Origin of the sequence: Actinomadura chibensis NBRC 106107 (assembly GCF_001552135.1) — a bacterium.
Lineage (GTDB): Bacteria > Actinomycetota > Actinomycetes > Streptosporangiales > Streptosporangiaceae > Spirillospora > Spirillospora chibensis.
In genome coordinates this window covers 391,147-447,480 of sequence record NZ_BCQP01000017.1, presented here as the reverse complement: position 1 = coordinate 447,480, position 56,334 = coordinate 391,147, and the positions used below count along the sequence as shown (strand labels likewise).

At 72.6% G+C, this 56,334-nt stretch carries 55 protein-coding genes (1 of these 55 only partly in view); 39 read left to right on the top strand and 16 right to left on the bottom strand.

The genetic code is table 11. From position 1 onward, the window contains the following. Positions 1–246 carry the 5' portion of a hypothetical protein gene (locus tag ACH01S_RS12585; protein WP_148344114.1) on the bottom strand. The gene continues 210 nt to the left of window position 1, outside the view, so the window shows 246 of its 456 coding nt (coding positions 1–246); its start codon is at positions 244–246; the stop codon falls past the left edge of the window. A gap of 99 nt (positions 247–345) precedes the next feature. On the opposite strand from ACH01S_RS12585, the gene ACH01S_RS12580 reads away from it, so the two are divergent. Then, positions 346–1,308, top strand: a complete 963-nt coding sequence (locus ACH01S_RS12580) for an ATP-binding cassette domain-containing protein (RefSeq protein ID WP_067889659.1) — start codon at positions 346–348, stop codon at positions 1,306–1,308. After that, positions 1,305–2,090 (top strand): ABC transporter permease, encoded by a 786-nt coding sequence (locus ACH01S_RS12575; RefSeq protein ID WP_067889656.1) that lies wholly within the window; start codon positions 1,305–1,307, stop codon positions 2,088–2,090. Before ACH01S_RS12580 ends, ACH01S_RS12575 begins: the two co-directional genes overlap by 4 nt. 10 nt (positions 2,091–2,100) lie before the next feature. On the opposite strand, the gene ACH01S_RS12570 is transcribed toward ACH01S_RS12575, so the two are convergent. The 4 genes from ACH01S_RS12570 to ACH01S_RS12560 all read right to left on the bottom strand — a co-directional run bounded on the left by ACH01S_RS12570 (position 2,101) and on the right by ACH01S_RS12560 (position 7,308). Further along, the gene (locus tag ACH01S_RS12570; RefSeq protein WP_067889653.1) at positions 2,101–5,259 is read right to left on the bottom strand and encodes an ATP-binding protein; all 3,159 of its coding nucleotides are present in this window, start codon (positions 5,257–5,259) and stop codon (positions 2,101–2,103) included. A 39-nt stretch (positions 5,260–5,298) separates the two neighbouring features. After that, the gene (locus tag ACH01S_RS12565) at positions 5,299–6,219 is read right to left on the bottom strand and encodes an HAD family hydrolase (protein ID WP_083980602.1); all 921 of its coding nucleotides are present in this window, start codon (positions 6,217–6,219) and stop codon (positions 5,299–5,301) included. Positions 6,220–6,278: 59 nt separating this feature from the next. Continuing rightward, entirely contained in the window at positions 6,279–6,467 is a 189-nt protein-coding gene (locus ACH01S_RS43430) for a hypothetical protein (RefSeq protein WP_148344113.1), read from the bottom strand. Positions 6,468–6,642: 175 nt separating this feature from the next. Continuing rightward, a complete protein-coding gene (locus ACH01S_RS12560; RefSeq protein WP_083980601.1) occupies positions 6,643–7,308 on the bottom strand; it encodes a sigma-70 family RNA polymerase sigma factor in 666 nt (221 codons plus the stop codon). A gap of 132 nt (positions 7,309–7,440) precedes the next feature. On the opposite strand from ACH01S_RS12560, the gene ACH01S_RS12555 reads away from it, so the two are divergent. From ACH01S_RS12555 to ACH01S_RS12520, 8 genes are all read left to right on the top strand, one after another. Beyond that, positions 7,441–8,757, top strand: coding sequence for a putative quinol monooxygenase (locus ACH01S_RS12555; RefSeq protein ID WP_067889647.1), 1,317 nt, complete (start codon positions 7,441–7,443; stop codon positions 8,755–8,757). After that, the gene (locus tag ACH01S_RS12550) at positions 8,754–9,026 is read left to right on the top strand and encodes a glutaredoxin family protein (RefSeq protein WP_218010227.1); all 273 of its coding nucleotides are present in this window, start codon (positions 8,754–8,756) and stop codon (positions 9,024–9,026) included. Before ACH01S_RS12555 ends, ACH01S_RS12550 begins: the two co-directional genes overlap by 4 nt. A gap of 294 nt (positions 9,027–9,320) precedes the next feature. Continuing rightward, complete coding sequence (locus ACH01S_RS12545; RefSeq protein ID WP_067889644.1) at positions 9,321–10,064, top strand: redox-sensing transcriptional repressor Rex; 744 nt, start codon at positions 9,321–9,323, stop codon at positions 10,062–10,064. 116 nt (positions 10,065–10,180) lie between these two features. Beyond that, complete coding sequence (locus ACH01S_RS12540; protein WP_083980600.1) at positions 10,181–11,725, top strand: glutamyl-tRNA reductase; 1,545 nt, start codon at positions 10,181–10,183, stop codon at positions 11,723–11,725. Further along, positions 11,722–12,642, top strand: a complete 921-nt coding sequence (hemC, locus tag ACH01S_RS12535) for a hydroxymethylbilane synthase (RefSeq protein WP_067889641.1) — start codon at positions 11,722–11,724, stop codon at positions 12,640–12,642. The genes ACH01S_RS12540 and hemC overlap by 4 nt, the downstream gene beginning before the upstream one ends. A 119-nt stretch (positions 12,643–12,761) precedes the next feature. After that, positions 12,762–14,294 (top strand): bifunctional uroporphyrinogen-III C-methyltransferase/uroporphyrinogen-III synthase, encoded by a 1,533-nt coding sequence (locus ACH01S_RS12530; RefSeq protein ID WP_067889850.1) that lies wholly within the window; start codon positions 12,762–12,764, stop codon positions 14,292–14,294. Between the two features lie 39 nt (positions 14,295–14,333). Further along, positions 14,334–15,329 carry a porphobilinogen synthase gene (gene hemB / locus ACH01S_RS12525; RefSeq protein ID WP_067889638.1) on the top strand — a complete coding sequence of 332 codons (996 nt, stop codon included), beginning with the start codon at positions 14,334–14,336 and terminating at the stop codon, positions 15,327–15,329. A 91-nt stretch (positions 15,330–15,420) separates the two neighbouring features. After that, complete coding sequence (locus ACH01S_RS12520) at positions 15,421–16,104, top strand: bifunctional DNA primase/polymerase (RefSeq protein ID WP_246236450.1); 684 nt, start codon at positions 15,421–15,423, stop codon at positions 16,102–16,104. Positions 16,105–16,130: 26 nt separating this feature from the next. Here ACH01S_RS12520 and ACH01S_RS12515 read toward each other — a convergent pair whose 3' ends face one another. Continuing rightward, on the bottom strand, positions 16,131–17,828 hold the full coding sequence (locus ACH01S_RS12515) for a serine/threonine-protein kinase (protein ID WP_067889635.1): 1,698 nt from the start codon (positions 17,826–17,828) through the stop codon (positions 16,131–16,133). A gap of 181 nt (positions 17,829–18,009) precedes the next feature. On the opposite strand from ACH01S_RS12515, the gene hemL reads away from it, so the two are divergent. Continuing rightward, the gene (hemL, locus tag ACH01S_RS12510; protein ID WP_067889632.1) at positions 18,010–19,305 is read left to right on the top strand and encodes a glutamate-1-semialdehyde 2,1-aminomutase; all 1,296 of its coding nucleotides are present in this window, start codon (positions 18,010–18,012) and stop codon (positions 19,303–19,305) included. On the opposite strand, the gene ACH01S_RS12505 is transcribed toward hemL, so the two are convergent. Beyond that, entirely contained in the window at positions 19,302–20,171 is an 870-nt protein-coding gene (locus ACH01S_RS12505) for a dihydrodipicolinate synthase family protein (protein WP_067889844.1), read from the bottom strand. The two genes, hemL and ACH01S_RS12505, sit on opposite strands and share 4 nt — an antisense overlap. A gap of 5 nt (positions 20,172–20,176) precedes the next feature. Next, positions 20,177–21,100, bottom strand: a complete 924-nt coding sequence (locus ACH01S_RS12500; RefSeq protein WP_067889630.1) for an EamA family transporter — start codon at positions 21,098–21,100, stop codon at positions 20,177–20,179. Between the two features lie 73 nt (positions 21,101–21,173). Here ACH01S_RS12500 and ACH01S_RS12495 point away from each other — a divergent pair, with 73 nt between their 5' ends. The 8 genes from ACH01S_RS12495 (at position 21,174) to ACH01S_RS12460 (ending at position 28,567) form a co-directional block, all read left to right on the top strand. After that, complete coding sequence (locus tag ACH01S_RS12495) at positions 21,174–22,136, top strand: LysR family transcriptional regulator (protein ID WP_083980597.1); 963 nt, start codon at positions 21,174–21,176, stop codon at positions 22,134–22,136. A gap of 6 nt (positions 22,137–22,142) precedes the next feature. Further along, positions 22,143–22,781, top strand: a complete 639-nt coding sequence (locus ACH01S_RS12490; RefSeq protein WP_067889627.1) for a histidine phosphatase family protein — start codon at positions 22,143–22,145, stop codon at positions 22,779–22,781. An 87-nt stretch (positions 22,782–22,868) separates the two neighbouring features. Continuing rightward, entirely contained in the window at positions 22,869–23,456 is a 588-nt protein-coding gene (locus ACH01S_RS12485) for a TlpA family protein disulfide reductase (protein WP_083980596.1), read from the top strand. Positions 23,457–23,499: 43 nt separating this feature from the next. Next, the gene (locus ACH01S_RS12480) at positions 23,500–24,243 is read left to right on the top strand and encodes a cytochrome c biogenesis CcdA family protein (protein ID WP_067889620.1); all 744 of its coding nucleotides are present in this window, start codon (positions 23,500–23,502) and stop codon (positions 24,241–24,243) included. Between the two features lies 1 nt (position 24,244). Continuing rightward, a complete protein-coding gene (gene resB, locus ACH01S_RS12475; RefSeq protein ID WP_067889617.1) occupies positions 24,245–26,011 on the top strand; it encodes a cytochrome c biogenesis protein ResB in 1,767 nt (588 codons plus the stop codon). A 4-nt stretch (positions 26,012–26,015) separates the two neighbouring features. After that, positions 26,016–27,014: a c-type cytochrome biogenesis protein CcsB gene (gene ccsB / locus ACH01S_RS12470; RefSeq protein WP_067889614.1), complete on the top strand. Its 999-nt coding sequence runs from the start codon at positions 26,016–26,018 to the stop codon at positions 27,012–27,014. A gap of 193 nt (positions 27,015–27,207) precedes the next feature. Next, the gene (locus ACH01S_RS12465) at positions 27,208–28,188 is read left to right on the top strand and encodes a hypothetical protein (RefSeq protein ID WP_067889611.1); all 981 of its coding nucleotides are present in this window, start codon (positions 27,208–27,210) and stop codon (positions 28,186–28,188) included. A gap of 58 nt (positions 28,189–28,246) precedes the next feature. Then, on the top strand, positions 28,247–28,567 hold the full coding sequence (locus tag ACH01S_RS12460) for a hypothetical protein (RefSeq protein WP_067889608.1): 321 nt from the start codon (positions 28,247–28,249) through the stop codon (positions 28,565–28,567). Positions 28,568–28,762: 195 nt separating this feature from the next. On the opposite strand, the gene ACH01S_RS12455 is transcribed toward ACH01S_RS12460, so the two are convergent. Continuing rightward, positions 28,763–28,966 carry a BldC family transcriptional regulator gene (locus ACH01S_RS12455; protein WP_021593176.1) on the bottom strand — a complete coding sequence of 68 codons (204 nt, stop codon included), beginning with the start codon at positions 28,964–28,966 and terminating at the stop codon, positions 28,763–28,765. A 318-nt stretch (positions 28,967–29,284) separates the two neighbouring features. Between ACH01S_RS12455 and ACH01S_RS12450 the strand changes: the two genes are divergently transcribed. The 19 genes from ACH01S_RS12450 to ACH01S_RS12360 all read left to right on the top strand — a co-directional run bounded on the left by ACH01S_RS12450 (position 29,285) and on the right by ACH01S_RS12360 (position 49,805). After that, entirely contained in the window at positions 29,285–30,298 is a 1,014-nt protein-coding gene (locus ACH01S_RS12450) for a threonine ammonia-lyase (RefSeq protein WP_067889605.1), read from the top strand. A gap of 12 nt (positions 30,299–30,310) precedes the next feature. After that, the gene (locus tag ACH01S_RS12445; protein WP_067889602.1) at positions 30,311–30,574 is read left to right on the top strand and encodes a DUF4229 domain-containing protein; all 264 of its coding nucleotides are present in this window, start codon (positions 30,311–30,313) and stop codon (positions 30,572–30,574) included. A 59-nt stretch (positions 30,575–30,633) separates the two neighbouring features. Further along, entirely contained in the window at positions 30,634–31,335 is a 702-nt protein-coding gene (locus ACH01S_RS12440) for a demethylmenaquinone methyltransferase (RefSeq protein ID WP_067889599.1), read from the top strand. A 136-nt stretch (positions 31,336–31,471) separates the two neighbouring features. Beyond that, entirely contained in the window at positions 31,472–32,728 is a 1,257-nt protein-coding gene (locus tag ACH01S_RS12435) for a geranylgeranyl reductase family protein (RefSeq protein WP_067889597.1), read from the top strand. 218 nt (positions 32,729–32,946) lie between these two features. After that, positions 32,947–33,306, top strand: coding sequence for an NADH-quinone oxidoreductase subunit A (locus ACH01S_RS12430; RefSeq protein ID WP_067889594.1), 360 nt, complete (start codon positions 32,947–32,949; stop codon positions 33,304–33,306). Between the two features lies 1 nt (position 33,307). Then, positions 33,308–33,853 (top strand): NuoB/complex I 20 kDa subunit family protein, encoded by a 546-nt coding sequence (locus ACH01S_RS12425; RefSeq protein WP_067889590.1) that lies wholly within the window; start codon positions 33,308–33,310, stop codon positions 33,851–33,853. Between the two features lies 1 nt (position 33,854). Continuing rightward, positions 33,855–34,601: an NADH-quinone oxidoreductase subunit C gene (locus tag ACH01S_RS12420; protein ID WP_067889587.1), complete on the top strand. Its 747-nt coding sequence runs from the start codon at positions 33,855–33,857 to the stop codon at positions 34,599–34,601. After that, positions 34,598–35,947: an NADH-quinone oxidoreductase subunit D gene (locus ACH01S_RS12415; RefSeq protein WP_067889584.1), complete on the top strand. Its 1,350-nt coding sequence runs from the start codon at positions 34,598–34,600 to the stop codon at positions 35,945–35,947. The genes ACH01S_RS12420 and ACH01S_RS12415 overlap by 4 nt, the downstream gene beginning before the upstream one ends. Continuing rightward, a complete protein-coding gene (gene nuoE / locus ACH01S_RS12410; protein WP_067889581.1) occupies positions 35,944–36,723 on the top strand; it encodes an NADH-quinone oxidoreductase subunit NuoE in 780 nt (259 codons plus the stop codon). Before ACH01S_RS12415 ends, nuoE begins: the two co-directional genes overlap by 4 nt. After that, entirely contained in the window at positions 36,720–38,024 is a 1,305-nt protein-coding gene (nuoF, locus tag ACH01S_RS12405; RefSeq protein ID WP_067889578.1) for an NADH-quinone oxidoreductase subunit NuoF, read from the top strand. The genes nuoE and nuoF overlap by 4 nt, the downstream gene beginning before the upstream one ends. Beyond that, positions 38,021–40,516: an NADH-quinone oxidoreductase subunit G gene (locus ACH01S_RS12400; protein ID WP_067889575.1), complete on the top strand. Its 2,496-nt coding sequence runs from the start codon at positions 38,021–38,023 to the stop codon at positions 40,514–40,516. Before nuoF ends, ACH01S_RS12400 begins: the two co-directional genes overlap by 4 nt. Next, on the top strand, positions 40,513–41,880 hold the full coding sequence (gene nuoH, locus ACH01S_RS12395) for an NADH-quinone oxidoreductase subunit NuoH (protein ID WP_067889572.1): 1,368 nt from the start codon (positions 40,513–40,515) through the stop codon (positions 41,878–41,880). Before ACH01S_RS12400 ends, nuoH begins: the two co-directional genes overlap by 4 nt. Beyond that, positions 41,867–42,478, top strand: coding sequence for an NADH-quinone oxidoreductase subunit NuoI (nuoI, locus tag ACH01S_RS12390; RefSeq protein ID WP_067889569.1), 612 nt, complete (start codon positions 41,867–41,869; stop codon positions 42,476–42,478). The genes nuoH and nuoI overlap by 14 nt, the downstream gene beginning before the upstream one ends. Continuing rightward, positions 42,475–43,368, top strand: coding sequence for an NADH-quinone oxidoreductase subunit J (locus ACH01S_RS12385; RefSeq protein WP_067889567.1), 894 nt, complete (start codon positions 42,475–42,477; stop codon positions 43,366–43,368). Before nuoI ends, ACH01S_RS12385 begins: the two co-directional genes overlap by 4 nt. Further along, positions 43,365–43,664: an NADH-quinone oxidoreductase subunit NuoK gene (nuoK, locus tag ACH01S_RS12380; RefSeq protein ID WP_067889564.1), complete on the top strand. Its 300-nt coding sequence runs from the start codon at positions 43,365–43,367 to the stop codon at positions 43,662–43,664. The genes ACH01S_RS12385 and nuoK overlap by 4 nt, the downstream gene beginning before the upstream one ends. A gap of 10 nt (positions 43,665–43,674) precedes the next feature. Then, positions 43,675–45,591 carry an NADH-quinone oxidoreductase subunit L gene (gene nuoL, locus ACH01S_RS12375; protein ID WP_067889560.1) on the top strand — a complete coding sequence of 639 codons (1,917 nt, stop codon included), beginning with the start codon at positions 43,675–43,677 and terminating at the stop codon, positions 45,589–45,591. Continuing rightward, positions 45,588–47,168, top strand: a complete 1,581-nt coding sequence (locus ACH01S_RS12370; protein ID WP_067889557.1) for an NADH-quinone oxidoreductase subunit M — start codon at positions 45,588–45,590, stop codon at positions 47,166–47,168. Before nuoL ends, ACH01S_RS12370 begins: the two co-directional genes overlap by 4 nt. Continuing rightward, positions 47,165–48,748 carry an NADH-quinone oxidoreductase subunit NuoN gene (nuoN, locus tag ACH01S_RS12365; RefSeq protein WP_067889554.1) on the top strand — a complete coding sequence of 528 codons (1,584 nt, stop codon included), beginning with the start codon at positions 47,165–47,167 and terminating at the stop codon, positions 48,746–48,748. The genes ACH01S_RS12370 and nuoN overlap by 4 nt, the downstream gene beginning before the upstream one ends. Positions 48,749–48,758: 10 nt before the next feature. Beyond that, the gene (locus ACH01S_RS12360; protein ID WP_067889551.1) at positions 48,759–49,805 is read left to right on the top strand and encodes a polyprenyl synthetase family protein; all 1,047 of its coding nucleotides are present in this window, start codon (positions 48,759–48,761) and stop codon (positions 49,803–49,805) included. Between the two features lie 85 nt (positions 49,806–49,890). On the opposite strand, the gene ACH01S_RS12355 is transcribed toward ACH01S_RS12360, so the two are convergent. The 7 genes from ACH01S_RS12355 to rarD form a co-directional block, all read right to left on the bottom strand. Continuing rightward, complete coding sequence (locus tag ACH01S_RS12355) at positions 49,891–50,505, bottom strand: GTP-binding protein (protein ID WP_067889548.1); 615 nt, start codon at positions 50,503–50,505, stop codon at positions 49,891–49,893. Beyond that, positions 50,486–50,923, bottom strand: coding sequence for a DUF742 domain-containing protein (locus ACH01S_RS12350; protein WP_083980595.1), 438 nt, complete (start codon positions 50,921–50,923; stop codon positions 50,486–50,488). Before ACH01S_RS12350 ends, ACH01S_RS12355 begins: the two co-directional genes overlap by 20 nt. Continuing rightward, on the bottom strand, positions 50,920–51,342 hold the full coding sequence (locus tag ACH01S_RS12345) for a roadblock/LC7 domain-containing protein (protein ID WP_067889545.1): 423 nt from the start codon (positions 51,340–51,342) through the stop codon (positions 50,920–50,922). The genes ACH01S_RS12350 and ACH01S_RS12345 overlap by 4 nt, the downstream gene beginning before the upstream one ends. Next, complete coding sequence (locus ACH01S_RS12340; RefSeq protein ID WP_067889542.1) at positions 51,339–51,617, bottom strand: hypothetical protein; 279 nt, start codon at positions 51,615–51,617, stop codon at positions 51,339–51,341. The genes ACH01S_RS12345 and ACH01S_RS12340 overlap by 4 nt, the downstream gene beginning before the upstream one ends. A gap of 395 nt (positions 51,618–52,012) precedes the next feature. Next, positions 52,013–53,716 carry a prenyltransferase/squalene oxidase repeat-containing protein gene (locus tag ACH01S_RS12335; protein ID WP_148344112.1) on the bottom strand — a complete coding sequence of 568 codons (1,704 nt, stop codon included), beginning with the start codon at positions 53,714–53,716 and terminating at the stop codon, positions 52,013–52,015. A gap of 302 nt (positions 53,717–54,018) precedes the next feature. Next, on the bottom strand, positions 54,019–54,372 hold the full coding sequence (locus ACH01S_RS12330; protein ID WP_067889539.1) for a hypothetical protein: 354 nt from the start codon (positions 54,370–54,372) through the stop codon (positions 54,019–54,021). A gap of 50 nt (positions 54,373–54,422) precedes the next feature. Then, positions 54,423–55,292 carry an EamA family transporter RarD gene (gene rarD / locus ACH01S_RS12325; RefSeq protein WP_067889536.1) on the bottom strand — a complete coding sequence of 290 codons (870 nt, stop codon included), beginning with the start codon at positions 55,290–55,292 and terminating at the stop codon, positions 54,423–54,425. 90 nt (positions 55,293–55,382) lie between these two features. On the opposite strand from rarD, the gene msrA reads away from it, so the two are divergent. After that, a complete protein-coding gene (gene msrA, locus ACH01S_RS12320; protein WP_067889533.1) occupies positions 55,383–56,039 on the top strand; it encodes a peptide-methionine (S)-S-oxide reductase MsrA in 657 nt (218 codons plus the stop codon). Positions 56,040–56,334 lie beyond the last annotated feature (295 nt).

Here is a 56,334-nt window from a genome sequence, read left to right as displayed (position 1 = left end):
CTTTCTGCGGAGTTCCTTCAAGTCCAGCCGTTGGCCTTCCATTGCCCGTCCCGCGTCGGCGGTGTAGGCGACCAGGCCGACCTGGAACGTGGACAGGTCGAGGCAGAACGCCGATGCCGGGGAGCTGGAGGGTGACGGTTTCGGCGCGGTGGCGCGCGGGACGGCCGGGGAGTCGTCCGAGTCCGAGCAACCCGCCATCAGCAGTGTCGTGAGCAGGGCTGCGGCCACGGTGCGGGGGACGGTCATGGGCGGGAGGGTAGGGAGCGGGGCGCGGGAGGGGTCCCGAAGGCGGCCTGAAACCGGGGTGAAAGCGGGGTGAAGGCGCGCTCCCGCAGGGTTCAGGGCATGGACACGGAACCACGGCAGACGGCCATTTTCGCGAAAGGGCTGCGGAAGGCGTTCAAGGACAAGGTCGTCCTTGACGGAATCGACCTCGACGTTCCGCGCGGCACGATTTTCGCGCTCCTCGGGCCCAATGGCGCTGGAAAGACGACGACGGTGCGGATTCTGTCGACGTTGCTCCGCGCGGACGGCGGGGAGGCGCGGATCGCCGGGCGCGATCTCGTCAAGGACGCCGACGGGGTGCGGCGGGCGATCGGGGTGACCGGGCAGTACTCGGCGGTCGACGGGCTGCTCACCGGGCGCGAGAACCTGATCATGATGGCGGACCTGCACCACCTCGGGAAGGAGCCCGCCCGCCGGGTCGCCGACGACCTGCTGGAGCGGTTCGACCTCGTGGACGCCGCCCGCAGGCAGGTCAGCACCTACTCCGGCGGCATGCGGCGGCGGCTCGACCTCGCGATGACGCTGGTCGGCGACCCCCGGATCATCTTCCTCGACGAGCCCACCACCGGCCTCGACCCGCGCAGCCGCAGGACCATGTGGGAGATCATCCAGGGCCTCGCCCGGGGCGGCGTGACGATCTTCCTGACCACGCAGTACCTGGAGGAGGCGGACCGGCTCGCCGACCGGATCGCCGTCCTGGACGGCGGCCGCCTCGTCGCGGAGGGCACGTCGGAGGAGCTGAAGCGGCTCGTCCCGGGCGGGCACGTCCGGCTGCGGTTCGCGGACCTCGCGGCGCTCGACGCGGCGGCCCGGACGCTCGGCGTCGTCACCCGGCACGACGACGCGCTCGCGCTGCAGGTGCCGAGCGACGGCGGCGTCCGGTCGCTGCGGGCCCTGCTCGGACGGCTGGAGGACGCGGCCGTCGAGGTGGAGGAGATGTCCGTGCACACCCCCGACCTGGACGACGTCTTCCTCGCCCTGACCGGACGTCCCGACAAGAACGAGAAGGTGACCTCGAAATGACCGCGTTCACGCAGGCGACCGCCGACTCCGCCACGATGCTGCGCCGCAACCTGCGGCACGCGCTGCGCTACCCGTCCCTGACCATCGCGGGGATGATGATGCCGATCCTGATCCTGCTGCTGTTCGTCGGCGTGTTCGGCAACGCGCTCGGCGACGGCGTCGGCGGCGGCGCGAAGGGCGACTACATCTCCTACGTCGCGCCGGGGATCATCCTGATGGCGATCGCGTCCGGGTGCCTGTCGACGTCCATCGCCATCTGCACGGACATGACCGAGGGGATCGTCGACCGGTTCCGCACGATGGCGATCGCGCGGTCGTCGCTGCTGACCGGCCACGTCGTCGGCAGCATGATCCAGACGGTGGTGAGCACGGCCGGGGTCATCGCGGTCGCCGTCGCGATGGGCTACCGGACGCACGCGTCCCTGCTCGACTGGCTCGCCGCGGCCGGCCTGCTGGTGCTGCTCATGTTCGCGCTGACCTGGGTCGCCGTCACGCTCGGCCTGCTCGCGAAGAACCCGGAGGGCGCGAGCAACTCCCCGCTGATCATCCAGTTCCTGCCGTTCGTCGGAAGCGCGATCGTCCCGCCGGAGTCGATGCCCGCCGGGGTTCGGTGGTTCGCCGAGTACCAGCCGTTCACGCCGATCAACGAGGCGCTGCGCGGGTTCCTCGCGGGCCACCCGAACGGGCACGACACGGTGGTCTCGCTCGTGTGGTGCGCCGGTCTCGCCGTGGTCGGCTACGCGTGCTCGAAAGTCCTGTTCGACCGGAAGGCGCCCCGCTGAACGGGCCCCGCTAGGTGAGGAGTCTTCGGACGGCGTCCCGCAACTCCGCGCGGCCCAGCCCCGCGTACTCCGACACCGCGTCGGCGTACGCGGGGCCGTCGGCGTCCTCGGCGACGGCGCGGGCCGCCGCCGGGGACATCGTCGGCTGGAACACCCGGACGAAGTGCAGCCGCTCCGCCAGCGCCACCGCCCGCGCGGCGCGGGTCCGGACGCGCGGCGGGGCCTCGGACGTCCAGCCCGCGCGGGCGAGGTCGGCGAGCGCGAGCGCCAGCAGCAGGCCGCCGCAGATCGGCAGGTCCATGAACGACGCGGGCATCGGGGCCTGCGGCTCGGCGAGCAGCCCGGCGAGCATCGCGGGCAGCCCGGCCGCGACGTCCTCGACGAGGTCGAGCCGCCCGTGCCTGGCGTGGGCGACGACGGTGACGCTGTGCGCCTCCAGCGTCCACGGGTCGGCGACGGGCGGCGCGACGGGGTTCTCCTCCTCGGCCAGCCGCTCGACGGCCTCCCGCCACAGCCGCAGCCCGGTCTCGGCGTCGCCGCGCGCGAAGGCGACCTCGGCGCGGGCGCCGAGGTTGAACGTGGCCGTGCCGAACGTCTCGTCCGGGCCGGACACGAGCGACCGGTCGAGCCAGCGCTCCGCCTCGTCCACCTCGCCGAGGTGGAGGTGGACGGCGCCGAGCGCCCAGAGCAGCCCGAACATGTCCCGCCAGCCGTACCGCTTCAGCAGGTCGAGCGACACGAGCAGGTAGTGCGCCGCCCGTTCGCCCTGGTCGAGCTGCATCAGCAGCTCGCCGAGCCGCGAGTTGGCGACCAGCAGCAGGAGCGGGTTCTGCGACGTCTCCGCCGCCGCGAGCATCGCCTCGGTCACCGCGACCGCGCCCGCCACGTCGCCGTTGCGCTCCCGGACGTACCCGGCGACGCAGTTCGCCAGCCCGGCGAGGAGCGGGTCGTCGCTCGCGCACAGGCCGTCCAGGACGGCCGTCTCGCCGTCCGCGAGGATCTCCGGCGCCGAGGCGGCGAGGACCGCCACCGCGCTCGGCAGCCCGCCGGGCGCGGGCGGCGGCAGCCTGCGCAGCGCGACGAGCGCCCGCGTCACCGACGGGCCCTTCAGCAGGAACGTGGTGAGGACGTTCAGCGCCAGCGCCGCCCGGGTGGCCTCGACGTCGGCCGGGCCGGGGCGGAAGCGGCTCAGCGTCCCGGCCGTGTCGTACGCCAGGACGATCATCCGGCCGTAGGCGGACTCCAGCGTCCACATCCCGGCGAGCGTCGCCGTCACCGCCGCGACGGACGCCGCGTCGTCGCGGTCGAGCGCGTCGCGGAGCGCCTGGAGGAGGTTGTCCTGCTCGGCCCGGACGCGCCGCATCGGGGCGATCGGCTCCAACCCGAACAGTGCCTCGTGGTGCGCCGCGCCGAATTCGCGCGCCCAGGCGAGGAACCCGCCGACGGCCCGTTCCGTCTCGCCCTCCGCGTCGCGGTGGGCGGCGCTGAACTCCCGGACGGTCTCCAGCATGCGGAACCGCGTCCCCGCCTCGCCCTCCACCGTCTCCAGCAGCGACTGGCCGACGAGGTCGTCGAGGATCTCCAGGGTGTCGCCGCCGAGGAGGTGGCGGGCGGCGTCCGCCGTGAAACCGCCGGGGAAGACCGACAGCGCGCGCATGGCGGCGCGTCCGGACGGCCCGAGCAGGTTCCAGCTCCACTCGACCACGGCGCGCATGGTGCGGTGCCTGGACGGCGCGTCCCGCGCGTTCCCGCGCAGGAGGGCGAACCGGTCGTCCAGGCCGCGCGCGATCTCCGCCACCGACATGACCCGGACGCGCGCCGCCGCCAGCTCGATCGCGAGCGGCAGCCCGTCCAGGCGGCGGACCAGCTCGGTCACCGCGTCCGCCGGGACGTCGGCGGCCGGACGCGCCGCGTGCGCGCGCTGCCGGAACAGCTCGGCGGACGTCGCGAGGTCCAGCGCGGGCAGCGGGTACACCGACTCCGACGACAGGCCGAGCGGCGCCCGGCTCGTCGTCAGCACCCGCAGGTCGCGGGTCATCGACACGAGCGCGCCGACGAGGTCGGCGGCGCCGTCGACGACGTGCTCGCAGTTGTCCAGGACGAGCAGCACCGGCCCCGGCCCGAGCGCCTCCACGATCCCGCCCGCGCGGTCGGCCGGTCCGGCGAGCCGCCCGCGCGCGGCCTGGGGCGGGCCGCCGACGCCGAGCGCGGACGCGACCTCCGCCGACACGTCCCCGTCCCGCGACACCCCGGCCAGCGGGACGACGTGCACGGCGCGGTGCGGGGCGTCCCGCGCGACGGCGTTCGCCAGCCGCGTCTTGCCGAGCCCGCCGGGGCCGACGACCGACGTCACCCGCGACGTCCGCAGCAGGCCGAGCACGGCGGCGACGTCGCCGTCCCGGCCGAGCAGCGGGTTGGGCTCGTGCGCCACCCCGCGCCGGACCGCCGGGGCCTCGGCCCGCAGCAGTTCCTGCTGGACGCCCCGCAACGCGGCGCCCGGATCGGTGCCGAGCTCGTCGCGCAGGGCGCGCCGGTAGTCCTCGAAGCGGGCGAGCGCGGCGGACGGGCCCGCCGTCGCCGCCTCGCAGCGCAGCAGCTCGGCGAGGACCTCCTCGTCCCTCGGGTACTCGCGGGCCGCCTCGACGAGCGCCTCGAAGCCCTCCGCGCGCCGGTCGAGCCGGGCGAGGGCGAGCGCGCGGGAGCGGGCCAGCGTCCAGTAGGTGGAGGCCCGGTCGGCGCGCAGCGCGGACAGCGGATCGTCCGCCTCGCCCGGTTCAGGGGGACCGTCCCAGAGCGCGAGGCCGTTCTCGGCGTGCGCGAGCGCGGCCTTGTGGTCGCCGTCGCGGGACGCGCGGGCGCTCGCGGACGCGGCGAGCAGCACGGCCGACGCGTCCACCGCCGCCTCGGGCAGGCCGAGCCGGTAGCCCGCCGGGGTGCTCGCGACGACGTCCGCGCCGAGCTGCGAGCGGGCCCGCGACACGACGACCTGGAGCGCCTTCGCCGGGTTCTCCGGACGCTCGTCCGGCCACAGGCCCGCGACCAGCCGCGCCACGGACACCCCCGCGCGCGGCTCGGCGGCCAGCAGGGCGAGCAGCTCGCGCAGCCGGGGACTCGTGACGTCCCGGCCGCGGCAGGCGACCCCGGACAAAAGCGTCAGCTCGACGGTCACGGGCCCAGGCTAGACGGCCCGCCCGCGCCCCCGCGGCCCTCAGGCCCGGTAGTGGCGGCGCAGCGCGATGCCCGCGGCGACGCCGCCCGCGAGCGCGCCCGCCCCCGCCGCCGCGGGCAGCGCGATCATCGTGACCCGGCGCCCGGTGCGGAAGTCGTGGATCGGCCAGCCGTTCTCCCGGGCGTGGTCGCGCAGCTCGGCGTCCGGGTTCACGGCGTGCGGGTGGCCGACCGCCGTGAGCATCGGCAGGTCGTTGATCGAGTCGCTGTAGGCGGCGCAGCGCGCGAGGTCGAGGCCCTCCCGGTGCGCCAGCGCGCGGACCGCCTCCGCCTTCGCGGGGCCGTGCAGCAGGTTGCCGACGAGCCGTCCGGTGTAGACGCCGTCGCGGGTCTCGGCGACGGTGCCGAGCGCGCCGGTCAGGCCGAGGCGGTGCGCGATCGTCCGGGCGACCTCGACGGGCGTCGCGGTGACGAGCCAGACCTGCTGGCCCGCGTCCAGGTGCTGGAGGGCGAGGGTGCGGGTGCCGTGCCAGATCCGGTCCGCCATGACCTCGTCGTAGATCTCCTCGCTGAGCTTGACGATCCCGGCGACCTTCTGCCCCGCGACGAACGCGAGCGCCGCCTCCTTCGCGCTGCCGATGTGCTCGGAGTTCTCGGTGCCGCGCATCCGGAACGCGGCCTGCCCCCACGCGAACATGGCGAGGTCGCGCATGGTGAACAGCTTCCGGGCGGCGAGCCCGCGCGCGAAGTAGTAGATCGACGCCCCGCGCATCATCGTGTTGTCGACGTCGAAGAAGGCGGCCGCGGCCGGGTCGGGCTCGGGCGGCGGCGCGGGCTCGGCCGCCGCGGCGGCGGCGGCCTCTCCGGCGCTCACGTGGTCGGCGTCCCTGCCGCGCCACTGCAGGACGCTCAGAGGCCGGGACACGCGCTGCCAGATCTGCCGCTGCCGGTTTCGCCGCATGGACCGAGCCTAGTTGAACGCTTTTCGCCTTCCCCGTCCGCCGTCCCGGCCGAAGGTGATCAGTCGACCGTCTCCCGCGCGACCTCCCTTCGCCCGTGGTTGTGGAAGTCCTCGCCCCGGCCGCTCGCCGCCGCGACGAGCCGCTCGCGCAGCACGGCGCGGAAGCGCGGGTCGGGACCCGCCTCGCTCACCCGCAGCCGGGCGAGCGGACTTCCCTGGTCATCGTTCTTGCCCCGCCTGGTTCTCACTGGCCGCTCCCTTGCGGAGTCCAGGCGCCATCGCGCTCTCCTGCCCGGGAAACGACCGAACGGCACGGAGGGTTACGGCCGGTGGCCGGACGAGTGGTGCGGATAACGGCCCAGCGGTGCGCCGAGCGGTACCACCGGACCGATGGGCGGCGGCGGGAACGGGCCGAGCGGCGCGTCAGCGGCGCAGATCGTCCGGGAGCATCCGGCCGAGCGACCGGACGGCCCGGTACTGCAACGCCTTGATGGCCCCCGGCTTCTTGCCCATGACGAGCGCCGTCTCCGCGACCGACAGCCCGTGCAGGAAACGCAGGACGACGCACTCCTGCTGCTCGGACCCGAGCCGCCGGACGGCCTCCAGCAGCGTCCGGTTCGTCATCGCGTCGAGGACGGCCCGCTCCGGCCCCTCCTGGTGCCGGTCCGGCTCGACCAGCTCGCCGGTGCAGACCTCCAGCCGGTACCGGCTCGACTTGAAGTGGTCGGCGACGAGGTTCCGCGCGATCGTGACGAGCCAGGCCCCGAAGTCCTTGCCCTGCCAGTGGAAGTCGCAGATGCGGCGCAGCGCGCGGAGGAACGTCTCGCTGGTCAGGTCCTCGGTGAGGGAGTGCGTCCCGACCCGGTAGTAGACGTAGCGGTAGACCAGCTCGACGTAGTGGTCGTAGAGGCAGCCGAAGGCCTCGGCGTCGCCGTCCCGCGCGCGGAGCACCAGCGCCTTGAGCACTTCGGCGCGGTCGGCGTCGCGGCGCGCGGCGTCCGGCCGCGCCAGCGGGCGGTGCAGCGCGCGGGGTTGGTGGCGGGGCCGGGGAAGCGGGAGGACCCCGGCGTCGAGGGACAAGCTGCTCATGCAGTTCTCCTCGGGGCTTACGCGACCTCCGGCGTGAATTGCCACTCTAGATACCGATAGGTACGCCGGGCAATGGTGTAGGTGGACGGGCGGTTACCCCTCCGGCCCCGGCATCGGGCACCATGGGGCGCGATGGTCGATGCTCTTCTCGCGCTCCTTGCGACCCTCGGCGCTTTAGTGGCCACCGGGTTGCTGGTCCAGCGCGCCTACAAGGACCGGCTGCTCTACCTGATCGCCTGGTCGTTCACCCAGGTGGGGCTGTCGCTCGCGCTGCTGTGCATGGGCGTCGGCTTCCTCGCCGGCTTCAACGGGCCGCTGTTCCGCGTGCTGGAGCTCGGGGCCGCGCTGATCGGGCCGGTGTGGCTCGCGCTCGGCATGGTCGAGCTGATCGCGCGGTACGTCCAGGTGCGGTTCGCGGCCTGGCTGTTCGCCATCTCCTACACGTTCGTCGCGCTCGTCATCCTCGTCCTCGACCCGCTCAAGGGGACGCTGACGAAGAGCCTGCCGAAGCCGGGGTCCACCTACGACGCGCTGCCGCTGCTGCTGATCGACGGCGCGCACGTCGTCGCGGTGATCGCGCTCGTCGCGTGCACCGGGCTCACCGCCTGGCTCGCCAGCAAGCAGGACCAGGAGGCGGCCGAGCTGCTGATCCCGGTCGCGCTGGTCGCGCTCGCGGGCGTCCTCGTGGTCAGCGGCACCCGCGGGTTCCTGCCCGCGCCGCTCGCGGTGATCGCGCTCGGCGGCGCGGCCGGGCTCGTCTGGTACGGCGCGATGCGCACGATCCCCGTCTACGACGACGAGGACTACGACGAGTACGGCGACGAGCCCGCCACCGGGTACGAGGAGCAGGGGTACCAGGGGCCGTCCCGTCCGGAGCACCCGCCGGCGCGCGCCGAGCGGCCGGAGCCCGTGGGGGCGCCGACCCCGCCGCCGCCCGACCCGCGGCGTGGGGAACTGCGGTTCCCCGACCCGCCCACCGAGGAGCCCCGCTTCCCGGACGACCCGGCGGGCCCCACGGCCGTGGACGGCGTCGGGATCGGCGGGGCGCTCGTCCCGGAGCAGGCGTCGCCCGCGCTGCCGCCGCTCGGCGGCCGCGGTCCCGCGAGCGCGGAGCTGGCCGGGGCGTGCGGGCAGATCACCGTCTACACCCTGCTCGACGGGCGCGAGGCCGCCTTCGACCGGCTCGCCGGAGACCTCGTGAAGGCCGCCCTCGCCACCGAGCCGGACACGGTGATCTTCGCGTCCCACGAGGTGGTCGGCGCGCCCACGCAGCGGATCTTCTACCAGCTCTTCCGGGACGAGGCCGCCTTCGCCGCGCACCGCAAGACGCCGCACCTCCAGCGGTTCCTGGGCGAGTCCCGCACGCACGTCATCGCCACCAACGTGATCGAGCTGCGGCTGGGCCCGGCAAAGGTCCCGCTGCCCGCGCCCGAGTTCCCGGGACGGTGACGCCCGTGCCCGACGGCCAGGTGCTGATCACGCTGCTCGGCAAGCCGGGCTGCCACCTGTGCGACGACGCCCGCGCGGTGATCGAGCGCGTCGCCCGCGACCTCGGCGTCCCGTGGGAGGAGCGCGACATCACGCTCTCCGAGCGGGACACCGAGCAGTACTGGGAGCAGATCCCGGTCACGCTGCTCAACGGCGTCCAGCACGACTTCTGGCGGGTGGACGAGGCCCGGCTCCGCGCCGCGATCGGGAAGCTGCGCGGGACGTCCTGAGCCGTCGCGGGGGCGCCCGCGATGTCTCGTCGGTCACATCGGACGGCGTCCCGGCGCGCCTGTCCGGCGCCCGAAACCCCCTGCTGGACCGGCCGGTGGCGGTTCGTTCCCGGCCGCCCCCGCGGGCCCGCGGGCCGCGTCGCCGGGGGGTGACTTTGTGCGCGTATTCACAAAGGCTTAACCTGGTGGACAGCCCTGGAGCGGTCGAGCGGCGGCCGGACGGCCGGCGCCGCGCCCGCCGGGGCGAGGGGCGCCGCCGCCCCGTCCCCAGCGCCGACTTCCGAAGAGCAGGCCGTGACGACACCTCGACAGAACCGCCGGCGCGAGCGCGCGGCCCGCGGCATCCCCGAAGCCACCGTGGCGCGGCTGCCGGTGTACCTGCGCGCCCTCACCGGGCTCCAGGAGCGCGGCGTCGCGACCGTGTCGTCGGAGGAGCTCGCCGCGGCGGCCGGGGTGAACTCGGCGAAACTCCGCAAGGACCTCTCCCACCTGGGCTCCTACGGGACGCGCGGGGTCGGCTACGAGGTCGAGTACCTCGTCTACCAGATCTCCCGGGAGCTCGGCCTCACCCAGGACTGGGTCGTCGCGATCATCGGTGTCGGTAACCTGGGCCGTGCACTGGCCGGCTACGGCGGATTCGCGTCCCGCGGCTTCCGCGTGGCGGGCCTGCTCGACGCGGACGACTCCATCGTCGGCCAGGAGATATCCGGAATGACGGTGGAGCACATCGACCGGCTGGAGGACATGATCGCCCGGCACGGCGTCTCCATCGCCGTGATCGCCACCCCGGCGGGCGCGGCCCAGGGGGTGTGCGATCGCGTGGTCGCGGCGGGCGTGACGAGCGTCCTGAACTTCGCGCCGACGGTGCTCACCGTCCCGGACGGGGTGGACGTGCGCAAGGTCGACCTGTCCATCGAGCTGCAGATCCTGGCGTTCCACGAGCAGCGCAAGGCGGGCGGGCCGGACGGCCTCGCCCCGCTCGTCGCCGGGGACGCGCCGCCCGGCACGAAGCAGTACGTGGAGACGGTCGAGGCATAGAGCGAGGCGTAGAGCGAGGCATAGAGCGTGGCGTAGGGCGGGGCACGAGGCGGGACGCGGAACGTGAACGGCGGGCGGTGGACGAGAGTGGACGGGGAAGCCTGGGGAGGCGGCACGTGAGCATTCTGGTCGTGGGGCTCAGTCACCGGAGCGCGCCCGTCGCGGTCCTGGAGCGGGCGGCCGTGGCCGGGGACGACCTGGCCAAGCTCCTGCACGCGGTGCACGGGTCCGCGAACGTCGCCGAGGCGGCGATCGTGTCGACCTGCAACCGGGTCGAGATCTACACGGTCGTGGACAAGTTCCACGGCGGCGTCACCGCGGTCTCCGAGCTGCTGGCGCTGCACTCCGGCGTCCCGCTGGACGAGCTGTCCCGGCACCTGTACGTGCACTACGAGGAGCGGGCCGTCCAGCACGTGTTCGCGGTGGCGTGCGGGCTTGAGTCGATGGTCGTCGGCGAGGGGCAGATCCTCGGGCAGCTCCGGCAGGCGTTCCGGCTCGCGCAGGACGAGGGCACCCTCGGCCGCGAGCTGCACGACGTCCTGCAGCAGTCGCTGCGGGTCGGCAAGCGCGCCCACCACGAGACGGGCATCGACAAGGCGGGCGCGTCGCTCGTCAGCGTCGGGCTGGACGTCGCGGCCCGGCACCTCGGGCCGCTGGAGGGCGTCCGCGCGCTGGTCGTCGGCGCCGGGTCGATGAGCTCGCTCGCCGCCGCGACGCTGAGCCGGGCCGGGGCCCGCGAGGTCGTCGTCGCGAACCGGACGCACGAGCGCGCGGTGCGGCTGGCCGAGTCGCTGGAGGTCCCGTCCCGCGCCGTCGAGCTGTCGGTGCTGGACGCCGCGATCGCCGAGGCCGACCTCGTCGTGTCCTGCACGGGCGCGACCGGCATCGTCGTGACGGCCGCGCGGCTGGCGGCGCGCGGCGTCGGCGCGGACGGGCGGCGCCGCTTCTTCCTCGACCTCGCCCTGCCGCACGACGTGGAGCGGACCGTCGGCGACCTGCCGGGCGTCGCCCTCGCCGGGCTGGACGACCTGCGCACCGCCGAGGAGGCCGCGCACGCCATCGGCCCGGAGGCGGTCGAGGCCGTCCGGCGGATCGTCTGCGCGGAGGTCGAGGCGTTCCTCGGCGCGGTCCGCGCCGCCGCCGTCGCCCCGACCGTCGTCGCGCTGCGCAGCAAGGCCGCCGAGGTCGTCGAGGCCGAGCTGGCCCGGCTCGGCGGGCGGCTCCCCGAGCTGGACGGGCGCGCCCGCCGCGAGATCGAGCAGACCGTCCGGCGCGTGGTCGACAAGCTGCTGCACGCGCCGACCGTCCGGGTCAAGGAGCTGGCCGCGGCGCCGGGCGGCGACTCCTACGCCGACGCGCTGCGCGAGCTGTTCGACCTGGACCCGACCAAGCCCGCCGCCGTCGCGCGGGCCGACCTGCGCGACGAGGAGCCCGCGGTGCCCCGGCCCGCGCCCGTGATCGACGCCGAGTGCGCCGAGGCCGACTGCGTGAGCCCCGTCCCGCACACCGCGCCCGCCGTGCCCGGCGTGTCCGGCGTGCCCGAACCGGCCGGTGCGGCGACCGGCGCGGCGATGACCGTGCGGGACGTGACCGCGCAGGCCGCGAACGTCCGCGCGGTCAGCACGCCGGACGCGGCCGTCCGTGAAGGAGACGAGAGATGACCACCGCGAGCACGGGGCCGCTGCGGCTCGGCACCCGCAAGAGCCTGATGGCGACCACCCAGTCGCAGCTGGTGGCCGACGAGGTCACCCGGCTGACCGGGCATGCCGTCGAGCTGGTCGGGGTAACGACGCAGGGTGATGTCTCCAAGGCCCTGCTCGCCCAGATCGGCGGGACGGGGGTCTTCGTCAACGCCCTGCGCGACAAGATCCTGTCGGGCGAGGTGGACTTCGCCGTGCACTCGCTGAAGGACCTGCCGACGTCCGCCACGCCGGGGATCGCGCTCGCCGCCACGCCCGTCCGCGACGACCCCCGCGACGCGCTGTGCGGCCCGGCCAAGCTCGCCGACCTGCCGCGCGGCGCCCGCATCGGGACGGGCTCGCCGCGCCGCGTCGCGCAGCTCCGCGCGCTGCGCCCCGACCTGGAGATCGTCCCGATCCGCGGCAACGCCGACACGCGGCTGCGCAAGGTCGCCGACGGCGAGCTGGACGCCGTCGTCCTCGCCCACGCGGGCCTGCGCCGGATCGGCCGGCTGGACGCGGTCGCCGAGGTCTTCGAGCCCGACCAGATGCTGCCCGCCCCCGGCCAGGGCTCGCTCGCGCTCGAATGCCATGCCGACCGCGCCGACCTCCTCGCCCTGCTTGGAACGGTCGACGACCCCGCGACCAGGAGGACCGTCACCGCCGAGCGGACCGTCCTCGCCGTACTGGAGGCGGGTTGCTCAGCTCCCGTGGGGACGTACGCTGCCGAAGTAGATGAAAGGCTGCACCTGACGGCGGCCGTCGTGGCGTACGACGGGAGCCGGCAGGTTCGGCTGTCCGCAAGCGGCCACCCGGACGCCGCAGAGCAGATCGGGCGCGACCTCGCGCACCGGCTGCTCGCGCAGGGGGCCGACCAGTTGATGGGGGAGCGCGATTGAGCCCCGCCGCGAAGAGCACGGACGCCGCGAAGAGCACGAGCGGCACGAAGAGCACGAAGGGCACGGCCCCGGCCGTTCCGGAGGGCGCCGACGGCGCGCCGCCCGGGGCGGGCCGCGTCGTGCTCGTCGGCATGGGTCCGGGCGACCCCGGCCTGCTGACCCTGCGCGCCGCCGCCGAGCTGGCGCGCGCCGACACGGTGATCGTCAGCCGCGAGCACTGCCCGCCGGAGATCCTCGCCCACTGCCGTCCCGACGTGGAGGTCGTCGACTCGGCGGCGGGCGACCCGGCGCTGGTCGCCGAGCGGGCCGCCAAGGCCGGGCGGCGGGTCGTCCGGCTCCTGCAGGGTGACCCGGGGCTCGGCTGCGGGCTCGCGGCCGAGGGCGGGGCGCTGGCGAAGGCCGGGGTGCCGTTCGAGATCGTCCCGGGCGTGTCGGCGGTGACGGGCGTGCCGGGCTACGCGGGCATCCCGCTGACCGACGCCGGGCACCGCGAGGTCCGGGTCGTGGACGCGTCCCAGGGCGGCGTCGACTGGGAGCGCTTCGCCTCCCCGGACGCCACCCTCGTGGTCATCGGCGCGGAGGGCGCGGTCGCGGAGGTCTGCAAGGGCCTCGTCGCGGCCGGGCGCCCCGACTCCACGCCGGCCGCGATGACGAGCCTCGGCACCACCACCGAGCAGGAGACCGTCGTCTCGACGCTGCACAAGCTCGCGTCCGACACCAAGGGCATGGAGGCGCCCGCGCTGATCATCGTCGGGGACGTGGTCAACCGGCGCGACGAGCTGTCCTGGTTCGAGACCAAGCCGCTGTTCGGCTGGCGGGTGCTGGTGCCGCGCACCAAGGAGCAGGCCGCCTCGCTGTCGGACCAGCTCCGCGGGTACGGGGCCGTCCCGGACGAGGTCCCGACGATCTCGGTCGAGCCGCCGCGCACCCCGCAGCAGATGGAGCGGGCCGTCAAGGGCCTCGTCACCGGACGGTACGAGTGGGTCGTGTTCACGTCCACGAACGCGGTGAAGGCCGTCCGGGAGAAGTTCGTCGACTACGGCCTGGACGCCCGCGCGTTCGCCGGGCTGAAGGTCGCCGCCGTCGGCGAGCAGACCGCCGCCGCGCTGGTCGAGTTCGGCATCCAGCCCGACCTGACGCCGTCCGGCGAGCAGTCGGGCGAGGGCCTCGCCCGCGAGTGGCCGCCCTACGACGCCGACCTCGACCCCATCAACCGGGTCCTGCTGCCGCGCGCCGACATCGCCACCGACGTGCTCATCGCCCGGCTGACCGAGCTCGGCTGGGAGTGCGAGGACGTCACCGCCTACCGGACGGTGCGCGCCGCGCCGCCGCCGGAGCCGATCCGCAACGCGATCAAGGGCGGCGGGTTCGACGCGGTGCTGTTCACCTCGTCGTCCACGGTGAAGAACCTGATCGGGATCGCCGGGAAGCCGCACAAGGTGACCGTCATCGCCGTGATCGGCCCGCAGACGGCGAAGACGGCCGAGGAGTACGGGCTGCGCGTGGACGTCATGGCCGACAAACCGTCCGTATCGGCACTGGCGGCGGCGCTCGCCGAGTACGGTGCGAAGCGGAGGGCGGCTCAGATCGAGGCGGGCGACCCGCTCCGCAAGCCGAGCCAGATGCGCCGGGGAGCCCGGCGCCGCAGGTAGCGCGGGGGCCCGCGCGTTCCCGGATCCGGAAGAAGGAAGATGTCTGCACAGTTTCCCGTGGTCCGTCCGCGGCGGCTGCGGCGCGCGCCCGCGCTGCGCCGGATGGTCGCCGAGACGCGGCTCGACCCGGCCGACCTGGTGCTGCCGATGTTCGTCAAGGAGGGCGTCGGCGAGCCGCAGCCGGTGCCGTCCATGCCGGGCGTGTTCCAGCACACCCGCGACAGCCTGCGCAAGGCCGCGCACGAGGCGGCCGAGGCCGGGGTCGGCGGGCTCATCCTGTTCGGCGTCCCGGCGGTGAAGGACGGCGTCGGCTCCGCCGCCGACGACCCGGACGGGATCGTCCAGCTCGCGCTCCGCGACCTCGCGTCCGACCTCGGCTCGGGCCCCGACGCGGCGACCGTGGTCATGACGGACCTGTGCCTGGACGAGTACACCGACCACGGGCACTGCGGCATCCTCACCCCGGCCGGGGAGATCGACAACGACGCGACGCTGGAGCGGTACGCCTCGATCGCGGTGGCGCAGGCCGAGGCGGGCGCGGCGGTCGTCGGCCCGTCCGGGATGATGGACGGCCAGGTCGCCGCGATCCGCACGGCCCTCGACGGCGCCGGGCACGCCGACGTCGCGATCCTCGCCTACTCGGTGAAGTACGCCTCGGCGTACTACGGGCCGTTCCGCGAGGCCGCCGAGTGCGCGCCCCGGTTCGGCGACCGGTCCACGCACCAGCAGGACCCGGCCAACGCCGAGGAGTCGATCCGCGAGGTCCTCCTCGACATCGACGAGGGCGCCGACATGGTCATGGTGAAGCCCGCCGGGGCCTACCTGGACATCGTCCGCCGCGTCCGCGACACGGTGCGCGTGCCGGTCGCCGCCTACCAGGTGAGCGGCGAGTACGCCATGGTCGAGGCCGCCGCCGAGCGCGGCTGGATCGACCGCGACCGCACGATCATGGAGTCGCTGACGTCGATCCGGCGGGCCGGGGCCGACATGATCCTGACCTACTGGGCCACCGAGGCGGCGCGCCGGCTGGCCTAGGTCCCGCTGTCCTAGATCACCTAGTCCTTCTGGGCGGTTTCCGGGGGTTGCCGTGTCCCGGAATCGGGCCGCCGGGCATCATCGTTAACCAATGACCCACGTCGGACTCGGGTATTGGGGGGCGGAGATGCTGGCGGTCTCGGGGAACAGGCGGCAGCGGGCGGCGCGCGACCGGATGGCGGCGGCGGCCCGCGAGTACGCCGGGTTCGGCTGGCCCTCCTTTCCGGGCGCGCATCCCCCGGCCGGCGGCGACCGGTCCTGTTCGTGCGACCGGATCGGATGTCCCGACCCGGCGGCGCACCCGGTGTCGGCGGCGTGGGCGCACCAGGCGAGCGTCGACTCCGGCGTGATCGGGCGCTGGTGGTCCGAGCGCCCGCTGGCCAACATCATCCTGCCGACGGGACGCGTCTTCGACGTGTTCGACGTCCCGGCGGCGGCGGGCGCGGTCGCGCTCGCCCGGATCGACCGCGACGGCCTGCCGGTCGGGCCCGTCGCCTCGGTCGGCGGTGACCGGCACCTGTTCTTCGTCGCGACCCGCGGCGCCCCCGTCGACGAGGACGAGTGGTGGTCCTGCCACCTCGACTGCTCGCCGGAGGACGTCGCGGAGACGCCCGGCATGCGCTGGCACTGCCGCGACAGCTACGTCGTGGCGCCGCCGTCGGTGCTCCCGTACGGGCGCGAGGTGGCCTGGCTGCGGCCGCCGTCCACCGAGCCGCTGCCCGACCCCCTGCGCCTCCTCGAAGTGCTCGCCGACTCCTGCGACGCCGCGGGCTAGCCTCCCCCTCCGCCAGCGCCCCTCCGCTAGTGGGGCGCCTGGATCGCGGGCTTGCGGCCCCAGTTCGAGTACGAGCCGCGCATGACCTGGTTGCGGCCCTGCTCCGGCCCGGCCCGGACCCAGAACTTGACCGGACGGCTCCCCGCGTCCAGCTTCACGGCGAACGCGATCTGCTGCGCGCCCGTCGCCTGCGCCATCCGCGCGTACATCGTCCCCACGCCGGGCTCCTGCGCCAGCGTCGCGACCGGCGCCTCGCCCTCGTAGATCTGGCCCGTCTTTTCGAGCTTCGTCGCCGACTTCAGCAGCGTCGTCAGGTTCGCGACCGACGAGCCCTGGCTGACCTGCTCGGCCGTCGCCGGGTAGCCGCGCCCGCCGAGCGGCGACGACCGCCACCGCTTCCCGACGCGCACGTACAGCCGGTCCTGGACGATCACGCCGTGCACCGGCTTGCGGGCCGTCCCCGACCCGGACAGCGTCAGCGTGTACGACGCGCGCCCGCCCGCCGCGACGCCGAGCGTCCCCTTGCCGGTGGCGGCGAAGGCGCAGCACCCCGACTGCTGGTAGCTGAACAGCGCGCCCGGCGACTGCGCGACGGCCTGGTCGATCTCCGCGACGAGCGGCCGCGGGTCGACGCCCCCGGCCGGGACGGTCGGCTGCGGCGTGCTGCTCTGCGCGGGCGTCGCCGGCGGCGGGTCCTTGTCGTCGCCGGTCAGCACGGCCGCGGCGGTCGCGCCCGCCGCGCCGATCACGAGGGCGGCGACGGCGGCGACCACCCAGCGCGTCCGGGACCCGCCGCCCTTCCCGCGTCCGCCCGCCGGGACGGTCGGGTTCCGCCCGCTGCCGCGCGACGGCTTCGCCCTCGGCGGCTCCGGCAGCAGCGCCGCCTGCGCCGCCAGCTCGGTGAGCCTGCCGCGGCCCTGCGCCTCCCAGGACGGCCCGTACGCGGAGACGGCGGCGTCCTCCAGGGCGGCGAGGAAGTCGGCGGCGGACTTCGGACGGCTGTCCGGGTCCTTCGCGAGGCCGTGGTGGATCAGCTCGCGCAGCGGCCCCGGCGCCTCGTCGGCCGGGATCGGCGCCTCCCGGTGCAGCCGCGCCATGTTGCGCCCGGCGAACGGGGGCCGTCCGGTGAGGCACTCGTAGAAGACCGCCGTGGCGCCGTAGACGTCGGTGGCGACGGTCGCGGGGGCGCCGTCCCACAGCTCGGGCGCCGCGTACTGCGGGCCGTGCTGCGCCTCGGTGCCCGCCGGGGACGTCGCGAAGTCGCTGAGCCGCGCGTTGCCCTCCGCGTCCACGTAGACGTTCGACGGGCGCACCGCGCCGTGCACGATGTCGTGCTCGTGCGCCGCCGCGAGGCCGAGCAGCGTCCCGCCGAGCAGCGACAGCGCCGCGAGCGGCCCGGTCGGCCCCTGCGCGGCGATGACCCGCCGCAGGCTGACGCCCTCGACGTACTGCGCCACGATCGCGGCGCCGTCCGCCGTCTCCACGAAGTCGTAGAGGTCGACCACGTTCGGATCTTCGAGCTGGGACAGGTCCCGCGCGACCGCGCGGAACCGCTCCAGGAACGCCTCGTCGCCGCGCAGCGCGTCGCCGAGGTACTTGATGGCGACCTTCGTGCTGGTCAGGTCGTCGACCGCCAGCACCACCCGGCCCGAGGCGCCGGCACCCAGCTCCCGCTCGTGGGTGAAGCCCTGGACCGTCCAGCCGTCAACCACGTTGAAAGCCATCCCTCCGATACGCCTGTCCCGGCGGTCCGCGCCGGTCGAGCCGGGCGCCGCCGGTGAGTCGGGGAGGCGCCGTGAAGACCGCATGGTGAGACAGGGCGCCGATGTCGTACTTGGTGGAATATCGGCCCGTACCCGGCGAGGTCAAGGCAAGTCGCCGAACTGCAACTGAGAGACTGAACCGGTGACTGGTATCAAGCGTTCGCAGGAGTTGTTCGAGCGGGCCGCCGGGGTCGTGCCGGGCGGGGTGAATTCGCCGGTCCGGGCTTTCGGGGCCGTGGGCGGGACGCCCCGGTTCATGGCGTCCGGGCGGGGGCCCTACCTGATCGACGCGGACGGGAACGAGTACGTCGACCTGGTGTGCTCGTGGGGCCCGCTGATCCTCGGGCACGCGCATCCGGCCGTGGTGGAGGCGGTGCGGGACGCGGCGGGGCGCGGCACCTCCTACGGCGCGCCGACGCCCGGCGAGGTGGAGCTGGCCGAGGAGATCGCCGCGCGGACTCCGGCGGAGAAGGTCCGGCTGGTGAACTCCGGCACCGAGGCGACGATGTCGGCGATCCGGCTGGCGCGCGGCTTCACCGGCCGCACCAAGATCGTGAAGTTCGCGGGCTGCTACCACGGGCACGTCGACTCGCTGCTGGCGGCGGCCGGGTCGGGCGTCGCCACGTTCGGGCTCCCGGACACGCCGGGCGTCACCGGCGCGACGACCGCGGACACGCTGATCCTGCCGTACAACGACGTCCCGGCCCTGGAGACGGCGTTCGACGAGCACGGGCGCGACATCGCCTGCGTGATCACCGAGGCCGTGCCGTGCAACATGGGCGTGGTCCCGCCGCTGCCCGACTTCAACGCGCTGGTGAAGCGGCTGTGCGAGCGGTACGGGGCGCTGCTGGTCATGGACGAGGTGCTCACCGGCTTCCGCGCGTCCAGGTCCGGCTGGTTCGGGATCGAGGGCGTCGCGGGCGACCTGATGACGTTCGGCAAGGTGATGGGCGGCGGGCTGCCCGCCGCCGCGTTCGGCGGGCGCGCCGACGTGATGGACCAGCTCGCGCCGTCCGGTCCCGTGTACCAGGCGGGGACGCTGTCGGGGAATCCGCTCGCCACCGCCGCCGGGCTCGCCACGCTGCGGCACGCGACGGACGGGGTGTACGCCGCCCTCGACCGCTCGGCCGAGATCGTGGCGAAGGCGGCGTCGGAGGCGCTGGAGCACGAGGGCGTCCCGCATTCGACGCAGCGGGCCGGGAACCTCTTCTCGGTGTTCTTCACGGCCGGGAAGGTGGGCGACTTCGTCGCCGCGCAGCGCCAGGACGTGAAGGCGTACGCGGCGTTCTTCCACGCGGCGCTGGAGCGCGGGGTGTACCTGCCGCCGTCGGCGTACGAGGTGTGGTTCCTGTCGGCCGCGCACGACGAGGAGGCGCTCGGACGCGTCCTGGACGCCCTCCCGCACGCCGCCCGTGCCGCGGCCAGGGCGGCGTCCTAGAGGGCCGTCCGGAAGGCTCTCAGCGCCGCGGCGACCGGTTCGGGACGCGGCGCGTGCAGCGGGGCGCGCACGGCGGGGTCGTCGATCAGCCCCTCCGCCGCGAGGCACGCCTTGAGCACCGCCGGGGACGGCTCGGCGAACAGCGCCTCCACCATCGGGAGCAGCGCGTTGTGCAGGGCGAGGGCGCGGGCGGCGTTGCCGTCCCGGACGGCCCTTGCCAGCGCGGCGTAGGCGGCGGGCGCGAGGCAGGCCGACGCCGCGATCCCGCCGGACGCGCCGAGCTGGAGCATCGGATAGACGTACATGTCGTCGCCGCACAGGATTTCCTTGCCCGTGCGGGCGGCCAGGAGGGCGAGGGTGTCGTGGTCGACGGCGCCCGGGCAGTGCTTCATCCCGGCGACGCAGTCGAGCGACAGCAGCCGGACGAGCGTCTCGGCGGACAGGTGCTTCCCCGTCCGGTACGGGATGTTGTAGGGCAGGAGCGGGACGTCCACCGCCGCCCCCACCGCCGCGAAGTGGTCGACGACGCCCTCGTCCGACGGGCGCAGGTAGTACGGGACGACGACGAGCAGCGCGTCCGCCAGCGGGGCCCGCTCGCGCGCCTCGCGGATCGTGTCGGCGGTGCCCATCGTCCCGGCGCCGACGATCAGCGGGGTGCCGTGCTGGATCGACACGGCGCGGCACACCTCCAGGACGGTCCGCCGCTCGGCGTCGTCGAGCAGGGCCGCCTCGCCTGTCGTGCCGAGGGCGACGAGCCCGTCCGCGCCGTTCTCCAGGCAGTGGACGGCGAGCCGTTCGAGCGACTTCGCGTCCACCTCACCCGAGCTCGTGAACGGCGTGACGAGCGAAGCGTGGACTCCGCGCATGGTGATCACCTCGTTGTCTCCACAGGGCGTGGTTCGGGCGCCGGGACCGGTGGCCGGGTCCGCGGGCGGACGCTCCCGGCGGCGACCCCGGCGATGATCAGCCCGGCCCCGGCGAGCCGGGCCGGGGTCACGCGCTCGTCCAGGATCAGGGCGGCCGACAGCAGCCCGAACGGCGGGACGAGCAGCGAGTACATCGCGACCGTGCTGGCCTCGTAGCGGCGCATCAGCCACCCCCAGACGCCGAACCCGAACAGCGTGGACACGTACGCGATGAACGCCATCGACGCCGCCCCGGTCGGGGACAGGTCGCGCACCGCGGCCGGGATCGCCCCCGGCCCCTCGAAGATCAGCGACAGCGCGAGCAGCGGCAGCGGCGGCACCAGCGACATCCACACCATGAACCCGAGCGCGTCCACCTGCCCGGTGGCGTGGTGGTTCATCCGCCGCATGGCGACGTTGGCGAGGCCCCAGCTCGCCGCGCCGACCAGGCAGACCAGGAACGCGCCGACCGGGCTGCCGCCCTCGGCCTGCGCCACGCCGAGCAGCGCGACGCCGCCGAACGCGACCGCCATCCCCGCGACCTGCCGGGCCGTCAGCCGCTCGCGCAGCAGCAGCCCCGCGAACAGCGCCGTGAACACCGCCTGCACCTGGAGGACGACCGAGGCGAGCCCGGCGGGCATCCCCATCCGCATGCCGATGAACAGCAGGCCGAACTGCCCGACCCCGAGCGGCAGCCCGACCAGCGCCAGCCAGCGCGCCGGGACCGGCGGCCGCCGCACGAGGAACACCGCCGGGACCGCCGCGAGGACGAACCGCAGCGCGGCCATCAGCAGCGGCGGGAGGTCCTCCAGCGCCCAGTGGATCGGGACGAAGTTGAACCCCCAGCACGCGGCGACCAGGGTGGCCAGCAGGACGTGGCGCGAACTCATGCCCCGATCGTCAGGCCGCGGGTCGTTTTAGGACAAGCGAGACCTTCTTGACACCTCGTTTTAGTATTGCTACATGCTGGATCTGGAGCGCCTGCGCGCCCTGCACTCCGTCGCGACCTACGGCTCGGTGAGCGCCGCCGCCGACGTCCTGCACGTGACCACGTCCGCCGTGTCCCAGCAGCTCGCGAAGCTGGAGCGGGAGACCGGGCAGAAGCTGCTCGAACGCAACGGGCGCGGCGTCCGGCTCACCGACGCCGCCGAACTGCTCGTCGCGCACGCCGAGCGGATCCTGTCGCTCGTCGAGCAGGCCCAGGCCGACCTGGAGGCGCACCGCGGCTCGGTCGTCGGGCAGCTCGCCGTCGCGGCGTTCCCGACCGCGATCCGCGGGCTGATGCCCGCCGCGCTGCGCGCCCTGCGCGCCGACCATCCCGAGCTGCGCGTCCAGCTCCGCGAGGAGGACCCGATGCGCAGCATGCCGCTCGTCTCGCGCGGCGACTACGACATGGCCGTCGTCCAGGACTGGAACAACGAGCCGCTCCCCATGCCCGAGGGCCTGCACAAGGGCGTCATCTGCGACGACGTCGCCGACGTGGCGCTGCCGTCCACGCACCCGCTCGCCGGGCGCGACACCATCCACCTCAAGGAGCTCGCCGGCGACCCGTGGATCAGCTCGTCGTCCGACAGCATCTGCTGCGACTGGCTCATCCGGACGCTCCGCGCCGTCGACAGCGAGCCCAACATCGACCACATGGCCTACGAGTTCGCCACCCAGCTCTCGCTGGTCGCCGCCGGTCTCGGCAACGCCATCCTGCCCCGGCTCGGCCGCTGCGACGTGCCGCCGGGGGTGGCGATCGTGCCGCTGTCGGCGCCGCTGTCGCGCCGCGTGTACGCGGTGTGGCGGGAGGAGGCGGCCCGGCGCCCGGCCATCCGCGCGACCCTCACGGCGCTGCGCGCCGCCGTCCCCGGAGGCGTTCCGGACGGCGTCCCGGACGGCGTCCCCGATGGACGGAGGCGCGAGGCCGCGCGGGTAACCTGACCGGCGATGACTGAGACAACGACCGTCCACCTGCTGCGGCACGGTGAGGTGCACAATCCCGAGGGCGTCCTGTACGGGCGGCTGCCCGGCTACCGCCTCAGCGAGGACGGCGTCCTCATGGCGAAGGCCGCCGCCAAGTGGTTCGCCGACCGGGACGTCACCGCCGTGTTCGCCTCCCCGATGCAGCGGGCGCTGGAGACGGCCGCGCCGCTCGCCGACGCCTTCGACCTGCCCGTGACGGTGGACGACCGGCTCATCGAGGCCGACAACCACTTCGAGGGCCTCACGTTCGGCGCGGGCTCGGGGTCGCTGCGGCGGCCGGAGCACTGGCGGTACCTGGTCAACCCGTTCCGCCCGTCCTGGGGCGAGCCGTACAAGGAGCTCGCCGCCCGGATGCGGGCCGCCGTGATCAGGGCGCGGGAGGCGGCGCGCGGGCACGAGGCCGTGTGCGTCAGCCACCAGCTCCCGATCTGGATCCTGCGGCTGCACGCCGAGCACCGCCGCCTCTGGCACCACCCGAAGCGGCGCGAATGCGGGCTGGCCAGCCTGACCAGCCTGACGTTCACCGGCAGCCGGCTGGTCGAGGTCGGCTACTGCGAGCCCGCGGCGGGCATCGCGAAGGCCCCCGGTGTCGCGGGCGCCTGACCCCACCGCTAAGTTATCTACTACGCCCTGTAGTAATACATTTCCGACGCTGGTTCCGAACGCGTTCCCAATGGAGGAGGGTCCCGCTTGAGCCCCCGAGTCACCCCGGCGCGCGCCGCCGTGGCCGCCGCCGCGCTCTGCGGGCTGCTGGCCGGGTGCGCCGGGACGAGCGCCTCCGGCGACGGGCAGGGGAGCGACACCCGCTTCGTGTCCGGCGACGGGAACGTGACCGAGTACAAGGCGGCGGGCCGCAAGGCCGTCCAGGACGTCGGCGGCGACGCCCTCGACGGCAGGCCCGTCAAGCTCGCCGACCTCAAGGGCAAGGTCGTCGTCGTGAACTTCTGGGCGTCCTGGTGCGCGCCGTGCCGCGGCGAGGCGCCGTCGCTCGAACAGGTCTACAGCGAGAACAAGGCGAAGGGCGTCGAGTTCCTCGGCGTCAACTTCAAGGACTCCAAGGCCAACGCGCAGGCGTTCGAGCGGAAGCTCAAGGTCACCTACCCGAGCCTGTTCGACGCGGACGGGCAGGTCACGCTGGCGTTCCGGGCGGTGCCGCCGAACGCGATCCCGAGCACGCTCGTCCTCGACCGGCAGGGCCGGGTCGCCGCGCGGATCATCGGCTCGACGACGTACTCCAAGCTCAACCCGCTGGTCGCCAAGGCCCTGGCGGAGAAATGAGCGGTGGAGACATGAGCGGTCGAGCAGTGAGCGCCACTCCGACGTGAGCACGGTCAGCGACACGGTCGTCAGCGGGTCGCTGGTCGCGGCGGCGCCGCTGGCGGCGCTCGCCGGGCTCGTCTCGTTCGCCTCGCCGTGCGTGCTGCCGCTCGTCCCCGGCTACCTGTCGTACGTGACGGGCATGACCGGCGCCGACCTCGCCGAGCAGCGGCGCGGCCGCCTGCTCGCCGGGGTCCTGCTGTTCGTCGCCGGGTTCAGCGTCGTGTTCGTCAGCTACGGCGTGATCTTCGGCGGGCTCGGCCGCTGGCTCCTCGAATACCAGGACACGATCACCCGCGTCCTCGGCGCCGTCACGATCTTGTTCGGGCTGGCGTTCATGGGGTTCGTCCCAGGGCTCCAGCGGACGGTGAAGTCCGGCCGCCTCCCGGCCGCCGGGCTCGCGGGCGCGCCGCTGCTCGGCGTCCTGTTCGGGCTCGGCTGGACGCCCTGCATCGGCCCGACGCTCGGCGCCGTGCAGAGCCTCGCCGTCACCGAGGCGAGCGCCGAGCGCGGCGCGCTGCTGTCGCTGGCCTACTGCCTCGGGCTCGGCCTGCCGTTCGTCGCCACCGCGCTCGCCTACCGCTGGGCGCTCGGCGCGTTCGGCGCGGTGAAGCGCCACTACCCGCTGGTCATGCGGACCGGCGGGGGCATGCTCGTCCTCATCGGGGTGCTGCTGGTCAGCGGCCTGTGGGGAGACCTGACGATCGAGCTGAGGTCGTGGATCAGCGGCTTCGAACCGGTGATTTGAGATGACAGAGACCAGGCACGAGAGCGGCCACGCCGACACGGGCGCCGACGCCGACACCGGCGTCCCGGAGGCGGGCACCGAGGCCCCGGAGGCGCGCCGCGCGCCGGGCGAGGCGGGCGGGCGGCCGCTCGGGCTCGGCCCGCTCGGCTGGCTGCGCTGGGGCTGGCGGCAGCTCACCACCATGCGGACCGCGCTGATCCTGCTGTTCCTGGTGGCGCTCGGCGCGGTGCCCGGATCGGTCCTGCCGCAGCGCGGCCAGGCGCCGGAGAAGGTCGTCCGGTACCTGGACGAGCACAAGACGCTCGGGCCGTGGCTCGACAGATTCTCCATGTTCGACGTGTTCGCCGCCCCCTGGTTCGCGGCGATCTACATCCTGCTGTTCGTCTCGCTGGCCGGGTGCGTCGTCCCGCGCGCGGTGAAGCACTACCGCTCGATGCGGGCCCGGCCGCCCGCCGCGCCGCGCAACCTCGAGCGGCTGCCGCAGTCCGCGACGTTCGAGACGGACGCGGCCCCCGACGACGTCCTCGCCGCCGCCCGCACGGCGCTGCGCGGACGCCGGTTCCGGGTGGACGTGTCCGGCGGCGCCGCGGCCGCCGAGAAGGGCTACCTGGGCGAGACCGGCAACCTGCTGTTCCACCTGGCGCTGCTCGCGCTGCTGTTCGCGCTCGGCCTCGGCAACCTGTTCGGCTACCGGGGCAACGTGCTGCTGACCGAGGGCAAGACGTTCGCGAACTCGCTGAGCCAGTACGACCAGTTCACCCCCGGGCGCGCGTTCAGCGACGGCGAGCTGGCCCCCTTCACCGTCACGCTGGACGACTTCAAGGCCGAGTACGAGCCGAAGGGCGAGAAGCGCGGCCAGGCCACCGAGTTCAACGCCAAGATCCACTACCGGAAGTCGCCGGACGGCAAGGACCAGGCGTACGACCTCCAGATCAACCACCCGCTGAAGGTCGGCGGGGCGAAGGTGTACCTGCTCGGGCACGGGTACGCGCCGGTGTTCACCGTCAAGGACGCCAAGGGCAACGTCGCCTTCCAGGACTCCGTCCCGTTCCTCGCGATGGAGCCGCGGAACCTGACGTCCGAGGGCGTCATCAAGGCCCCCGACGCCGAGCCCGACCAGCTCGCCTTCTACGCCATCCTGTGGCCCACCGCCATGGCCAGCGAGGACCAGAAGCAGATCGTCTCGGCGTTCCCCGCGCCGCTCCGCCCGGTCGTCACGATCACGGCCTTCAAGGGCGACATCGGCCTCGACTCGGGGACGCCGCAGTCGGTCTACCGGCTGGAGGGCATCGGCAAGACGCTCCAGCCGGTCAAGGGCGGGCAGAAGCTGCTGGAGCCGGGAGAGACGTTCACGCTGCCCGGCGGCGCCGGGTCGGTGACGTTCGACGGGCTGCGCGAGTACGCGACGCTGTCGGTGAACCACGACCCCGGACGCATCCCCGCGCTGATCGCCGCCGTCCTCGCGGTGCTCGGCGTGGCGACGTCGTTCATGGTGCGGCGGCGCAGGGTGTGGGTCCGTGCGAGCGCCGGGAAGGGCGGGCGTACGGTGGTCGAGGTCGGCGGACTCACGCTGGGCAGCCCGACCGCGGAGTTCGACGACATCGTGGCCGCCCTGCGCGGCCCGTCCCCCGAACCCGGCGAGACCGACGAGACGGAGCCGGGCGTCGAACCCGACGAGCCCGGCGAGACGGAGCCGGGCGCCGCGTCCGGTGCGAGCGAGCCCGCCGCCGACCGGGAGTCCGGCCCGGCGACCGAACCGAAGGAGTGAGCCGGTGAGCAACGCCGACCTCGCGAACCTGAGCGACAAGCTCATGCTGACCACGGTGCTGATGTACGTCGTCGCCCTGGTCGCCTACGCCGTGGACCTCGGCTTCGGGCGCCGGGGCGCCTCGTCCGCCGTCGAGGCCAAGGCCGAGGCGAAAGCGGAGGCCAAGGCGGAGGCCAAGGTGCTCGTCGGCTCGGCGGGCGCCGCGACCGTCGACGCCGCCCCCGCGGCCGAGAAGGACGACGGCGGCGGCGAGGAGCGTCGGCAGGTCGACGCCATCCGGCTCGCTGTGCTGCTGAGCGTGCTCGGCTGGGGCGCGCACCTCGGCGTCCTCGTGACCCGCGGGGCCGCCGCGCACCGGTGGCCGTGGGGCAACATGTACGAGTTCCTCACCGCGATCTCGTTCGCCGCGGTCACCGCGTTCCTCGTGGTGATGTTCCGCTACCGGGCGCGGTTCCTCGGCGCGCCGATGATGGCCGCCGCCGTCGTCGCGCTCGGCGTCGCGAACATCTGGCTGTACGACTCGGTCGGCCCGGTGAGCCCGGCGCTGAACTCGTACTGGATCGCCATCCACGTGACCGCCGCGATCATCGCGACCGGGTCGTTCTCCGTCGCGGGCGCCGCCACGATCCTCTACCTGCTGAAGATCCGCGGCGCGGCGCGCGGGACCGCCGGGGACGGGTTCCTCGCCCGCGTCCCGTCCGCGGAGACGCTCGACCGGCTGTCGATGCGGGTCACGATGTTCGCGTTCCCGATCTGGACCGCCGCGATCATCATGGGCGCGATCTGGGCCGACCAGGCGTGGGGCCGCTACTGGGGCTGGGACCCGAAGGAGGTCTGGTCCTTCGTCACGTGGATCATCTACGCCGCCTACCTGCACGCCCGCGCGACCGCCGGGTGGCGGGGACGCAAGGCCGCGATCCTGTCGCTGATCGCGTTCGCCGCGCTGCTGTTCAACTTCTTCGGCGTGAACTACATGTTCTCGGGGCTGCACTCCTACGCCTGATCCGGCGCCTTCCCGCGCCTGAACCGCGGCTGGTCCGCGCCTGGTCCGGGTGTAACGGTCCGGCGCGGCAGGGGAATTCGTGACTGCTGGGGATGACGGAATGTCGGCTTCCGGCTTACCCTTCCCCGGTGGGATCCGGTCGGGCGGCGAGCGCCGCCCGCTTCCCCGCGGGTCCCGTCGACAGAGGAGCCTGATGCGCTTCAAAGGCGTCCATCGCAAGCCCCGGGAGCCGTGGGGCCGGGACTCGTCGCGCGGCGGGCGGGCCCGCGGAACCGAGGTCCGCGACGATGCCGCCTACTCGCCGTCCCCGCCCGACTCGGGGCAGGTGCGGCCGCGCAGCAACCAGCCCCGCGACAGGTTCGGACGGTTCCGCAAGGCGGGCCGCGACGACGAGTTCGCCGCCGGCGCGGACGGCCGTGCCCCGGCCGAGCTGGACGCCGCGCCCGGCCCCACCGGCCGGTTCGGCCGCCGCCGCCAGGTCCGCCCGCGGTCCGGCGACTACGCCTGGAGCGACTTCGAGCTGGACGACGACCGGCTCCGCGTCGAGCCGCACCCGCCGGGCATGCCGCACGCCGCGGACGGGCGGCGCAACTGCGGCGTCCTGGAGAGCGTGCTGTACCGGCAGTGGGACGCCCGGCAGGGCCCGCCGCCCGCCGAGGTGATCGGGGCCGTCGACAGCCTGGCGTCGCTGCCGGACCGGCTGAAGGAGAAGCTCGCCGCCGGGCTGGACGGCATCTACGTCGGCCCGGGCGGCGTCCCGCAGCTCGACGACATGGGCCACCTGCGCGACCGTCCGCTGCCGTCCGGCCGCGCCACCTGGGACATCTGCGCGGGCGCGTACGGGGACCGCAAGATCGTGGTGGGCGACCGGCCGTCCCCGACCCCGGACGTGATGCTCCACGAGGTCGGGCACGCGCTCGACGACATCGACGGCGACGACGGCGAGTGGACGTCCGACAGCCCCGCCTTCACCCGGCTGTACGAGGAGTGCCTGCCCTACCTCGCGAGCGACTTCCACCGCCAGCCGAACGCGCTCGGCCGCCGCGAGTTCTTCGCGGACGCGTTCGCCGCGATCTCGTCCCGGCAGCGGCCCGCGCTCGTCGATATGCTCGCCGGCAACATCCGGATGGCCCTAGAGGTCATGCTCTTCTTCAACCGCAGATACGGGATCTAGGACCTTTGGACACCGTGATGCCAGGCCGCGCAACGCCGAACCGCGAGGGTGATCGCCGATGTACGTGATCCGACTCCCCGACGGCACGCTGCGGGTGCCGCACAGCGTCCTCGCCGACGCCGACGAGGCCGGTCCGCCCGGAGCGGGTGCGCCCGGCGGCGCGGCGGCCGAGCCCGGGACGACGCGGCGCGAGGAGCGGATCATCGCCGACGCCTACGTCGAGATCGGTCCGGACGACCCCGACTACGACCGCCTGCTGCGCGACTCGCTCACCGAGGAGGAGCTCGCCGACCGGCGCCGCCAGTGGCGGGAGGGGGACGCCGACCTGCTCCGCCGGTTCGAGGAGTGGAAGGCGAGCGACGCCGACGACCGGCCCTAGGGGGTGCGGGCGGCCGTTGGAGCGTTGCAATCGCAAGCCGGGCGAAACGGGACGTGCGGGGTGGAGGAGACCCTGGCCGCCCGGGCGTGGGGACCGGCCGTGATGGGGCGGTCCGGGCGGCAGGGCCGACAAGCGGGGTGTGCGGTCGGTCGTTCCGGCCTGGCGGCGGCCAGGATCAGATCGACCGGTGCCAGGTCAGCGGGCCGAATGCTCGGCGACGGGCTCCTCGCCGCGCAGCAGCGCGTGCACCTCGGACTCCCGGAAGCGGCGGTGCCCCCCGGGAGTGCGGATGCTGCTGATCCGGCCCGCGGCGGCCCACCGGGTGACCGTCTTCGGGTCGACCCGGAAGAGGGCGGCGACCTCTCCTGGGGTCAGCAGGCGCTCGCTCGTGCTCTCCACGTTTTCTCTCCCCCTTTGTCCCGCTCTCGGCGCGGGTGGACTGTTTAACAGTGTGGCGGGTCAAGACCGATTTCTCCCTTGTTTTCGGAAAAGATCACGGACCGTAGTTCGCCGAGCAGCGGCGATGACACTCGGTGCCCGCGTCATCGGTCACAGCGACCCCGTTGACCCCGTTTGACCTGCCAGGTCACGCTCAGAACCGGTGCGCGCGGCCCTGTCCGCCGTCCTGTCCGCCGCCCCGAACGCCGACCCGTCCGCCGACCCGGACGCCCGTCGCCGGACGGCGTGGACCGGCCCGCGCGAAGTAGTCTCCGACCCATGTCCGATCTTGTCACGCTCCCGGAGATCGAGCGGGCCGCCGAGCGGATCGCCGGCGTCGCCGTCCGGACGCCGCTCGTGCCGTTCCGCCGCGACCCGGCCCCCGCCGCGGCCGCGGAGCCGGTCCTGCTGGTCAAGCCCGAGTCGCTGCAGCCGATCGGCGCCTTCAAACTGCGCGGCGCGTACTCGGCGATCTCGTCGCTGCCCGCCGCCGAGCGCGAGCGCGGCGTCGTGACCCACTCCAGCGGCAACCACGCGCAGGCCGTCGCCTACGCGGCCCGCGCGCTCGGGATCCGGGCCGTCCTCGTCATGCCGCACACCACGCCGGGCGTGAAGGTGGACGCCTGCATCGCGCTCGGCGCGGAGATCGTGCACGTGGAGCCGACGTCGCGGGCGAGGTCGGAGACCGCCGCGAAGCTGGCCGCGGCGCACGGCTTCACGATGATCCCGCCCTACGACGACGCGCGGGTCATCGCCGGGCAGGGCACGGCGGGGCTGGAGATCGTCCAGGACCGCCCGGACGTGGACGTGGTGCTCGTCCCGATCAGCGGCGGCGGGCTGATCGCCGGGATCGCCGCCGCGGTGAAGGCGCTGCGCCCGGCGGCGCGCGTGATCGGCGTCGAGCCCGGGCTCGCCGCCGACGCCCGCGACTCGATGGCGGCGGGACGTCCCGTCGCGTGGACGGCCGAGGACACCGGCCGCACCATCGCCGACGCCCTCCGCGTCCAGCAGGTCGGCGACCTGCCGTTCGCGCACATGCGCGCCCACGTGGACGGCGTCGTCACCGTCACCGAGGACGAGATCCGCGCGGCGATGCGCCGCCTCGCCCGCGAGGCCCGCCTGATCGCCGAGCCGGGCGGCGCCGTCGCGACCGCCGCCTACCTCTACCACCGCGACGAGCTTCCCCAGGGCCGCGTGTACGTCTCGATCCTGTCGGGCGGCAACGTCGACCCGGCCCTCTTCCAGGACGTCCTGCGCGGACCCCAGGCGGAGGCCGCCGAAACGCGGGGATAAGCTCAAGGCGTCATGCGTTCCGTACTCCTCTACACCGCCGCGCGGCTCGTGATCTTCATCGCGACCGCGGGCGTGCTGGCGCTGTTCGGGGCCCGCGGGTACCTGCTCCTGCTGCTGGCGCTGCTGATCAGCGGCGTCGTCAGCTACGTGCTGCTGTCCGCGCAGCGCGACCGGATGTCGGCCGTGGTCGCCCGGGGCGTGCGCGGCGGCCGGGAGCGGGTCGAGCGGTCCATCGCCAAGGAGGACGGCGTCCGCCCGGGCGCCGACCGCCGCTGAGCGCGCGCACCCGCGAACCCGGGCACCGGGCGGTCGTCCGGGGCTTCTAGGCTGGTGGCATGAGCCGCGCCTCCCTGGAGAAGAAGCCCGCCGACGTCGCGGCGATGTTCGACGGCACCGCCGAGCGCTACGACCTGCTCAACACGCTGATGACCGGCGGCCGGGACCGGCGCTGGCGGCGCGAGGTCGTGCGGGCGCTGGCGGCGCGGCCGGGCGAGCGGGTCCTCGACCTCGCGGCCGGGACGGGCACGTCCTCGGTCCCGTTCGCCGACGCCGGGGCCGAGACGGTCGCCTGCGACTTCTCGCTAGGCATGCTCCGCGTCGGGACGCGCCGCCAAGCGGGGGTGAAGCGGCTGAGCTTCGTCGCGGGCGACGCGCTGCGCCTCCCGTTCGCCGACGGCTCGTTCGACGCCGTGACGATCTCCTTCGGGCTGCGCAACGTCGCCGACACCGGCCGCGCGCTGCGCGAGCTGCGGCGCGTCGCGAAGCCGGGCGGGCGCCTGCTGATCTGCGAGGTGAGCCACCCGCCGAACCCGCTGCTGGCGTTCGGGCACAGGGCGCACCTGCGGTACGGGCTGCCGCTGCTGGCGCGGGTCAGCTCCAACCCCGACTCCTACCGCTACCTCGCCGACTCGACGCTGGCGTGGCCCGACCAGGCGGCGCTGGCGCGGCTCGTCCAGGACGCGGGCTGGGAGCGGGTCCGGTGGCGCGACCTCACCTTCGGGGTGGCCGCCTTGCACCACGCGGTCAACCCGGGGTAGCCCGGGGGACCGGATTCCAGGACCGATCCATTCGTGGACCCGCCCAGAAGTACGCACCAGTCGTGATAAAGGAATAGACTCCCCACCGGATCCTTGTGAAGTACTTCACAAGCGAACGAGCGCGAAGAGGACCACCGTGACCGACTCCACCCGACACGCGGACGTGATCGTCGTCGGGGCAGGCCCCGCCGGATCGTCGACCGCCTACTGGCTGGCGCAGGCCGGCCTTGACGTGTTCCTGCTGGAGAAGGCCACCTTCCCGCGCGACAAGATCTGCGGCGACGGCCTCACCCCGCGGGCCGTCCGGGCCCTCATCGGCATGGGCGTCGACGTCAACGACCCCGGCTGGGGACGCAACCGCGGCCTCCGCATCTACGGCGGCGGCGTCAAGGTCGAGCTGCCCTGGCCGGAGCTCGCGTCGTTCCCCGACTTCGGGCTCGTCCGCAAGCGCACCGACCTCGACCAGTTCCTCGCCGAGCACGCGGCCAAGGCGGGCGCGCGGCTGCTCCAGGGCTGCGCGGTCACCGGCCCCATCCTGGACGAGCGCACCGACCGCATCGTCGGGGTCACCGCCACGTACGAGGGCGAGGAGCTGGAGTTCCGCGCGCCGCTCGTCGTCGCGGCCGACGGCAACTCGTCCCGGCTGTCGCTCGCGATGGGGGTGCGGCGGCGCGAGGACCGTCCGATGGGCGTCGCCGTCCGCCGCTACTTCGAGACCCCGCGGCACGACGACGACTTCATGGAGGCGTGGCTCGAACTCTGGGACGGCGAGCGCCTCCTGCCCGGCTACGGCTGGGTGTTCGGCGTCGGCGACGGGACGTCCAACGTCGGCCTCGGCCTGCTCAACACGAGCAAGGCCTTCCAGAACGTCGACTACCGGGGCATGCTGAAGCGCTGGTGCGCGCAGATGCCGGAGGACTGGCAGTTCGACGAGGACCACGCCACCTCCAGGATCCGCGGCGCGGCCCTGCCGATGGGCTTCAACCGGCAGCCGCACTACACGCGCGGCATGCTGCTCGTCGGCGACGCGGGCGGCATGATCAACCCGTTCAACGGGGAGGGCATCGACTACGCGCTGGAGTCGGGGCGGCTCGCCGCCGACATCATGGTGCAGGCGCTCGCCCGCCGCACCCCCGCGCAGCGCGAGCGGACGCTGTACGAGTACCCGCGCATCCTCAAGGACGAGCACGGCGGCTACTTCACGCTGGCGCGGCTGTTCGTCCAGGCCATCGGAGACCCGCGCGTCATGAAGTTCCTGACCGCGCACGGGCTGCCCCACCCCACGCTGATGCGGTTCACGCTCAAGCTGCTCGCCAACCTCACCGACCCCAAGGGCGGCGACGCGATGGACCGGGTCATCAACGCGATGCAGAAGGTGGCTCCGGCGGCATGAACGAGCAGCAGAACGAGCGCATGGCGAGCGCGAATCCGCAGGTGAGCGGACTACAGTGCATTACCCGACCCCCTGAGGGGAGCGCATTTTGATCACCTTGGCTAGGGTGGCGGCGGCTCGCGGAGGGCCCAAGCCGTTCCGGGGGGCGCGGGGGGCCGGCCCCCCGCGAAAGGACGTCCCGTACAACGCCGTACGTCGCGAGGAGAGGCTGTAGAGACATGGATCTCTATATTCCGGTCATCGTGCTGGGGGTGCTCGCCTTCGGCTTCGCCGCCTTCTCGGTGGCGATGGCCTCGCTCACCGGGCCGAAGCGGTGGAACCGCGCGCGGCTGGACGCCTACGAGTGCGGCATCGAGCCGACCCCGCAGCCGGTGGGCGGCGGGCGTTTCCCGATCAAGTACTACCTGACGGCGATGCTCTTCATCGTCTTCGACATTGAGATCATCTTCCTCTACCCCTGGGCGGTCGCGTTCGACCGGATGGGGCTCTTCGGCCTTGTCGAGATGGTCCTTTTCATCGTCACCGTGCTCGTCGCGTACGCCTACATCTGGCGGCGCGGCGGTCTGGAGTGGGATTGACATGGGTCTAGAGGAAAAACTCCCGAGCGGATTCTTGCTGACCACCGTCGAGCAGGTCGCGGGGTGGGCGCGCAAGAGCTCGGTGTGGCCGGCGACGTTCGGCCTGGCGTGCTGCGCGATCGAGATGATGGCGACCGGCGACCCCCGGCACGACTTCTCCCGGTGGGGGATGGAGCGCGCCTCGGCGACGCCCCGGCAGGCCGATTTGATGATCGTCGCGGGCCGGGTGAGCCAGAAGATGGCGCCGGTGCTGCGGCAGATCTACGACCAGATGACCGAGCCGAAGTGGGTCATCGCGATGGGCGTGTGCGCGTCGTCCGGCGGGATGTTCAACAACTACGCGATCGTGCAGGGCGTCGACCACATCGTCCCGGTGGACATCTACCTCCCCGGCTGCCCGCCGCGGCCCGAGATGCTGCTGGACGCGATCCTGAAGCTGCACGACAAGATCCAGAACACCAAGCTGGGCCCGCAGCGCGCGAAGCAGATCGAGGAGCTGGAAGAGGCCAAGCGCCGCCAGCTCCCGCTGCTCGGACAGGGGGCGTGAGTTGAGTTCGCAGCACCCTGAGCAGCAGGCCGAGCAGGGCGCCGACAAGCTGCCCGCCCACACCGAGGAGGAGCGGCGCGAGCAGCCGGTCGTCCGCAAGGGCATGTTCGGCGCGAGGACGACCGGCGACACGTCCGGCTACGGCGGGCTCGTCGTCCGGCAGAGCCCGAAGGTGTCGGCGGCCCGCCCCTACGGCGGCCCCGGCGGCGCGGCCGAGCCCGGCGAGTTCGACGAGGTCGCCGACGAGCTCGAACGCGCCTACCCCGACTTCGGGGACGCGATCGAGCGCGTCGTCGTCGACCGCGGCGAGCTGACGTTCTTCGTCAAGCGCGAGCACCTGCGCGAGGTCGCGAAGACGATGCGGGACGAGCCGTCCCTGCGCTTCGAGCTGTGCTCCGGCGTGTCCGGGGTGCACTACCCGCAGGACGAGGGCGCCGAGCTGCACTCCGTCGTCCACCTGCTGTCGATCACGCACAACCGGCGGGTCCGCCTTGAGACGACCTGCCCGGACGCCGACCCGCACCTGCCGTCGCTGGTGCCCGTCTACCCGACGAGCGACTGGCACGAGCGGGAGACCTACGACTTCTTCGGGATCGTCTACGACGGTCACCCCGCCCTGACGCGCATCGAGATGCCGGACGACTGGGTCGGCCATCCGCAGCGCAAGGACTACCCTCTCGGCGGCATCCCCGTCGAGTACCGGGGAGCGGAGATCCCGCCGCCCGACGAGCGGAGGTCGTACACATGAGCAGCACGAAGTACACCGAGTACGACGCCTACGCAGCCGCCGAGGAGGCGGCCGAGGGCAAGGTCTTCGACATCGGCGGGCAGGACTGGGACCAGGTCGTCGCGGGCGCCGAGGACCTCGGCGACGAGCGGCTCGTCGTCAACATGGGGCCGCAGCACCCGTCCACGCACGGCGTGCTCCGCCTGATCCTCACCCTCGACGGCGAGACGGTGAACGAGTGCCGGGTGGGCATCGGCTACCTGCACACCGGCATCGAGAAGAACATGGAGTTCCGCACCTGGACGCAGGGCACCACGTTCTGCACCCGGATGGACTACCTCGCCCCGATCTTCAACGAGACGGCGTACTGCCTGAGCGTGGAGAAGCTGCTCGGCATCACCGACCGGATCCCGGAGCGCGCCCAGATCATCCGCGTGATGATGATGGAGCTGAACCGGATCTCCTCGCACCTGGTCGCGATCGCCACGTTCGGGCTGGAGATCGGCGCGACGACGGTGATGCTGAACGGGTTCATCGAGCGCGAGTACACGCTCGACCTGTTCGAGGAGATCACCGGCCTGCGGATGAACATGGCCTACGTCCGGCCGGGCGGGGTCGCGCAGGACCTGCCGTCCGGCGCCACCAGCAAGATCCGCGACTACCTCGACCGGATGCCGAAGCGGATCCAGGCGCTGCGCAAGCTGATGGACGAGAACCCCGTCTTCAAGGCGCGGACGAAGGACATCGCCTACCTCGACCTCACCGGCTGCATGGCGCTCGGCGTGACCGGGCCCGTGCTGCGCGCCACCGGCCTCCCGTGGGACCTGCGCAAGTCGCAGCCGTACTGCGGCTACGAGACCTACGACTTCGAGGTCGCGACGCAGGACACCAGCGACGTGTACGGCCGCTACCTCGTCCGGATGGACGAGATGGAGGAGTCGCTCAAGATCGTCGAGCAGTGCCTGGACCGGCTGCAGACGGCCAAGGGCCCGGTCATGATCGAGGACAAGAAGATCGGCTGGCCCGCGCAGCTCGCGATCGGCGCGGACGGCATGGGCAACTCGCCCCGGCACATCGCGCACATCATGGGCACGTCCATGGAGGCGCTGATCCACCACTTCAAACTGGTGACCGAGGGCTTCCGGGTCCCGGCGGGGCAGGCGTACGCGCCGATCGAGTCGCCGCGCGGCGAACTCGGCGCGCACGTGGTGAGCGACGGCGGGACGCGCCCCTACCGGGTGCACTTCCGCGAGCCGTCCTTCGTCAACCTGCAGGCCGCGCCGGTGATGTCGGAGGGCGGCATGATCGCCGACGTCATCGCGGCCGTGGCCAGCATCGACCCGGTCATGGGGGGAGTGGACCGTTGAGTTTCGAACCGGAGGTGCGCGAGCGCCTGGAGCGGGACGCCAAGGAGATCATCGGCCGCTACCCGCGGCCGCGGTCGGCGCTGCTGCCGCTGCTGCACCTCGTCCAGTCGGCCGAGGGGCACGTGTCGCAGGACGGCATCGACTTCTGCGCCGAGCAGCTCGGCATCACCCCGGCGCAGGTGACGGGCGTCGCGACGTTCTACACCCAGTACAAGCACGCGCCGGTCGGGGAGTACCACGTCGGCGTCTGCATCAACACGCTGTGCGCGATCATGGGCGGCGACCAGATCTGGGAGGAGCTGTCCGAGCACGCGGGCGTCGGTCACGACGAGGCCACCCCCGACGGCAAGGTCAGCCTTGAGCGGATCGAGTGCAACGCGGCCTGCGACTTCGCGCCGGTGATGATGGTCAACTGGGAGTTCTTCGACAACATGACTCCCGAGAAGGCCAAGCAGCTCGTCGATGACCTGCGCGCCGGCCGCAAGGTGCTGCCGACGCGCGGCCCCGAGCACCTCGCCACGTGGAAAGAGGCGTCGCGAGTGCTCGCCGGGTTCCCCGACGGGCGCGCGAACGAGGGCGTCCAGGCCGGGCCGGAGTCGCTGCGCGGTCTGGAGCTCGCGCGGGAGCGCGGCTGGACGGCGCCCCGCTCCGACGTCGACCGCGAGCGGCCGGACGAGCCGGTCAGGCCCGAGCAGATCGCCGAGCCGCCGCACGAGCCGGGCAAGCCCGTCCCGGGCGAAGCCAAGCCCGGCAGCCAGGAGGGACGGAACAAGTGACCACGCTCACCCCGGTCCTCACCGGCAACTGGGACCAGGCCGACTCGTTCACCCGCGCGGGCTACGAGCGCGGCGGCGGGTACGAGGCGCTGCGCAAGGCGCTGCGGATGGAGCCGGACGAGATCGTCCAGGCGGTCAAGGACTCCGGGCTCCGCGGCCGCGGCGGCGCGGGCTTCCCCACCGGCATGAAGTGGGGCTTCCTGCCGCCGAACAGCCCGAACCCGCGCTACCTCGTCGTCAACGCGGACGAGTCCGAGCCGGGCACGTGCAAGGACATCCCGCTGATGATGGCCAACCCGCACGTCCTCGTCGAGGGCGTCATCATCAGCTCGTACGCGATCAAGTCGAACCTCGCGTTCATCTACGTGCGCGGCGAGGTGCTGCACGTGATCCGCCGGCTGCACCAGGCCGTCGCGGACGCCTACGAGGCCGGCTACCTCGGCAAGGACATCCTCGGCTCCGGCTACGACCTGGACGTGGTCGTGCACAGCGGCGCCGGCGCCTACATCTGCGGCGAGGAGACGGCGCTGCTCGACTCGCTCGAAGGGTTCCGCGGCCAACCCCGGCTCAAGCCCCCCTTCCCGGCCGTCGCGGGCCTGTACGGCGGGCCCACTGTCATCAACAACGTCGAGTCGATCTCCTCGGTTCCCTCGATCGTCGCGAACGGTCCCGACTGGTTCGCCTCGATGGGCACCGAGAAGTCGCAGGGCTTCGGGATCTTCTCGCTGTCCGGGCACGTGACGCGGCCCGGCCAGTACGAGGCGCCGCTCGGCATCACGCTGCGCGAGCTGCTCGACATGGCGGGCGGGATCCGCGCGGGGCACCGGCTGAAGTTCTGGACGCCCGGCGGGTCGTCCACGCCGATCTTCACCGACGAGCACCTGGACGTCCCGCTCGACTTCGAGTCGGTCGGCGCGGCCGGGTCCATGCTCGGCACCCGGGCCCTGCAGATCTTCGACGAGACGACCTGCGTCGTCCGCGCGGTGCTGCGCTGGTCGGAGTTCTACGCGCACGAGTCGTGCGGCAAGTGCACGCCGTGCCGGGAGGGCACCTACTGGTACAAGCTCATGCTGAAGCGGCTGGAGGCCGGGCAGGGCACCGAGGAGGACCTGGAGACCCTGCTCGACATCTCCGACAACATCCTCGGCCGCGCGTTCTGCGCCCTCGGCGACGGCGCGACCAGCCCGGTCGTGTCGTCCATCAAGCTGTTCCGGGACGAGTACCTCCAGCACTTCGAGCAGGGCGGCTGCCCGTTCGACCCGGCGAAGTCCACCCTCTGGGCTAACGGAGGTGCCCGATGAGTACTACTGTGAGTGGCGGTTCGGCGGCCCAGAGTGCTCCCCGCGAACGCGGGGGTGATCCTCCCGTGGAGATGGTGTCCTGCACCATCGACGGCTTCGAGATCGAGGTGCCGAAGGGCACGCTGATCATCCGGGCCGCCGAGCTGCTCGGCATCCAGATCCCCCGGTTCTGCGACCACCCGCTGCTCGACCCGATCGGGGCGTGCCGCCAGTGCCTGGTCGAGATCCCGGACGCCGGCAACGGCCGCGGGATGCCGAAGCCGCAGGCGTCCTGCACCACCACCGTGATGCCGGGCATGGTCGTCAAGACCCAGCTCACCTCGCCGGTGGCCGACAAGGCCCAGCACGGCATCATGGAGTTCCTGCTCATCAACCACCCGCTGGACTGCCCGATCTGCGACAAGGGCGGCGAGTGCCCGCTGCAGAACCAGGCGATGTCCAACGGCCGCGGCGAGACGCGGTTCGTGGAGACCAAGCGGACGTTCCCGAAGCCGATCCCGCTGTCCAGCCAGGTGCTGCTCGACCGCGAGCGCTGCATCCAGTGCGCCCGCTGCACCCGGTTCTCCGACCAGATCGCGGGCGACGCGTTCATCGACCTGTTCGAGCGCGGCGCGAAGGAGCAGGTCGGCGCGGCGGACGGGCAGCCGTTCCAGTCCTACTTCTCCGGCAACACCGTGCAGATCTGCCCGGTCGGCGCGCTGACCGGCGCGGCCTACCGGTTCCGGTCGCGGCCGTTCGACCTCGTGTCGACGCCGAGCGTGTGCGAGCACTGCGCGTCCGGCTGCGCGATGCGGACCGACCACCGGCGCGGCAAGGTGACGCGGCGGCTGGCCGGGGACGACCCGCAGGTCAACGAGGAGTGGAACTGCGACAAGGGCCGCTGGGCGTTCACCTACGCGACCCAGCCGGACCGGCTGACGCACCCGCTCGTCCGCAACGAGGACGGCGTGCTGGAGCCCGCGTCCTGGCCGGAGGCGCTGACGATCGCGGCCGAGGGCCTCGCGCGGGCGCGCGGGTCGGCGGGCGTGCTGACCGGCGGGCGCCTCACCCTCGAAGACGCCTACGCCTACGCCAAGTTCGCGCGGATCGCGCTCGGCACGAACGACATCGACTTCCGGGCCCGCCCGCTGTCGGACGAGGAGACGCGGTTCCTCGCCGCGGCCGTCGCCGGACGCTCCATCGAGGTCTCCTACAGCGACCTTGAGAAGGCGCCCGCCGTCCTCCTCGCCGGGTTCGAGCCGGAGGAGGAGTCGCCGATCGTGTTCCTGCGGCTCCGCAAGGCGTTCCGCAAGAACCGGCTGAAGGTGCTCGCGGCGGCGCCGTTCGCGACGCGCGGGCTCGCGAAGGTCGGCGGCACGCTGCTGCCGACCGCGCCCGGCGCGGAGGCCGACACGCTCGCCTCGATCATCGGGGACGCGGAGCACGCCGACGTGCGCGCCCTGCTGGAGTCCCCCGGCGCGGTGATCCTCGTCGGGGAGCGGCTCGCGACCAGCCCCGGCGCGCTGACCTCGGCGCTCCGGCTGGCGCGGGTGACCGGCGCGAAGCTCGCGTGGGTGCCGCGCCGGGCCGGGGAACGCGGCGCGGTGGAGGCCGGGGCGCTGCCCGGGCTGCTGCCGATCGGCCGTCCGGTGGCCGACCCGGAGGCGCGCGCCGAGGTGGCCCGCGCCTGGGGCGTCGCCGAACTGCCCGCCGCGCCGGGCGAGGACGCGGACGGCATCATCGCCGCCGCCGCGGCCGGGCGGCGCGGCGCGCTGCTCGTCGGCGGCGTCGACCCCTACGACCTCGCCGACCCCGACGCGATGCTGCGCGCCCTGGACGCCACCCCGTTCGTGGTGAGCCTGGAGCAGCGGCCGAGCGCGGTCACCGACCGCGCCGACGTCGTGTTCCCGGTCGCGGCGGTCGCGGAGAAGTCCGGGACGTTCGTCGACTGGGAGGGACGCGGCCGCCAGTTCGACATCGTGCTGAAGTCCGCCGGGAAGATGTCCGACCTGCGGGTGCTGGACGCGCTCGCCGACGAGCTGGACGTCCACCTCGGCCTGCCCGGCCCGGACGCCGCGCGCGGCGAGCTGACCAAGCTGGGCGGCTACCGGGGCGAGCGCCCGGCCGCGCCGGACGTCGCGCAGCAGCTCCCGCCGCGCGTCGAGCGGGGCGAGGCGCTGCTGTCCACCTGGCGGCTCCTGCTCGACAAGGGCCGCATGCAGGACGGCGAGCCGTTCCTCGCGGGCACCGCGAAGGGCGCGCTCGTCCGGCTGTCGCCCGCGACGGCCGCGGAGATCGGCGCGACCGACGCGGTGACGGTGACCGGCCCGCGCGGCGCGGTCACGCTCCCGCTGCTCGTCACCGCCGACCTGCCCGACCGGGTGGTGTGGCTGCCGGCGAACTCGGCGGGCTGCGCCGTCCACCGGGACCTCGGCGCGGCGGCCGGAAGCGTCGTGAAGGTCGCGAGCGGGACGCTCGCGACCGCCACCGAGAACGCTGGAGGCACGGAATGAGCGCGCTCGCCGCACCTGGCGCCGTCGTCCACGCGGCTCCCGCCGAGGGCGGGCAGCTCGCGGGCTTCGGCGAGGACCCGTGGTGGCTGATCGGCGGCAAGGTCGTCGTCGTCTTCGCGTTCCTCGTCGTGACCGTGCTGCTCACGATGTGGATCGAGCGGCGCGTCATCGGCCGGATGCAGCTGCGCGTCGGCCCGAACCGCGCCGGGCCCTTCGGCCTGCTGCAGGGCCTCGCCGACGGCGTGAAGCTGGCGCTCAAGGAGGACATCGTCCCCCGGCACGTCGACAAGGTCGTGTTCATCCTCGCGCCGATCATGTCGGCGGTGCCCGCGTTCATCTCGTTCGCGATCATCCCGTTCGGGCCCGAGGTGTCGATCTTCGGGCACACGACGGCGCTCCAGCTCACCGACCTCCCGGTGGCGGTGCTGCTCGTCCTCGCGATGTCGTCCATGGGCATCTACGGGGTCGTGCTCGCGGGCTGGTCGTCGATGTCGCCGTACTCCCTGCTCGGCGGGCTCCGCTCGTCCGCGCAGATGATCTCCTACGAGATCGCGATGGGCCTGTCGTTCGTCGCGGTGTTCATGTTCGCGGGCTCGATGTCCACCTCGGAGATCGTCGCGGCGCAGCACAAGACGTGGTTCGTCATCCTGCTCGCGCCGTCCTTCGTCGTGTACGTGATCACGATGATGGGCGAGTCGAACCGCATCCCGTTCGACCTGCCCGAGGGCGAGGGCGAGCTCGTCGGCGGCTTCCACACCGAGTACTCGTCGCTGAAGTTCGCGATGTTCTTCCTCGCCGAGTACATCAACCTGACGACGCTGTCGGCGCTCGCGACGACGCTGTTCCTCGGCGGCTGGCGCGCCCCCTTCCCGATCTCCACGGTGTGGGCGGGCGCGAACTCCGGCTGGTGGCCCGTCCTGTGGTTCCTGGCCAAGGTGTTCCTGTTCATCTTCTTCTTCATCTGGCTGCGGGGCACGCTCCCGCGCGTCCGGTACGACCAGCTCATGAAGCTCGGCTGGAAGGTGCTGATGCCCTTCTCGCTCGGCTGGATCCTGCTCGTGTCGACGATCCGGGCGCTGAAGAACGACGGCCACGACATGCGGACGATCGTCATCGGCACCGCGGTGGCCGCCGCGGTGGTGCTGGTCGCCACGGTGGTCTGGGAGCTGATGCGCGGCGGCGAGGACGGCAAGGAGATCGTCCCCGGCGCGGCGGCGGAGCGCGGCGGCGGTCCGGCCGCGGCCGCCGGCGGGTTCCCGGTGCCGCCCCTGGACGCGCCGCACTACCACGGGCGGGCCCGCGAGCCGGGCGGGGCGTCCACGATCGAAACCCCTCCTGAGGAGGTCACCAGTGGGACTCACTGATTTCCTGAACCCGGTAAAGGGGTTCGGGGTCTCGTTCCACCAGATGTTCATGAAGAGCGAGACCGTTCAGTACCCCGAGGTGAAGAAGCCGACCGCCCCGCGCTTCCACGGGCGGCACCAGCTCAACCGCTGGCCGGACGGCCTGGAGAAGTGCGTCGGGTGCGAGCTGTGCGCCTGGGCCTGTCCGGCCGACGCGATCTTCGTCGAGGGCGCCGACAACACGGCGGACGAGCGGTACTCGCCCGGCGAGCGGTACGGCCGCACCTACCAGATCAACTATCTGCGGTGCATCCTCTGCGGGCTGTGCATCGAGGCGTGCCCGACGCGGGCGCTCACGATGACGAACGAGTACGAGCTCGCCGACGACAGCCGCGAGAGCCTCATCTACACCAAGGAGATGCTGCTCGCGCCGCTGCGGGAGGGCATGGAGGCGCCGCCGCACGAGATGCGGCTCGGCGACACCGAGGAGGACTACTACCGCCTCGGCCTCCAGGACGAGCCCGCCGCCCCCACCATCCCGAGCGAAGACGGCGGACGCGCGAGCGCCGACCAGGCCGCCAAGCGGGAGAAGAAGCGCAAGGGCGGTGACGGGAAATGACGCACCTCCTCGCCGCGGAGGTCGCGGACAAGCAGGCGGGCGAGCCGTTCTTCTTCTGGCTGCTCGCCGCGGTCTCGGTCTGCGCCGCGCTCGGCATGATCCTGGTGCGCAAGGCGGTGCACTCGGCGCTGCTGCTCGCGACCGTGATGCTCTCGCTCGCCGCGCTGTACGCGATCCAGAACGCGCCGTTCCTGGCGTTCGTCCAGGTGATCGTCTACACCGGCGCCGTGCTGATGCTGTTCCTGTTCGTGCTGATGCTCGTCGGCGTCAGCTCGACGGACTCGCTGGTCGAGACGATCCGCGGCCAGCGGTTCTGGGCGGTGATCGCCGCGATCGGGTTCGTCGTCCTGCTGACGGTCGGGCTCGGCAACGCCGCGCTCGGGAGCTCGAAGGGCCTCGACCAGGCCAACGCGGAGGGCAACGTCGTCGGCCTGGCCCGGCTGCTGTTCTCCAAGTACGTGTTCGCGTTCGAGGCGACGAGCGCGCTGCTGATCACGGCGGCGCTGGGCGCGATGGTGCTGGCGCACCGGGAGCGCACCGAGCCGAAGGCGACGCAGAAGGACATGTCGAAGGCGCGCTTCCTGTCCGGCGACCACCCGGGCCCGCTGCCGGGCCCCGGCACCTACGCCCGGCACAACGCCGTCGACATGCCGGCGCTGCTGCCCGACGGGACGCCGTCCGAACTGTCGGTCAACCCGGTCATCGCGGCCCGGACCGACACCGCGGAGCGGCACGTCGACCTGTTCGGCGGCACCGAGGAAGAGGCCGTCGAGCGGGACGTGCGCGCGGTCCAGGCCGCGACCGAGGAGGCCGCGGACGCGGACGCCGAGTCCCGCTCCGTGAAGTCCGGCTCACCGGCCTCCGGACGTGAAGGGGAGGCGGGCCAATGAGCCCCGGGCACTACCTGGCGCTCTCGGCGATCCTGTTCACCATCGGAGCGTTCGGCGTCCTCGTGCGGCGCAACGCGATCGTGGTGTTCATGTGCGTCGAGCTCATGCTGAACGCGACGAACCTTGCGTTCGTGTCGTTCTCCCGCATGCACGGCAACCTGGACGGCCAGATCATCGCGTTCTTCGTGATGGTGGTGGCCGCGGCGGAGGTCGTGGTCGGCCTGGCGATCATCATGACCGTCTTCCGGACCCGCAGGTCCTCGTCGGTGGACGACGTGAACCTGCTGAAGTACTGAGAGGCTCGGGATGAAAGCGGAAGGCATCCAGGCCGCGTCCTGGCTCCTCATCGCGCTGCCGCTCGCCGGCGCCGCGATCCTCCTGCTCGGGGGGAGACGCACCGACAAGTGGGGGCACCTGCTCGGCGTCGCCATGTCGGTCGCGTCCTTCGCGGTGGGCGCGGCGATGTTCGTCCAGATGCTCGGCTACGACGCCGCCGACCGGCGCCGCACCGTGCACCTGTGGGACTTCATCGACGTCGGCTCCTTCAAGGTCGGCATGGACCTGCTGGTCGACCCGCTGTCGATCAGCTTCGTCCTGCTGATCACCGGGGTCGGGTCGCTGATCCACATCTACTCGATCGGCTACATGGCCGAGGACCCCGAGCGCCGCAAGTTCTTCGCCTACCTGAACCTGTTCGTCGCGGCGATGCTGCTGCTGGTGCTCGGCGACAACTACCTGGTCATGTTCCTCGGCTGGGAGGGCGTCGGCCTCGCCTCGTACCTGCTGATCGGGTTCTGGCAGTACAAGCCCACGGCGGCGACCGCGGCGAAGAAGGCGTTCGTCGTCAACCGCGTCGGCGACATGGGGCTGATCATCGCGATCGCGCTGATGTTCGCCACGTTCGGGACGGTCGGCTTCGGCCCGATCCTCGGCACCGGCGCCGAGCACGTGGGGCTCGCCTCCAAGCTCGGCACCGGCACCGCGACGGCGATCGGGCTGCTGCTCCTGCTCGGCGCGTGCGGCAAGTCGGCGCAGCTCCCGCTCCAGTCCTGGCTGCTGGACGCGATGGAGGGCCCGACCCCGGTGTCGGCGCTGATCCACGCGGCGACGATGGTGACCGCGGGCGTGTACCTGATCGTCCGGTCCGGGCCGATCTTCGAGATGTCCGACACCGCGCAGCTCGTGGTGACGATCGTCGGCGCGGCCACGCTGCTCGCCGGTGCGATCATCGGGTGCGGCAAGGACGACATCAAGAAGGCCCTCGCCGGGTCGACGATGTCGCAGATCGGCTACATGCACCTCGCCGCGGGCCTCGGCAAGCCCGGCTACGTCTTCGCCATAGCGCACCTCATCGCGCACGGCTTCTTCAAGGCGGGCCTGTTCCTCGGCGCCGGATCGGTCATGCACGGCATGAAGGACGACGTGAACATGCGCCACTACGGCGCGCTCCGCGCCGTCATGGTGACCACCTACGTCACGTTCGGGCTCGGGTATCTCGCCATCATCGGCTGCCCGCCGTTCTCCGGCTTCTTCACGAAGGACGGCATCATCGAGGCCGCCTACGAGAAGGGCGGGACGTCCGGCGCGATCCTCGGCTCGTGCGCGCTGATCGGCGCGGGCATCACCGCGTACTACATGTCGCGCGTGATGTTCATGACGTTCTTCGGTGAGAAGCGCTGGGAGGACGACGTCCACCCGCACGAGTCCCCGGCCGTCATGACCTGGCCGCTGATGCTGCTCGCGGTCGGGTCCGTGGGCGCGGGCGGTTTCCTGATCCTCGGCGGCTTCTCCGACTTCCTGGAGCCGGTCGTCGGGGCGCCCGAGCACGAGGCCGGGTTCAAGTGGCTCACCGCTCCGGGCATCGCGACCTTCGTGCTGATGCTCGTCGGCGCGGCGATCGCGTGGCGGCAGTACGGCAGCCGGAAGGTGCCGCGCGAGGCGCCGAAGGGCTCGTTCGTCACCGTCGCGGCCCGCAAGGACCTGTACGGCGACGCGATCAACGAGTCGCTGCTGATGCGTCCCGGCCAGTGGCTGACCCGGCTCGCGGTCTGGTTCGACGGCCGCGGCGTCGACGGCGCCGTGAACGGCACGGCCGCCGGGATCGGCGGGACGTCCGGCCGGTTCCGCCGCGTCCAGACCGGCTTCGCCCGTTCCTACGCACTCTCCATGTTCTGCGGCGCCGCGCTCGTGGTCGCCGCCCTGCTGGCGGTGAATGTCTCGTGAACGACTTTCCCTGGCTGAGCGTCCTCATCGCGCTGCCCCTCGTGGGCGCGGTGCTGCTCAGCGTCATACCGCGGGAGCGGGAGGCGCTGGTCAAGCAGTTCGCGATCGGCGTCTCGCTCGTCGTCGCGGTCCTCGCCGGCGTGATGGCGGCCGGTTTCGACGCGGGCGGCGACCGCTTCCAGTACACCGAGAAGTACTGGTGGATCAAGGAGTTCGGGGTCCACTGGGCGGTCGGCGTCGACGGCGTCGCGCTGGTGCTGATCCTGCTGTCGGTGATCCTCGTCCCGCTGGTGATGCTCGCGTCCTGGACGGAGGCCGACCGCTCCGGCGGCGTCGACGTCCCGGCGAAGCGGTCGGTGAAGACGTACTTCGCGCTGCTGCTGTCGCTCGAAGCGGCCATGATCGGCGTCTTCGCGGCGACCGACGTGTTCCTGTTCTACGTCTTCTTCGAGGCGATGCTCATCCCGGTGTACTTCATCATCGGGTACTACGGCGGCGCGCAGCGCTCCTACGCCGCGGTGAAGTTCCTGCTGTACTCGCTGTTCGGCGGGCTGCTCATGCTGGTCGCGGTCATCTGGCTGTACCCGCTGTCGAGCAAGCCGGTGTCGGAGGGCGGCCTCGGCCGCGGCACGTTCATGTTCGACGAGCTCGCGAAGATGAACATCGACCCGACCACCGCCAAGTGGCTGTTCCTCGGGTTCTTCGTCGCGTTCGCGATCAAGGCGCCGATGGTGCCGGTGCACACCTGGCTCCCGGACGCGGCGCAGCAGTCCCCGCCCGGCGCGCTGGTGCTGATCGTCGGCGTCCTCGACAAGGTCGGCACGTACGGGATGCTGCGGTTCTGCCTGGAGCTGTTCCCGGGCGCGTCCAAGTGGGCGACGCCCGTGGTGCTCGGGTTCGCGGTGCTCAGCATCATCTACGGCGCGATCCTCGCGATCGGGCAGGTCGACCTGAAGCGGCTCATCGCCTACACGTCGGTGTCGCACTTCGGGTTCATCGTGCTCGGCATCTTCGCGATGACGTCGCAGGGGCAGTCCGGCGCGACGCTCTACATGGTCAACCACGGGTTCTCCACCGGCGCGCTGTTCCTGGTCATCGGGTTCATGATCGTCCGGCGCCGGTCGGCGAAGATCTCCGACTACGGCGGGGTGCAGAAGGTCGCGCCCATCCTCGCCGGGACGTTCCTCGTCGCGGGCCTGTCCGGGCTGTCGCTGCCCGGCCTGTCCACGTTCGTCTCGGAGTTCCTCGTCATCGTCGGCACGTTCTCCCGCTACAAGTGGGCGGGCGCGCTCGCGGTCACCGGCGTCGTCCTCGCCGCGATCTACATCCTGTGGATGTACCAGCGGACGATGGGCGGCCCGAAGGTCCCCGCCGTCGAGGGCATGAAGGACCTGACCGCCCGGGAGAAGTGGGCCGTCGCCCCGATCATCGCGATCATCGTCGCGATGGGCTTCTTCCCGCAGCCGGTGCTGCACGTGATCAACCCGTCGGTGAAGGAGACGCTGGCCCGGGTCGACAAGCAGGACCCGAGGCCGGACATCACCGGTAACGTCGCCGAGAACGGAGCCCGTCCATGAACACCGGCACGCAGGTGAGCGCGGTCCTCGCGCAGGGGGGTGACATCCCCGCGCCGCACATCGAGTACGGGCAGCTCGCCCCCATGCTGCTGGTCTTCGGCGCCGCCATCCTCGGCGTGCTCGTCGAGGCGTTCGTCGGCCGGACCGCGCGGTACTGGGCGCAGGTGCCGATCGCCTTCCTCGCCCTCGCCGGGGCCTTCGCCTGGACGATCGTCCTCGCGTGGCGCGACGACCCGCACGAGGTCGCGGCGGAGGGCGCGCTCGGCGTGGACGGCCCGACCCTGTTCCTGCAGGGCACCATCCTCGTCCTCGCGCTGGTCAGCCTGCTGCTGATCGCCGAGCGCGGCGGCCGGGCCGGCGGGCACTTCGCCGCGCAGGCGTCCGCGCTGCCGGGCAGCGAGGCCGAGCAGCGCACCGCGCAGGCCGGGATCACCCAGACCGAGGTGTTCCCGCTGATGATGTTCGCCGTCGGCGGCATGATGATGTTCCCGGCCGCGAACGACCTGCTGACGATGTTCGTCGCGCTCGAAGTGCTGTCGCTGCCGCTGTACCTGCTGTGCGGGCTCGCCCGCAGGCGGCGGCTCCTCTCCCAGGAGGCGGCGGTCAAGTACTTCCTGCTCGGCGCGTTCTCGTCGGCGTTCTTCCTGTACGGGACGGCGCTGCTCTACGGCTACGCCGGGTCGGTGCGGCTGTCCGACATCTCCGCGCAGATCAGCAAGGACGCGGGCAGCGAGACGCTGCTGCTCGCGGGCGCCGCGCTGCTGTCGGTCGGGCTGCTGTTCAAGCTCGGCGGCGTCCCGTTCCACATGTGGAAGCCGGACGTCTACCAGGGCGCCCCCACCCCGATCACGGCGCTGATGGCGTCCTGCACGGTGGTGTCGGCGTTCGGCGCGATCCTGCGCGTCTACTACGTCGTGTTCGAGACGCTGGAGTGGGACTGGCGCCCCTTCATGTGGGGTGTGGCGATTCTCACGATGGCGATCGGGTCGATCATCGCGATCACCCAGACCGACATCAAGCGGATGCTGGCCTACTCGTCCATCGCGCACGCGGGCTTCCTGCTCATGGGCGTGATCGCGGCGTCCCCGCACGGCCTGTCCAGCACGCTGTTCTACCTGCTCGCCTACGGCTTCACCTCGGTCGGCGCGTTCGCCGTCGTCACGATGGTGCGGGACGCGGGCGGCGAGGCGGGGCACCTGTCCCGCTGGGCGGGGCTCGGCAAGCGGTCCCCGGTCGTCGCGGGCGTGTTCGCGTTCTTTCTGCTGGCGTTCGCGGGCATCCCGCTGACGAGCGGCTTCACCGGGAAGTTCGCGGTGTTCAAGGCGGCCGTCGAGTCCGGCGCCACGCCGCTGGTGATCGTCGCGGTCGTGTCGTCGGCGGTGGCCGCGTTCTTCTACGTGCGCGTGATCGTGGTCATGTTCTTCAGCGAGCCGGACGCGGACGGGCCGGTCGTCGTGGCGGGCCCGGCGACCGCGGTCGCCGTCGCGCTCGGCGTGACGGCTACTGTGGTACTCGGCGTGCTCCCACAGCCCGTTCTGGACCTTGCGGGACAAGCCACGACCCACATGTTCGTCCGGTAGGGAGTCCTGGGTGAGCAACCCACCATCCGCTGAAAAGACGAACGGGCCGGCTCGGGAAGAGACCGGCCCGTTCGGGCTTTCCCTTGACGCCGCGCTCGCGGCGGACGCGCGGGAGCGCCTCGCCGCCGTCGAGGCCCTGCTGCTGGACTGCGTGCGCGGCGAGGACCCGCTGCTCAGCGACGCCTCCAGGCATCTGGTCGAGGCGGGCGGCAAGCGCTTCCGGCCGATGCTGGTGCTGCTCGCGTCCCACTTCGGCGACCCCGCCGCGCCGGGCGTCGTGCCCGCGGCGGTCGTCGTCGAGCTGACCCACCTCGGCACGCTCTACCACGACGACGTGATGGACGAGGCGACCGTCCGGCGCGGGCAGGAGTCCGCGAACTCCCGCTGGACGAACACCGTCGCGATCCTCACCGGCGACTACCTGTTCGCCCGCGCGTCCGACCTGCTCGCCGACCTCGGGCCGGACGCCGTCCGGATCCAGGCGCGGGCGTTCGCGCGGCTCGTCCGCGGCCAGATCCAGGAGACCGTCGGGCCCGGCCCGGAGGCCGACCCGCTCAAGCACTACCTTCAGGTCCTGGCCGACAAGACCGGGTCGCTGATCGCCGTGTCCGGGCATTTCGGCGCGCTGCTCGCGGGCGCGCCCACGCACGTCGTCGACACGGTCACGTCCGCGTGCGAGAAGATCGGCGTCGCGTTCCAGCTGTCGGACGACATCCTCGACATCGCGTCCGAGACGGAGGAGTCGGGCAAGACGCCCGGCACCGACCTGCGCGAGGGCATCCGGACGCTGCCGATGCACCACGTCCTCGCCGGGGTCGGCTCGGGCGCGGACGACGCGCGGCTGCGGGAACTGCTCGTCCGGGACCTGTCCGCCGACGACGCGCTGCACGCCGAGGCCCTCGCGCTGCTGCGCGCCCACCCGGCCATGGACCGCGCCCGCGCCGACCTGCGCCGCTGGGCCGAGGACGCCCGCGCCGAGCTCCTCACCCTCCCGGCCATCCCGGCGCGCGACGCGTTCACGCACCTCTGCGACTACGTCGTCTCCCGCACGGGCTGACGGCGGGCCGTCGCGGCGCGGGCACTACGCGAAAAGCGGCGGCGGGCGCCGGGAGACTCCCCCGGGCGCCCGCCGCCGCTTCGCGTCAGACCTGCTGGGGCGCGGGCGCGTCGGTCAGCCCGCGGACCTTCATCGCGTGCAGGACGAGGTCGATCAGCACCTGCTTGCACGACTCGATCTTGCGGGCGTCGCAGAGCATCACCGGGACCTTCGGGCCGAGGTTCAGCGCCATCTGGATCTCGTCGAGGTCGTAGCGCTTGGCGCCCTCGAAGCAGTTCACCGCGACGATGAACGGCGTCTGGCGGCGCTCGAAGTAGTCCACGGACGGGAAGCAGTCCGACAGCCGCCGCGTGTCGGCGAGGACGACGGCGCCGAGCGCGCCGAGGGCCACCTCGTCCCACATGAACCAGAAGCGCTTCTGACCGGGCGTCCCGAACAGGTACAGGACGTACTCGTTCCGCATGGTGATGCGCCCGAAGTCCATCGCGACGGTGGTGGAGTCCTTGCGCTCCACCCCGGAGATGTCGTCCACGCCGACGCTCTCGTCGGTGAGGAGTTCCTCGGTCCGCAGCGGCTGGGTCTCGGAGACCGTGCCCACCATGGTGGTCTTGCCGACCCCGAAGCCGCCCGCGATCACGATCTTGACCGCGGTGGGGAGCCGGCGGGCGCGCACTTCTCGTCTAGAGGGCCCGGAGACCATCGATCACCGCCTTGTAGAGCCTGATGTCGTGCATGTCCGCCTCCGGTTCGGGTTCCTGCATGGAGACGAACCCCTTGTCGAGCAGGTCGCCGAGCATCACCCGGACGGTCGCGACGGGAAGGTCGAGGTGGCCGGTGAGCTCGGCGACCGACATCACGTTCTGGCAGAGCCGGATGATGGCGAGGTGCTCTGGACCGAGGCCGATCGCGCCCTCGGGTTCGGGACCGACCGCCACCACGAGCGTGATGAGGTCGAACTTGCCGCGGGTCGGCTCGATCCGCCCGCTGGTCATCACGTACGGCCGCACCATGGGGCCGGCGTGCTCGTCGAGGAACCGGTCCTCGGCGGGCGCCGCCGGGTCCTGGGCCGGCGGGTCGTCCGGCCAGGGGTCCTGGGCCGGGTCGTCCGGGGGGATCATGACGGGCGTCCCTCCGCGGGTTCGGTGCGCGTCGGCGTGCTGAGGTGGTGGCCCATGCTCGTGACCAGCATGGCCATCTCGTAGGCGATCAGGCCGACGTCGGCGTCCTCGCCCGCGAGCACCGCGATGCAGGCGCCCTTGCCGGCCACCGTGACCAGCAGGAACGCCGACTGCATCTCGACGATCGTCTGCCGGACCGGGCCGCCGCCGAACCGCGTCCCGGCGCCCTTGGCGAGGCTCTGGATCCCGGCGGCGACCGCGGCGAGGTGCTCGCCGTCGTCCTGCGGGAAGCCCTCCGACGACGCCATGAGCAGGCCGTCCGCGGACAGCACCACGGCGCTGCGGGCGTGCGGGAGCCGGTGGACCAGGTCGTCCAGCAGCCAGCCCAGATCGGAGGAGGAACCGGTCTTCTGCGTCACTGATCTGCCTCGCCTTCCGCTGTTTCGGTGCCGGTGTCCCCTGTTTCGGCGCCGGTCCGCCCGGCGCGTTCCGCTCGCGCGGCATCGAAGCGCCCCCGCTTGGCGCCGCGCTGGTACGAGCCCATGATCCGCTGGATCTCCGCGGGGGAGCGGCCCGGATCGTCCGGCTCCTCCTCGACCTCGGCGGCCTGCTCCGCGCCGCGGAGCGGCTCGGCGAGGTTGGCCTGCGGGACCCGGACGGGAAGCCCGGACGGTGTGCTCGAGGTGTCAGGCACGGGTGGCAGATCCTCCGGCTCTCTGGTCGCGGCCGCCGGGCACGCGGCGAGCGCCGCCGGCGCCGCGGACCTCCGCGGGCCCCGCGCGCCGGACCCGGCGCACCCGCCGACCGGGACTCCGGCTCCAATGGCGGTCTTCGTCCGCAGACGTGAGTTGCGGAAGCGCATCAACAAGTCCTCAACGAGTTCCCGATCGGCCGACGGACCGCCGCGACGGGGGGTTCGGGGCCGTGGTGTCCAGGCTTGCGGCGCGATAGGTAAGCCATCGCCTCCGCATGCGCCAGTACCTTAGCAACGTTGCGGGCTCAGAAGATGTACTTTCTTCCCCTCATCTGAGGGTTTTTGCTATTTACGCCCTGGCCTGTGGTGCAAAAGACATGAACGATGTGTTGCTGTCAGGTGTGTTCGATGGTATGGACGTACTTCCTCGCGAGATGCCGGGCGGCCAGGACGGATGCGCGCACCACGGCGACCGGGAGGTAGAGGTCCTTGTCGTGCCACAGCGCGGGGCCCAGAAGACGTCCATTGTCCGAGGGCGCCGGGAGAAATTCGTACGCCCTAGTTATGGATTCCTTGTATTTCCCCGCCATGTCCGACTCCGAGTCCGGTACCGGGTCGGGTCCGGCGGCGTCGGCGGACGGCAGCAGTATCTGAAGCGCGTACGCCGTTTCCTCCGCCGTCCCCTCCCAGCGGCCCCAAGAGCCGTCGGGGCGCTGGGTGTCCAGGACCCACGCGCGGGCGCGGGCGAGGGTCCCGGCCGCCCTGCCGCCGCCGAAGCGGCTCAGCGCCGCGACGCAGCACAGCGTCGCGTAGTAGGGCGACGCGTGCCACCGGTCGGTCCAGCTTCCGTCCTCGCGCTGCCGTTCGCAGAGGAGCGTGACGAGGTCGCCGACCGTCTTCGTGCAGCGCGGAATGGACGTCGAGGGCGTCTCTCCCGTCCTGAGGACGTCGAGCAGGTATTGGCCGAACGCTTCGAGAACATGGGCGTTGACCGTGACCGAGAAGCCCTCCTCGCCGGGCCAGGTGCAGAAATGCGTCGGCGTCTCGTAGGCCCAGAGGGCGTCCGGGGACCTCGGCCTGCCGAGCAGGCCGAGCGCGTACAGGACGGCCGACGTCGTGTCCGCGTCCGCCGGGAGGCCCTCCGCCGCCGGGGTGCCGACCGGACCGAGCGCGGCGGCGAGGCCGTCCAGCAGCGCGGGCGGCGCGCTGGACACGATCCCCGTCCGGGCGAGGGTGCTGAGGACCCACGCGCGCTCGAAGACGGTGATCGGGGAGCCGCAGGGCACCGGGCCCGCGTGCTCGTCGGAGACGGCCTCCAGGAACAGCCTGGCCGGGTGGCGCGGTTCCCGCGCGCCGCGCCCGCCGAGCCACGCGGCGGTGGCCGCCGGGGAGGCGCCGACCGCCCCGACCGGGCCCGGACGGATCGTCCGCGCCTCGCGCGCGAGGTCGCCCGTCACCTCCAGCGCGTGCGTCACCTTGTCCGGGAGCGCGGCGCCCGCGGTGAGGGCGGCGCGCATCTTGGCCAGGCGCGTCCCGTCCAGGCCCTTCGGGTTTCCCAGCCGGGCGCCGGTCGGCACGGTCTTGGCGGCGGGGGAGTCGTCGAGCTCGTCCAGGTCGTCCAGGCGCCGGTTGATCGAGCCGACGAGGGAATCGACGATCAGGTCGTTCGCGGGCATGTCTGGAAATCTTGTGAAATCCAGGGTCGGTAGCCGCCGGAGGAGCGGGGGCAGCGACCGCGCGAGCGCGCCCGTCGCCTCCCCTGGATCCACGCCGTCCGTCCGGCGGGAGCCGTCCTCGCCGTCCTGGACGACCGTGAGCAGCGCCTCCACCGCGCTCAGCGTCGGGACGACGGCATACGCGCCCGGCGCGCCCCAGAAGCCGTCCGGGCGCTGCGCGTCCAGGATGTGCCGGACGCGCCGCGCGTGCCCCTCCAGCCACGGGGACAGCGAGACCACGCGCCCGGTCTCGTAGATCGACGGCGACACGTGCCCCCAGGGGCGGGTGAGGAGGCCGCGCAGGAGGTCGCGCGCCGCGGCGGCCACGTCGTCGGAGTCCTCCTCCCACCTGGCCCCCGACGGCGTCGCGCATTTGCAGCTCACAATTCCTCCCAGCGGTCCGAGGAAGCCCCTGGTGGGGGGATCTGAGGGTTATCGAGCATGCGGGAGCTGGAGGTGCGCTTTGGTGTTAGATGGGCGTTCTGACCGAGTTGAAGGAAGTATCACATGATCATTTAACGAAAACAAGCGTTGCACCGGCAGTAATTGTGCGTATCGGTGCGTGACCTGCCTCACCTTGCAAGCGATATGTCAGATCGGTCAATGGCTCTTGACAGCGCGGCCGCAGTTGTTCGCACATCATGAAATCGAATGGACGATCGAACTCCGCCGAATCCGCGGGCGGCCTAGCGGGCCGTGGTCAGCAGGGTCGGCCAGACGAGCCGTCCGGCCACTCTGAACTGGCCTTTCACCGAGACTCTGCCGCATCGCGCGGTGACCGTGTAGGCACCGGGCTCGGTGTTCTCGCGGACGGTCGCCGTCCCGTTCGCGACCGGGCCGTCGAACGCCTCGGACGTCACCTCGCGCCCGGTGTCCGCGCACCGGGGGGCGGTGACCTCGACCCGTTCGCCGGGGCGCGCCACCTCCGGCCTCACCCGGACCTCGTCGTGGTGCGTCGCGTTCGCCTCACCCGTGCCCGGCGCCAGCATCCCCGCCGCGACGAGTGCCGATCCCAAGACGGTGACGCTGACCAGACGCACCGAGAGCTCCCTTGAATCCGGGCCGTGTGACGTCCGGCACTTTAGCCCCTTCAGGCCGTTTCGGGCACCGCTTCCCGGCGGGCGGCGGCCACGCCGTCCCATGTCAAGATCACCAGTGCGAGCCAAACCAGCAGGAAACCGGCCCAACGGCTCGGCGGCATCTCCTCATGCTGGACGAAGAGCCCGATAGCGAACTGCAGCACCGGCGCCAGGTACTGGAGCATCCCGATCACCGACAGCGGGAGCCTGATCGCCGCCGCGTTGAACAGCATCAGCGGGACGGCCGTCACCACGCCCGCGAGCGCCAGCAGCACCGCGTTCCCCACCCCGTGGTGCCCGAACGCCGCCTCGCCCCGTCCCTCCAGGACGAGCACGAACCCGAGCGCGGGCAGGAACATCATCGCCGTCTCGACCGCCAGGCCCTCCGCCGACGGCATGTCGACGAACTTCTTGAGCATCCCGTAGACCCCGAAGGCGAGGCCGAGGACCAGCGCGATCCACGGCGGACGCCCGTAGTCGGCGGTCAGCACCACCACGGCGGCCGTCCCCATCCCGACCGCCCACCACTGCCGCGGCCTGAGCCGCTCCCGGAACACCGCCACGCCGAACATCACGCTGATCAGCGGGTTGATGAAGTAGCCGAGCGCGGCCTCGATCGTCCGGCCGCTGTTGACGGCGTAGATGTAGGTCCCCCAGTTGACGCTGACCACCGCGGCCGCCAGCGCCAGCAGCACGGCGCGGCGCCAGGTCAGCGTCCGGAGCCAGCCCCGGTTGCGTCCCACCGCGAGGACGACGGCGACCGCGACCAGCGACCACATGATCCGGTGCGCGAGGATCTCGACGGCCCCCGCGGGCTCCAGCAGCGGCCAGTACAGCGGGAACAGGCCCCACAGCGCATACGCCGCGATCCCGTACAGCATCCCCCGCTTCACCACGAGGGCAACTTACCAGGACGTAATCAGCCAAAATCACCCACACTCATGTCCAGGACGGCGAGCTAGGCTGAAGGCATGTTCGGCTTCGCGAAGACCCAGATGGTCAGCCCCGACAAGGCCCTCCCCGGACGGGACGAGCCCATCCCGGTCCCGCCCCGCCATGAGGTCCTCGACGCGCCCCTGGCCCCGCCCTACCCGGACGGCGCCGAGATCGCCGAGTTCGCCCTCGGCTGCTTCTGGGGCGCCGAGCGCATGTTCTGGCGGACCCCCGGCGTCCTCTCCACGGCCGTCGGCTACGAGGGCGGCTACACCCCGAACCCCACCTACGAAGAGGTCTGCAGCGGCCTGACCGGCCACGCCGAGGCCGTCCGCGTCGTGTACGACCCGTCCAAGATCAGCTACGAGGAGCTGCTCCGCGTCTTCTGGGAGTCCCACGACCCCACCCAGGGCATGCGCCAGGGCAACGACGTCGGCACCCAGTACCGCTCGGCCGTCTTCACCCGCACCGAGGCCCAGCAGAAGGCCGCCGAAGCCTCCCGCGACGCCTACCAGGCCGTCCTCACGAAGTCCGGCTACGGCCCCATCACCACCGAGATCACCCCGGCCACCGACTTCTACTTCGCCGAGGACTACCACCAGCAGTACCTCTCCGACGCCAAGAACCCGAACGGCTACTGCGGCATAACCGGCACCGGCCTAAGCTGCCCCATCGGCGTCGCCCGCGCCGAATAACGGCCGTCAGGCCGCGTGCCCGTCGAGCACTGCCGGTACGGCTCTAGCTTCATGAGGACGATGCGTCCGCGCTGAGCCGTGCGCTCACTGGCGCAGTCGGCCGAGAGACCCTCGTAGGGAGCCTGTCCGTCGCGGCCGGAGTCTAGGTTCCATGAGCGTTACGAACCCTCATAGAGGCGATGAGGACCGTGCGCATACTTGGCATGGGCCGGAGCGCTCATTGTGGCGAACCCTCAGAGGGGTGATGAGCCTCCATTCTTCCGGTAGGGGTGGCGTTCTGTCCACGACGGTGGGC

Excerpts from the sequence above, each read along its gene's own strand:
- resB (WP_067889617.1), top strand. The coding sequence starts at position 24,245 with ATGACAGAGACCAGGCACGAGAGCGGCCACGCCGACACGGGCGCCGAC.
- ACH01S_RS12430 (WP_067889594.1), top strand. The coding sequence starts at position 32,947 with ATGGATCTCTATATTCCGGTCATCGTGCTGGGGGTGCTCGCCTTCGGC.
- hemC (WP_067889641.1), top strand. The coding sequence starts at position 11,722 with ATGACCACCGCGAGCACGGGGCCGCTGCGGCTCGGCACCCGCAAGAGC.
- ACH01S_RS12450 (WP_067889605.1), top strand. The coding sequence starts at position 29,285 with ATGTCCGATCTTGTCACGCTCCCGGAGATCGAGCGGGCCGCCGAGCGG.
- ACH01S_RS12415 (WP_067889584.1), top strand. The coding sequence starts at position 34,598 with ATGAGCAGCACGAAGTACACCGAGTACGACGCCTACGCAGCCGCCGAG.
- msrA (WP_067889533.1), top strand. The coding sequence starts at position 55,383 with ATGTTCGGCTTCGCGAAGACCCAGATGGTCAGCCCCGACAAGGCCCTC.
- ACH01S_RS12460 (WP_067889608.1), top strand. The coding sequence starts at position 28,247 with ATGTACGTGATCCGACTCCCCGACGGCACGCTGCGGGTGCCGCACAGC.
- ACH01S_RS12490 (WP_067889627.1), top strand. The coding sequence starts at position 22,143 with ATGACTGAGACAACGACCGTCCACCTGCTGCGGCACGGTGAGGTGCAC.
- nuoL (WP_067889560.1), top strand. The coding sequence starts at position 43,675 with ATGAAAGCGGAAGGCATCCAGGCCGCGTCCTGGCTCCTCATCGCGCTG.
- hemB (WP_067889638.1), top strand. The coding sequence starts at position 14,334 with ATGTCTGCACAGTTTCCCGTGGTCCGTCCGCGGCGGCTGCGGCGCGCG.
- ACH01S_RS12520 (WP_246236450.1), top strand. The coding sequence starts at position 15,421 with ATGACCCACGTCGGACTCGGGTATTGGGGGGCGGAGATGCTGGCGGTC.
- ACH01S_RS12560 (WP_083980601.1), bottom strand. The coding sequence starts at position 7,308 with ATGAGCAGCTTGTCCCTCGACGCCGGGGTCCTCCCGCTTCCCCGGCCC.
- nuoK (WP_067889564.1), top strand. The coding sequence starts at position 43,365 with ATGAGCCCCGGGCACTACCTGGCGCTCTCGGCGATCCTGTTCACCATC.
- ACH01S_RS12465 (WP_067889611.1), top strand. The coding sequence starts at position 27,208 with ATGCGCTTCAAAGGCGTCCATCGCAAGCCCCGGGAGCCGTGGGGCCGG.
- ACH01S_RS12555 (WP_067889647.1), top strand. The coding sequence starts at position 7,441 with ATGGTCGATGCTCTTCTCGCGCTCCTTGCGACCCTCGGCGCTTTAGTG.
- rarD (WP_067889536.1), bottom strand. The coding sequence starts at position 55,292 with ATGCTGTACGGGATCGCGGCGTATGCGCTGTGGGGCCTGTTCCCGCTG.
- ACH01S_RS12505 (WP_067889844.1), bottom strand. The coding sequence starts at position 20,171 with ATGCGCGGAGTCCACGCTTCGCTCGTCACGCCGTTCACGAGCTCGGGT.
- ACH01S_RS12440 (WP_067889599.1), top strand. The coding sequence starts at position 30,634 with ATGAGCCGCGCCTCCCTGGAGAAGAAGCCCGCCGACGTCGCGGCGATG.
- ACH01S_RS12500 (WP_067889630.1), bottom strand. The coding sequence starts at position 21,100 with ATGAGTTCGCGCCACGTCCTGCTGGCCACCCTGGTCGCCGCGTGCTGG.
- ACH01S_RS12495 (WP_083980597.1), top strand. The coding sequence starts at position 21,174 with ATGCTGGATCTGGAGCGCCTGCGCGCCCTGCACTCCGTCGCGACCTAC.
- ACH01S_RS12565 (WP_083980602.1), bottom strand. The coding sequence starts at position 6,219 with ATGCGGCGAAACCGGCAGCGGCAGATCTGGCAGCGCGTGTCCCGGCCT.
- nuoN (WP_067889554.1), top strand. The coding sequence starts at position 47,165 with ATGAACACCGGCACGCAGGTGAGCGCGGTCCTCGCGCAGGGGGGTGAC.
- ACH01S_RS12575 (WP_067889656.1), top strand. The coding sequence starts at position 1,305 with ATGACCGCGTTCACGCAGGCGACCGCCGACTCCGCCACGATGCTGCGC.
- ACH01S_RS12355 (WP_067889548.1), bottom strand. The coding sequence starts at position 50,505 with ATGGTCTCCGGGCCCTCTAGACGAGAAGTGCGCGCCCGCCGGCTCCCC.
- ACH01S_RS12385 (WP_067889567.1), top strand. The coding sequence starts at position 42,475 with ATGACGCACCTCCTCGCCGCGGAGGTCGCGGACAAGCAGGCGGGCGAG.
- ACH01S_RS12445 (WP_067889602.1), top strand. The coding sequence starts at position 30,311 with ATGCGTTCCGTACTCCTCTACACCGCCGCGCGGCTCGTGATCTTCATC.
- nuoH (WP_067889572.1), top strand. The coding sequence starts at position 40,513 with ATGAGCGCGCTCGCCGCACCTGGCGCCGTCGTCCACGCGGCTCCCGCC.
- ACH01S_RS12515 (WP_067889635.1), bottom strand. The coding sequence starts at position 17,828 with ATGGCTTTCAACGTGGTTGACGGCTGGACGGTCCAGGGCTTCACCCAC.
- ACH01S_RS12350 (WP_083980595.1), bottom strand. The coding sequence starts at position 50,923 with ATGATCCCCCCGGACGACCCGGCCCAGGACCCCTGGCCGGACGACCCG.
- ACH01S_RS12400 (WP_067889575.1), top strand. The coding sequence starts at position 38,021 with ATGAGTACTACTGTGAGTGGCGGTTCGGCGGCCCAGAGTGCTCCCCGC.
- ACH01S_RS12580 (WP_067889659.1), top strand. The coding sequence starts at position 346 with ATGGACACGGAACCACGGCAGACGGCCATTTTCGCGAAAGGGCTGCGG.
- ACH01S_RS12425 (WP_067889590.1), top strand. The coding sequence starts at position 33,308 with ATGGGTCTAGAGGAAAAACTCCCGAGCGGATTCTTGCTGACCACCGTC.